57 protein-coding genes and 1 pseudogene (1 of these 58 running past the window's edge) are annotated in these 54,062 nt (G+C 68.3%); 33 read left to right on the top strand and 25 right to left on the bottom strand.

Annotated features, from left to right (window positions below):
* The 7 genes from AC1DSA_RS23860 to AC1DSA_RS23830 all read right to left on the bottom strand — a co-directional run.
* Positions 1 to 214 carry the 5' portion of an ExbD/TolR family protein gene (locus AC1DSA_RS23860; RefSeq protein WP_477893388.1) on the bottom strand. Its footprint begins 200 nt before the window's first position, so 214 of the gene's 414 nt are visible here — the first part of the coding sequence; its start codon is at positions 212 to 214; its stop codon lies beyond the left edge, outside the window.
* A 2-nt stretch (positions 215 to 216) separates the two neighbouring features.
* Complete coding sequence (locus tag AC1DSA_RS23855) at positions 217 to 936, bottom strand: MotA/TolQ/ExbB proton channel family protein (RefSeq protein WP_477893387.1); 720 nt, start codon at positions 934 to 936, stop codon at positions 217 to 219.
* A gap of 9 nt (positions 937 to 945) precedes the next feature.
* A complete protein-coding gene (locus AC1DSA_RS23850; protein WP_477893402.1) occupies positions 946 to 1,620 on the bottom strand; it encodes an energy transducer TonB in 675 nt (224 codons plus the stop codon).
* Positions 1,621 to 1,711: 91 nt separating this feature from the next.
* On the bottom strand, positions 1,712 to 1,972 hold the full coding sequence (locus AC1DSA_RS23845; RefSeq protein ID WP_477893386.1) for a (2Fe-2S)-binding protein: 261 nt from the start codon (positions 1,970 to 1,972) through the stop codon (positions 1,712 to 1,714).
* A gap of 93 nt (positions 1,973 to 2,065) precedes the next feature.
* Positions 2,066 to 3,094, bottom strand: a complete 1,029-nt coding sequence (locus AC1DSA_RS23840) for an alpha-hydroxy acid oxidase (protein ID WP_477893385.1) — start codon at positions 3,092 to 3,094, stop codon at positions 2,066 to 2,068.
* A gap of 23 nt (positions 3,095 to 3,117) precedes the next feature.
* Positions 3,118 to 3,792 (bottom strand): Fe2+-dependent dioxygenase, encoded by a 675-nt coding sequence (locus tag AC1DSA_RS23835; protein ID WP_477893384.1) that lies wholly within the window; start codon positions 3,790 to 3,792, stop codon positions 3,118 to 3,120.
* Positions 3,793 to 3,796: 4 nt separating this feature from the next.
* Positions 3,797 to 5,977, bottom strand: coding sequence for a TonB-dependent receptor (locus AC1DSA_RS23830; protein ID WP_477893383.1), 2,181 nt, complete (start codon positions 5,975 to 5,977; stop codon positions 3,797 to 3,799).
* 228 nt (positions 5,978 to 6,205) lie between these two features.
* Between AC1DSA_RS23830 and AC1DSA_RS23825 the strand changes: the two genes are divergently transcribed.
* Entirely contained in the window at positions 6,206 to 6,988 is a 783-nt protein-coding gene (locus AC1DSA_RS23825) for an FTR1 family iron permease (protein WP_477893382.1), read from the top strand.
* Here AC1DSA_RS23825 and bfr read toward each other — a convergent pair.
* The 4 genes from bfr to ppsR all read right to left on the bottom strand — a co-directional run bounded on the left by bfr (position 6,985) and on the right by ppsR (position 10,795).
* Positions 6,985 to 7,467, bottom strand: a complete 483-nt coding sequence (bfr, locus tag AC1DSA_RS23820; protein WP_477893381.1) for a bacterioferritin — start codon at positions 7,465 to 7,467, stop codon at positions 6,985 to 6,987. The two genes, AC1DSA_RS23825 and bfr, sit on opposite strands and share 4 nt — an antisense overlap.
* A 73-nt stretch (positions 7,468 to 7,540) precedes the next feature.
* The gene (ahpF, locus tag AC1DSA_RS23815) at positions 7,541 to 9,082 is read right to left on the bottom strand and encodes an alkyl hydroperoxide reductase subunit F (protein ID WP_477893380.1); all 1,542 of its coding nucleotides are present in this window, start codon (positions 9,080 to 9,082) and stop codon (positions 7,541 to 7,543) included.
* A gap of 179 nt (positions 9,083 to 9,261) precedes the next feature.
* Positions 9,262 to 9,834, bottom strand: coding sequence for an alkyl hydroperoxide reductase subunit C (gene ahpC / locus AC1DSA_RS23810; RefSeq protein ID WP_477893379.1), 573 nt, complete (start codon positions 9,832 to 9,834; stop codon positions 9,262 to 9,264).
* Positions 9,835 to 9,973: 139 nt separating this feature from the next.
* A complete protein-coding gene (gene ppsR, locus AC1DSA_RS23805) occupies positions 9,974 to 10,795 on the bottom strand; it encodes a posphoenolpyruvate synthetase regulatory kinase/phosphorylase PpsR (protein ID WP_477893401.1) in 822 nt (273 codons plus the stop codon).
* A gap of 188 nt (positions 10,796 to 10,983) precedes the next feature.
* Here ppsR and ppsA point away from each other — a divergent pair, with 188 nt between their 5' ends.
* From ppsA to AC1DSA_RS23755, 10 genes are all read left to right on the top strand, one after another.
* Entirely contained in the window at positions 10,984 to 13,377 is a 2,394-nt protein-coding gene (ppsA, locus tag AC1DSA_RS23800; protein ID WP_477893378.1) for a phosphoenolpyruvate synthase, read from the top strand.
* Between the two features lie 65 nt (positions 13,378 to 13,442).
* Positions 13,443 to 13,715 carry a DUF4212 domain-containing protein gene (locus AC1DSA_RS23795; RefSeq protein ID WP_477893377.1) on the top strand — a complete coding sequence of 91 codons (273 nt, stop codon included), beginning with the start codon at positions 13,443 to 13,445 and terminating at the stop codon, positions 13,713 to 13,715.
* On the top strand, positions 13,708 to 15,768 hold the full coding sequence (locus AC1DSA_RS23790; protein WP_477893376.1) for a VC_2705 family sodium/solute symporter: 2,061 nt from the start codon (positions 13,708 to 13,710) through the stop codon (positions 15,766 to 15,768). The genes AC1DSA_RS23795 and AC1DSA_RS23790 overlap by 8 nt, the downstream gene beginning before the upstream one ends.
* A gap of 87 nt (positions 15,769 to 15,855) precedes the next feature.
* Positions 15,856 to 17,556, top strand: coding sequence for an MFS transporter (locus tag AC1DSA_RS23785; RefSeq protein ID WP_477893375.1), 1,701 nt, complete (start codon positions 15,856 to 15,858; stop codon positions 17,554 to 17,556).
* Positions 17,557 to 17,788: 232 nt separating this feature from the next.
* Positions 17,789 to 18,154 carry a 30S ribosomal protein S6 gene (gene rpsF, locus AC1DSA_RS23780; RefSeq protein WP_477893374.1) on the top strand — a complete coding sequence of 122 codons (366 nt, stop codon included), beginning with the start codon at positions 17,789 to 17,791 and terminating at the stop codon, positions 18,152 to 18,154.
* A 19-nt stretch (positions 18,155 to 18,173) separates the two neighbouring features.
* On the top strand, positions 18,174 to 18,470 hold the full coding sequence (gene priB, locus AC1DSA_RS23775) for a primosomal replication protein N (protein WP_477893373.1): 297 nt from the start codon (positions 18,174 to 18,176) through the stop codon (positions 18,468 to 18,470).
* A 9-nt stretch (positions 18,471 to 18,479) separates the two neighbouring features.
* Positions 18,480 to 18,761 carry a 30S ribosomal protein S18 gene (gene rpsR / locus AC1DSA_RS23770; protein ID WP_135264841.1) on the top strand — a complete coding sequence of 94 codons (282 nt, stop codon included), beginning with the start codon at positions 18,480 to 18,482 and terminating at the stop codon, positions 18,759 to 18,761.
* A gap of 10 nt (positions 18,762 to 18,771) precedes the next feature.
* Complete coding sequence (gene rplI, locus AC1DSA_RS23765) at positions 18,772 to 19,224, top strand: 50S ribosomal protein L9 (protein WP_477893372.1); 453 nt, start codon at positions 18,772 to 18,774, stop codon at positions 19,222 to 19,224.
* A 230-nt stretch (positions 19,225 to 19,454) separates the two neighbouring features.
* The gene (dnaB, locus tag AC1DSA_RS23760) at positions 19,455 to 20,861 is read left to right on the top strand and encodes a replicative DNA helicase (protein ID WP_477893371.1); all 1,407 of its coding nucleotides are present in this window, start codon (positions 19,455 to 19,457) and stop codon (positions 20,859 to 20,861) included.
* A 79-nt stretch (positions 20,862 to 20,940) separates the two neighbouring features.
* A complete protein-coding gene (locus tag AC1DSA_RS23755; RefSeq protein ID WP_477893370.1) occupies positions 20,941 to 21,300 on the top strand; it encodes a hypothetical protein in 360 nt (119 codons plus the stop codon).
* A 134-nt stretch (positions 21,301 to 21,434) separates the two neighbouring features.
* On the opposite strand, the gene AC1DSA_RS23750 is transcribed toward AC1DSA_RS23755, so the two are convergent.
* The 3 genes from AC1DSA_RS23750 to AC1DSA_RS23740 form a co-directional block, all read right to left on the bottom strand.
* On the bottom strand, positions 21,435 to 23,126 hold the full coding sequence (locus AC1DSA_RS23750) for a PhoH family protein (RefSeq protein WP_477893369.1): 1,692 nt from the start codon (positions 23,124 to 23,126) through the stop codon (positions 21,435 to 21,437).
* Between the two features lie 197 nt (positions 23,127 to 23,323).
* Positions 23,324 to 23,800, bottom strand: a complete 477-nt coding sequence (locus AC1DSA_RS23745) for a peroxiredoxin (protein WP_477893368.1) — start codon at positions 23,798 to 23,800, stop codon at positions 23,324 to 23,326.
* Between the two features lie 117 nt (positions 23,801 to 23,917).
* Entirely contained in the window at positions 23,918 to 24,292 is a 375-nt protein-coding gene (locus tag AC1DSA_RS23740; RefSeq protein ID WP_477893367.1) for an Mth938-like domain-containing protein, read from the bottom strand.
* 102 nt (positions 24,293 to 24,394) lie between these two features.
* Here AC1DSA_RS23740 and AC1DSA_RS23735 point away from each other — a divergent pair, with 102 nt between their 5' ends.
* The 7 genes from AC1DSA_RS23735 (at position 24,395) to AC1DSA_RS23705 (ending at position 31,178) form a co-directional block, all read left to right on the top strand.
* Positions 24,395 to 25,621 (top strand): pyridoxal phosphate-dependent aminotransferase, encoded by a 1,227-nt coding sequence (locus AC1DSA_RS23735; RefSeq protein WP_477893366.1) that lies wholly within the window; start codon positions 24,395 to 24,397, stop codon positions 25,619 to 25,621.
* Positions 25,622 to 25,703: 82 nt separating this feature from the next.
* Positions 25,704 to 27,026, top strand: a complete 1,323-nt coding sequence (locus tag AC1DSA_RS23730) for a homoserine dehydrogenase (protein WP_477893365.1) — start codon at positions 25,704 to 25,706, stop codon at positions 27,024 to 27,026.
* An 89-nt stretch (positions 27,027 to 27,115) separates the two neighbouring features.
* On the top strand, positions 27,116 to 28,525 hold the full coding sequence (thrC, locus tag AC1DSA_RS23725) for a threonine synthase (RefSeq protein ID WP_477893364.1): 1,410 nt from the start codon (positions 27,116 to 27,118) through the stop codon (positions 28,523 to 28,525).
* Positions 28,522 to 29,055, top strand: a complete 534-nt coding sequence (mobB, locus tag AC1DSA_RS23720; RefSeq protein ID WP_477893363.1) for a molybdopterin-guanine dinucleotide biosynthesis protein B — start codon at positions 28,522 to 28,524, stop codon at positions 29,053 to 29,055. The genes thrC and mobB overlap by 4 nt, the downstream gene beginning before the upstream one ends.
* Complete coding sequence (locus tag AC1DSA_RS23715; RefSeq protein WP_477893362.1) at positions 29,052 to 30,386, top strand: molybdopterin molybdotransferase MoeA; 1,335 nt, start codon at positions 29,052 to 29,054, stop codon at positions 30,384 to 30,386. Before mobB ends, AC1DSA_RS23715 begins: the two co-directional genes overlap by 4 nt.
* A gap of 56 nt (positions 30,387 to 30,442) precedes the next feature.
* On the top strand, positions 30,443 to 30,694 hold the full coding sequence (gene moaD / locus AC1DSA_RS23710) for a molybdopterin converting factor subunit 1 (protein ID WP_477893400.1): 252 nt from the start codon (positions 30,443 to 30,445) through the stop codon (positions 30,692 to 30,694).
* A 7-nt stretch (positions 30,695 to 30,701) separates the two neighbouring features.
* Entirely contained in the window at positions 30,702 to 31,178 is a 477-nt protein-coding gene (locus AC1DSA_RS23705) for a molybdenum cofactor biosynthesis protein MoaE (RefSeq protein WP_477893361.1), read from the top strand.
* Between the two features lie 29 nt (positions 31,179 to 31,207).
* Here AC1DSA_RS23705 and AC1DSA_RS23700 read toward each other — a convergent pair whose 3' ends face one another.
* The 5 genes from AC1DSA_RS23700 to AC1DSA_RS23680 all read right to left on the bottom strand — a co-directional run bounded on the left by AC1DSA_RS23700 (position 31,208) and on the right by AC1DSA_RS23680 (position 35,600).
* Entirely contained in the window at positions 31,208 to 32,011 is an 804-nt protein-coding gene (locus AC1DSA_RS23700) for a DUF4198 domain-containing protein (RefSeq protein ID WP_477893360.1), read from the bottom strand.
* Between the two features lie 67 nt (positions 32,012 to 32,078).
* Positions 32,079 to 32,369, bottom strand: a complete 291-nt coding sequence (locus AC1DSA_RS23695) for a hypothetical protein (RefSeq protein ID WP_477893359.1) — start codon at positions 32,367 to 32,369, stop codon at positions 32,079 to 32,081.
* Positions 32,370 to 32,386: 17 nt separating this feature from the next.
* Positions 32,387 to 33,886: a DUF4331 domain-containing protein gene (locus AC1DSA_RS23690; RefSeq protein WP_477893399.1), complete on the bottom strand. Its 1,500-nt coding sequence runs from the start codon at positions 33,884 to 33,886 to the stop codon at positions 32,387 to 32,389.
* 195 nt (positions 33,887 to 34,081) lie between these two features.
* Positions 34,082 to 35,065 carry a Bug family tripartite tricarboxylate transporter substrate binding protein gene (locus AC1DSA_RS23685; RefSeq protein ID WP_477893358.1) on the bottom strand — a complete coding sequence of 328 codons (984 nt, stop codon included), beginning with the start codon at positions 35,063 to 35,065 and terminating at the stop codon, positions 34,082 to 34,084.
* Between the two features lie 25 nt (positions 35,066 to 35,090).
* Positions 35,091 to 35,600, bottom strand: a complete 510-nt coding sequence (locus AC1DSA_RS23680; protein ID WP_477893357.1) for a MarR family winged helix-turn-helix transcriptional regulator — start codon at positions 35,598 to 35,600, stop codon at positions 35,091 to 35,093.
* A 93-nt stretch (positions 35,601 to 35,693) separates the two neighbouring features.
* Between AC1DSA_RS23680 and AC1DSA_RS23675 the strand changes: the two genes are divergently transcribed.
* Positions 35,694 to 36,671, top strand: a complete 978-nt coding sequence (locus AC1DSA_RS23675; protein WP_477893398.1) for a tripartite tricarboxylate transporter substrate binding protein — start codon at positions 35,694 to 35,696, stop codon at positions 36,669 to 36,671.
* 2 nt (positions 36,672 to 36,673) lie between these two features.
* Positions 36,674 to 37,903, top strand: coding sequence for a flavin-dependent oxidoreductase (locus tag AC1DSA_RS23670; RefSeq protein WP_477893397.1), 1,230 nt, complete (start codon positions 36,674 to 36,676; stop codon positions 37,901 to 37,903).
* Between the two features lie 41 nt (positions 37,904 to 37,944).
* On the opposite strand, the gene AC1DSA_RS23665 is transcribed toward AC1DSA_RS23670, so the two are convergent.
* A complete protein-coding gene (locus AC1DSA_RS23665) occupies positions 37,945 to 38,514 on the bottom strand; it encodes a hypothetical protein (protein ID WP_477893356.1) in 570 nt (189 codons plus the stop codon).
* 101 nt (positions 38,515 to 38,615) lie between these two features.
* Here AC1DSA_RS23665 and clpB point away from each other — a divergent pair, with 101 nt between their 5' ends.
* The 4 genes from clpB (at position 38,616) to AC1DSA_RS23645 (ending at position 44,241) form a co-directional block, all read left to right on the top strand.
* The gene (gene clpB, locus AC1DSA_RS23660; protein WP_477893355.1) at positions 38,616 to 41,240 is read left to right on the top strand and encodes an ATP-dependent chaperone ClpB; all 2,625 of its coding nucleotides are present in this window, start codon (positions 38,616 to 38,618) and stop codon (positions 41,238 to 41,240) included.
* Between the two features lie 201 nt (positions 41,241 to 41,441).
* The gene (locus AC1DSA_RS23655) at positions 41,442 to 42,071 is read left to right on the top strand and encodes a response regulator (protein WP_477893396.1); all 630 of its coding nucleotides are present in this window, start codon (positions 41,442 to 41,444) and stop codon (positions 42,069 to 42,071) included.
* A 6-nt stretch (positions 42,072 to 42,077) separates the two neighbouring features.
* Positions 42,078 to 43,406 carry an NAD(P)/FAD-dependent oxidoreductase gene (locus tag AC1DSA_RS23650; protein ID WP_477893354.1) on the top strand — a complete coding sequence of 443 codons (1,329 nt, stop codon included), beginning with the start codon at positions 42,078 to 42,080 and terminating at the stop codon, positions 43,404 to 43,406.
* 100 nt (positions 43,407 to 43,506) lie between these two features.
* Entirely contained in the window at positions 43,507 to 44,241 is a 735-nt protein-coding gene (locus AC1DSA_RS23645) for a hypothetical protein (RefSeq protein ID WP_477893353.1), read from the top strand.
* A 4-nt stretch (positions 44,242 to 44,245) separates the two neighbouring features.
* Here the strand turns inward: AC1DSA_RS23645 and AC1DSA_RS23640 are convergent, their stop codons facing one another.
* Positions 44,246 to 44,449: a DUF3079 domain-containing protein gene (locus AC1DSA_RS23640; RefSeq protein ID WP_477893352.1), complete on the bottom strand. Its 204-nt coding sequence runs from the start codon at positions 44,447 to 44,449 to the stop codon at positions 44,246 to 44,248.
* Positions 44,450 to 44,578: 129 nt separating this feature from the next.
* Here AC1DSA_RS23640 and AC1DSA_RS23635 point away from each other — a divergent pair, with 129 nt between their 5' ends.
* Positions 44,579 to 44,716, top strand: coding sequence for a DUF3096 domain-containing protein (locus tag AC1DSA_RS23635; RefSeq protein ID WP_477893351.1), 138 nt, complete (start codon positions 44,579 to 44,581; stop codon positions 44,714 to 44,716).
* Position 44,717: 1 nt separating this feature from the next.
* Here the strand turns inward: AC1DSA_RS23635 and AC1DSA_RS23630 are convergent, their stop codons facing one another.
* The gene (locus AC1DSA_RS23630) at positions 44,718 to 45,500 is read right to left on the bottom strand and encodes an SDR family oxidoreductase (protein WP_477893350.1); all 783 of its coding nucleotides are present in this window, start codon (positions 45,498 to 45,500) and stop codon (positions 44,718 to 44,720) included.
* Between the two features lie 280 nt (positions 45,501 to 45,780).
* Here AC1DSA_RS23630 and AC1DSA_RS23625 point away from each other — a divergent pair, with 280 nt between their 5' ends.
* Positions 45,781 to 46,218 (top strand): hypothetical protein, encoded by a 438-nt coding sequence (locus AC1DSA_RS23625; protein ID WP_477893349.1) that lies wholly within the window; start codon positions 45,781 to 45,783, stop codon positions 46,216 to 46,218.
* 109 nt (positions 46,219 to 46,327) lie between these two features.
* On the opposite strand, the gene AC1DSA_RS23620 is transcribed toward AC1DSA_RS23625, so the two are convergent.
* Together AC1DSA_RS23620 and AC1DSA_RS23615 are read right to left on the bottom strand one after the other, a co-directional pair.
* Positions 46,328 to 46,819 carry an NUDIX hydrolase gene (locus AC1DSA_RS23620; protein ID WP_477893348.1) on the bottom strand — a complete coding sequence of 164 codons (492 nt, stop codon included), beginning with the start codon at positions 46,817 to 46,819 and terminating at the stop codon, positions 46,328 to 46,330.
* A 40-nt stretch (positions 46,820 to 46,859) separates the two neighbouring features.
* Positions 46,860 to 47,720, bottom strand: a complete 861-nt coding sequence (locus AC1DSA_RS23615) for an MBL fold metallo-hydrolase (RefSeq protein WP_477893347.1) — start codon at positions 47,718 to 47,720, stop codon at positions 46,860 to 46,862.
* 72 nt (positions 47,721 to 47,792) lie between these two features.
* Here AC1DSA_RS23615 and AC1DSA_RS23610 point away from each other — a divergent pair, with 72 nt between their 5' ends.
* Genes AC1DSA_RS23610 through AC1DSA_RS23595 form a run of 4 tightly spaced genes read left to right on the top strand, consistent with a single transcriptional unit; the run spans position 47,793 to position 49,842 of the window.
* Positions 47,793 to 48,143 (top strand): metalloregulator ArsR/SmtB family transcription factor, encoded by a 351-nt coding sequence (locus tag AC1DSA_RS23610; protein WP_477893346.1) that lies wholly within the window; start codon positions 47,793 to 47,795, stop codon positions 48,141 to 48,143.
* Complete coding sequence (locus AC1DSA_RS23605; RefSeq protein ID WP_477893345.1) at positions 48,140 to 48,571, top strand: YeeE/YedE family protein; 432 nt, start codon at positions 48,140 to 48,142, stop codon at positions 48,569 to 48,571. The genes AC1DSA_RS23610 and AC1DSA_RS23605 overlap by 4 nt, the downstream gene beginning before the upstream one ends.
* A 10-nt stretch (positions 48,572 to 48,581) precedes the next feature.
* The gene (locus tag AC1DSA_RS23600; RefSeq protein ID WP_477893344.1) at positions 48,582 to 49,028 is read left to right on the top strand and encodes a DUF6691 family protein; all 447 of its coding nucleotides are present in this window, start codon (positions 48,582 to 48,584) and stop codon (positions 49,026 to 49,028) included.
* 4 nt (positions 49,029 to 49,032) lie between these two features.
* Positions 49,033 to 49,842 (top strand): sulfite exporter TauE/SafE family protein, encoded by an 810-nt coding sequence (locus AC1DSA_RS23595; protein WP_477893343.1) that lies wholly within the window; start codon positions 49,033 to 49,035, stop codon positions 49,840 to 49,842.
* On the opposite strand, the gene AC1DSA_RS23590 is transcribed toward AC1DSA_RS23595, so the two are convergent.
* On the bottom strand, positions 49,843 to 50,667 hold the full coding sequence (locus tag AC1DSA_RS23590; protein WP_477893342.1) for an AraC family transcriptional regulator: 825 nt from the start codon (positions 50,665 to 50,667) through the stop codon (positions 49,843 to 49,845).
* Positions 50,668 to 50,739: 72 nt separating this feature from the next.
* Here AC1DSA_RS23590 and AC1DSA_RS23585 point away from each other — a divergent pair, with 72 nt between their 5' ends.
* The 3 genes and pseudogenes from AC1DSA_RS23585 to AC1DSA_RS23575 form a co-directional block, all read left to right on the top strand.
* Positions 50,740 to 51,969, top strand: a complete 1,230-nt coding sequence (locus tag AC1DSA_RS23585; protein ID WP_477893341.1) for an MFS transporter — start codon at positions 50,740 to 50,742, stop codon at positions 51,967 to 51,969.
* Positions 51,970 to 52,019: 50 nt separating this feature from the next.
* Positions 52,020 to 53,651 (top strand): AAA family ATPase, encoded by a 1,632-nt coding sequence (locus AC1DSA_RS23580; protein WP_477893340.1) that lies wholly within the window; start codon positions 52,020 to 52,022, stop codon positions 53,649 to 53,651.
* Between the two features lie 12 nt (positions 53,652 to 53,663).
* Positions 53,664 to 54,062: pseudogene (locus AC1DSA_RS23575) on the top strand (general secretion pathway protein GspB); the annotation flags it as partial.

The raw sequence follows: 54,062 nt of genomic DNA, 5'->3' as shown, positions 1-54,062 counted from the left end.
AGCGGCCCTGCGCATCCACCGACAGCCGGATGGTGTCCGGTTTCGCGTCCTGCGGCGTGCTGGTGGCGCGCGGCAGGTCGACGTTGACGGAGTGCTTCATCACCGGCACGGTGATGATGAAGATGATCAGCAGGACCAGCATGACGTCGACCAGCGGCGTCATGTTGATCTCGTTCATCACGTCGTCCGTGTCGTCCTGGGTGCCGAAGGCCATGGTCAGACCCCCTTCTTCATGGGCACCACCTTGCTGGGGTCGGCGCCCGCCACGCGCGAGCCGGTGACGAGGTAGGCATGCAGGTCGTGCGCGAAGCGGTTCAGCTTGTTGATCACGCCTTTGTTGCCGCGCACCAGCGCGTTGTAGCCGAGCACGGCCGGGATGGCGACAGCCAGTCCCAGCGCCGTCATGATCAGTGCCTCGCCGATCGGGCCGGCCACCTTGTCGATGGTGGCCTGGCCGGCCGCGCTGATCGACAGCAGCGCGTGGTAGATGCCCCAGACGGTCCCGAACAGGCCCACGAAGGGGGCGGTCGAACCGACGGAAGCCAGCACCGCCAGGCCGGACTGCATGCGCGCGGTGGAGTCGTCGATCGAATTGCGCAGCGTGCGCGTGAGCCATTCGCTGGCGCCCAGCGAGTCGTGCAGCTGTGGCTGCGCGTTGTGGTGCGCGGCGGCCTCGCGGCCTTCGAGCGCCAGCGCGCGGAACGGGTTGGAGGGATCGGTCCCCAGCTTGTTGAGGCCATCCGCGAAGTCCGCGGAATGCCAGAAGCCTTCGAGCTTGCCGGCCTGCGACAGGTGCCTGCGCAGGTCCAGGGCCTTGATGATGATCACCATCCAGGAGGCGAGCGACATGCCGAGCAGCAGGAGGGCGACGCCGCGCGCCACGATGTCCCCCTGCGCCCAGAGGTGGGCCAGTCCGAAGTCGGTGTTGACGTTCATGTGTCTTTCTCAGCTCTTCTTGATTTCCCACTTGATGGGGACATTGACCCACATCGCTTCCGGCACCCCGCCGCGCTTGCCGGGCACGTAGCGCCAGCTGCGGGCGGTGGCTTCGGCGGCCTGGTCCAGCCGCGCATAACCGCTGGACCTGGCGACCTGCGCGTCGAGGGCGCGCCCGTCCGGGCCGATCAGCACGCGGATGACGCTGGTGCCCTCCTCGCCCAGCCGGAAACTCATGCGCGGATACGCGGGCGGCGGGTTCTGCAGGTAGTCGGCGTCGGTGATCGGCATTTCCACGCGGGCTGCGGGTGCGGGCGCCGGGGCGGCCATGGGTGCGGCGCTCATGGGCGTGGTCACCGACGGCGGTGCGGGCTGCGGCTCGCTGGTGGCGGTGGGTGCAACGGGCGAGGGCGTGGGGTCCGGCGCCGCGACCGGGCGCGGCGCGGGCGCCGGCACGGGCTGCGCCTTGCGCGGGACGGGCTGTTGCACCGGCTCGGCGGTCGCGGGTTGCGGCACGGGCGGAGCAGGCGCTGCCGGCGGGGTGAAGATGGCGCTGATCAACTCCACCGGCACGATGATTTCGGCCGCGCGGCGCAGCAGCCCGGCCTGCAGGGCCCACAGCGCGGCGACGTGCAGCAGCACGACACCGCCGGCGATCAGCGCATTGCGCGCGGTCTGCGACATGGGATCGCGGGAAGTCAACGAGGGAGACATTGTCGGGCAGTGCGGCCTTAGTGGGCGCGGCACACCCACCAAGCAGCGCCCAGGGCCAGGATCAGGCCGCCGGCGAGGGCGAGTTCTGCCATGCGCGGTTCTCCGTGATCGCGCTGTCCAGCTGGACCGTGGTCTCCCGGTGCAGGGCGGCGACCGGGTGGCTGCCGCAGCACTGGGCCACGACGTCGCGGGCACAGCCCTCGCATTGGCCGCATTGCGTCGCGACGCCCAGCTCGAACTGGATCTCGTCGAAGCTCATGCCGGCTCGGGCGTGGCGGGCGATTTCGCGATCGGAGACGCGGCGGCAGACACAGACGATCATGGTTTCACTGCGGGCAAAACGTTGGACTGGGGTGAGTATAAATGCGAATCCTTCGCATTTGCAATGCGTTTGGGCGAATGTCCTTGCGGAAGATCAAGCATGTGAAGGATCGACCAGCTCTGCAGTAACTCCGGCGGCGGTCGAGACCCCGCATTGGCCCAAGGCCAGGGCCAGCTCGTCCTGGACCAGGCGCAGCACATGCGCTGTTCCGGCCGCCCCCGCGGTGGCGAGGCCGTGCAGCACCGGCCGGCCCAGCAGCACGGCGTTCGCACCGAGCGCCAGCGCCTTGAGCACGTCGGCCCCGCAGCGAAGGCCGCCGTCGACGAGCAGGGGCAACCGTCCACCGAGCGCATCGGCCACCCGGGGCAGTGCCGCCGCCGTGGCCGGTGCGCCGTCCAGGATGCGCCCACCGTGGTTGGACACGATCAATCCCGCGACGCCCGATTGTTCGGCTTCGCGCGCATCCGCGGGATGCAGGATGCCCTTGAGCAGCAAAGGCAGCCGCGTCTGCCCGCGCAGCCAGCCGACGTCGTCCCAGCCGGGAGCGGGATGGAACGCGGCGTCGGCCGGCAGTTCCACCGCCCGCACATCCGCGGGAAGCGCCAGCGGCCGGGGTGCGCGCAGGGTCGCGTCCACGGTGAGCACGAGCGCCTCGTAGCCCGCGGCCTCGATGCGCCGCACGAGTTCGAGTAGGGCGCCGCGGTCCTGCAGCAGCGACAGCTGGAACCACAAGGGGCCGCGGCCCGGCTCGTCTCGCACGGCGGCCGCGACGGTCGACAGCGCGACGCTGGTCTGCTGGCTGAGGACCATGCCCACCCCCTGCATGGCGGCAGCCAGCGCGGTGGCCAGTTCGCCGTCGGGGTGCGCCAGCCGCTGCAAGGCCATGGGTGCGATCAGCAGGGGCGTGGGCCAGCGCCGTCCGAGCAATTCGATGGAGAGATCCGCCGCCCCGGTGGTGCGCAGCACACGGGGCCACAGCGACAGCGCCTCCCAGGCCGCCCGGTTGGCGCGCCGCGTCACGCCATGGCCGGCGTGGCTCTCGATGTAGTCGCGGGCTTCCGATGCCAGGCGGGCGCGTGCCAGCGCTTCGTAGTCGGAAGGCGTGCGGATGCCCGCGGGCATGGCTTCCAGTCGCGGCGTCGCGCTCACGTGTCGGCCCACATGCGCAGCAGGTTGTGGTACGTGCCGGTGAGCGCGATCGTGGAGGGGTTTTCGCCCTGGCTCGTTCGCAGAGCCGTGATCGCATCGTCCATCTGCAGCAGCAGCTGGCGCTGTTCATCGCTGCGCACCATGCTCTCGATCCAGAAGAAGGATGCGAGCCGGGCGCCGCGCGTGACGGGGGTCACCTCGTGCACGCTCGTACCGGGATAGAGCACGGCATGGCCTGCCGGCAGCTTCACGCGCTGCGGCTCGCCGGTGCCCCCAATCACGAGTTCGCCCCCGTCGTAGTCGCCGGGCGCCGACAGGAACACGGTGCAGGACAGGTCGGTGCGCACGCGCAGGCTGCCGGCGAAGCGCATCGCGTTGTCCACGTGCGCGCCGTACGCGTTGTGTTCGCCGCCGTAGCGGTTGAACTGCGGCGGGAACAGCTTCTTCGGAAGCGCGGCGGCCAGGAAGCGCGGCGAGCGCTCCAGCGCGCCGGTCAGCAGCGCCTGGAGCGCGCGCGCAGCGTCGCTTTCGGGCGGCAGTTGCTCGTTGTTCTTGGCCAGTACGGCCTGGCGACCGGCCGTGGCCTTTCCGTTCGACCAGGGGGCCTCGTGCAGCAGCCGGCGCGCTTCGCGCAGTTGCGCATCGTCCAGCAGCGGGAAGGAGAGCAGCATGGGTTCAGAAGCGGGTGGACAGGCTCACCTGCACCAGGCGGCCGGCCCCGGGCACATAGTGGCCACGGTACAAGGCCTCGGCGTAGTACTTGTCGCCCAGGTTGCTGATGTTGCCCTTGATGCTGAACTGGTCGTTGATCAGGTATTCGGCCATCAGGTCCACGGTGGCGAAGCCGGGAGCCTCCCAGACCGGTGCCGTCACGTCGGCCGGCGCCTGCTTGCTGCGGAAGTTGATGCCGCCGCCGACGCGCCACTTGGGCGTGAGCTGGTAGGTGGTCCACACCGTGCCGCTGTGGCGCGGGCTCAGGCCGGGGCGGTCGCCCTCGCGATTGCCCACGGTGGTGGAGGTGGAGGCGGCCTCGTCGACGCGCGCGATCGGCATCCACATGTAGGAGCCGAAGATCTCCCACTTCGCGCCGAGGCGGCCCACCAGGTCGAACTCGATGCCGGCCGTGTGGCGCTTGCCGGAGAGCAGCAGGCGGGTCGCCGCCGTGTCCGGGTCGGTGTTGCGCTCGTTCGTCTTGCTGGCGCGGAACAGCGCCCAGCGCATCGAGTAGCGCTTGTCCTCGGAATCGATCTTGGCCCCGAGCTCGATGTTCTCGCTCTGCTCTGGCGGCGTGTTGGCGCTCTGGGCGTTGTACGAGTAGGTGTCGCCCGAGGTGTTGAAGGAGGTGCCGTAGGACAGGTGGTAGGAGTGGCGCGCGTCCGGCTGGTACAGCAGGCCGAAGCGCCGGCTCCAGTTGGAGATCTTCTGCTGGAAGTGGACCGTGCTGGTCGGCCCCGCCGCAGCCGCCGGGATGTTGAACTGGTCGTACTGGCCGTCCATGTTGTCGTAGCGCAAGCCGGCCAGCAGCTTCCAGGCCGGGGTCAACTGCACCAGGTCCTGCGCATAGGCGCCCCAGGCCTTCGCATCGAAGCCGCTGGCGGTGCGCAGAACGCGTGCGCCTTCGTTCACGAAAGCCCCGTCGTCGGGCGTACCGATGGTGGTGTTGGGCTTGACCAGGTCGACCCCGCCCTGCGCGGCCGAGCGCGCGGCGTATAGCGTCTTGCGCTCGTGCGCGAAGTCGACGCCGGTCTGGATCTCGTGCCGCGCGCCGAGGGCGTCGAACCTGGTGCTCAGGTCGCTCTGTGCGTGCAGCGTGTCCACGTCCTGGATCTTGAGATTGGTGCCACGGCGCAGCACGGTGGCGGCGCTCAGCGTCGCGATCGAAATGGCCGGGTCCGCGAAGCGGATGGCGCTGGCGCGCTGGTCCCGCTCGAACCAGCCGCGGCGCACCTGCGTGCGCAGTTCGCTGCCGTCCTGGAAGCGGTGCAGGTGGGCGAAGCCGGCCATCTTCGCCAGCCCCGCGTTGTAGTCGCTGGCCATGCCGTAGTAGTTGGTGGGTGCGAGGCCGGGCACCAGCGTGTTGGCGGCGGTCGTGTCGCTCGCCCGTGGCTTGATCCACGGGATGCCGTAGTTGATGCCATTGTTGTTGTTCAGGGAAAAGAGGGTGGCGATGAATTCGTCGGCCGTGCCGATGCCCCAGCGGTAGGCGCCCGCGATGCCTTCCTTGTCGACGCTGCTGCCCGACCCGTTGTCGTCGGCCCGCGTGCGCATGACGTTCAGCCGCAGGGCGGCGTTCTCCGAGGTGTGGAAGTTGAAGTCGCCCGTGAGCCGCCCGTAGGAATGGCTGCCGACGGTGGCGGTGACTTCATGCTCCGTCACGAGGCGCGGGATCTTGCTGACCTGGTTCACCGCGCCGCCGGTGGATCCGCGGCCGAACAACATGGAGGCCGAACCGCGCAGCACCTCGATGCGGTCCTGGTTGAAGGTGTCGCGGTCGTAGAAGGCCGGGTCGCGCATGCCGTCCAGGAAGATGTCGCCCGTGGCGGCGAGCGAAAAGCCGCGCAGCCGGATGTCCTCCTCGCCGCCTTCGGCCGCCTGGAAGGTGATGCCCGCGGTGTTGCGCAAGGCGTCCTTCACGGTGTCGAGGTTGCGGTCGTCCATCAACTTCTCGGTGATCACGGTGATCGATTGCGGGATGTCGCGCAGCTCCTGCTTGCCCTTGCCGATCGACGTCGTCGTTGCCCGCAGCGTGTCCTTGCCCTGGGTGGGTTCGGCCTGCTCCTGCACGATGACGGTGGACAGCGTCGGTGCCGCCGCCGGCGCGGTCTGCGACCAGGCGCCGGTGGAGGCGGCCAACATGAGGGCTCCCAGCGGGAGCAGGGTGGATTCGTTCGCAGGGCGGTCTTGCGCCAAGGGGGCCTCCGGAGTGGCCCGCGGCTAGCGGGCACGGGTGTTCGGAAGGCTGGCTGGCGCTGGCGCTGGCTGGCCGGATTGAGTGACGTGCGGCCAATTCTACATACAAATGCGAATCCATCTCATTTAGAATGAAGCGCATGCTGAGCCGTGGAGGCTCTGGAGGTCCCCCGAATGCTGCAAACCCTGCTGATCTCTTTTCGCGAAGGGCTGGAGGCCCTGCTCATCGTCGCGATCGCCGCGCTCTACCTGCGCCGCACCGGGCGCGAAGCGCTGGTGAGTGCCATCCGCGCCGGCGTCGCCACTGCCCTGGTGCTGTCAGCGCTGCTGGGCATGGTGCTGTCGCGCGTGGGCGCCATGTCGCCGGCCTGGGAGGGGCTGATGGCCTGGATCGCGGCGGCGGCCGTGATGAGCTGCACCGTGCACATGCTGCGCATGGGCAAGCACATGAAGAAGCAGATCGATGGCCAGCTCGGCGCGGCGACGCAGAAGGAAGGGTCCGCCGGCTGGTGGGCCGTCTTCGTGTTCGCCGTGTTCATGGTGGGACGCGAAGGCGTGGAGACAGCCACGATGATCGCCTCGCTGGCGGTCAACGGTGACCTGGCGCACATGGCCTGGGGCGGGGCGATCGGCTTCGCGCTGGCGGCGTGGATCGCCTGGCTGTGGACCCGCCACGGCAGCAAGGTGAACCTGAGCCGCTTCTTCCAGGTCACGGCCGTGTTCATGGTGGTGTTCTCGCTGCAGCTCGTGGTTTACGGCTTCCACGAATTCACTGAAGGCGGGCTGATCCCCGGCGTCGACAACGCGTACTGGCACGCGGCCACGGAAGACCTGGCCGAAGGATCGATCGCGCAGGTGATTTCGCTGCTGATGGTGGCGCTGCCTTCCGTCTGGATGGTGGGCGCCTTCTGGAAGGACCGCCGGCGCGTCGAGGCGGCCCCGGCCCGCGAAGCCTAGGAGGAAGCGCCTTCGCCCATCGCGGACTGCAGGTAGTTCTGCAGGCCCACCTTGTTGAGCAGGTCGAGCTGCGTCTCGAGGTAGTCGATGTGCTCCTCGGTGTCCTCGAGGATGCGTTCGAGGATCTCGCGCGAGACGTAGTCGCGCACGGTTTCGCAGTGGGCGATGCCGACCTTGACCGTCGCCTGGGCGCCGCGCTCGCTTTGCAGGTCGCAATTCAGGATCTCGGGAACGTCCTCGCCGATCATCAGCTTGCCCAGGTCCTGCAGGTTGGGCAGGGCGTCCAGCAGCAGGATGCGTTCCATCAGGCGGTCGGCGTGCTTCATCTCGCCGATCGACTCCTCGTACTCCTTCTTCGCCAGGCGATCGAACCCCCAGTGCTTCAGGATGCGGTAGTGCAGGAAGTACTGGTTGGTCGCCGTCAGTTCGTTCTTGAGCTGCGCCTGGAGGTGCTGGATGACTTGGGGATCGCCTTGCATGCCGGTTGCTCCGGTTGGTCTTGTTGCGGCGATTGTGGCCCAAGAAGAAGGGGCGCGGCAGGCGCCCCTTCTCTCAGTGGCGGATCAGGTGGTCGAAGGCGGCGAGCGCCGCCTTCGCACCGTCGCCGGCGGCGATGATGATCTGCTTGAACGGCACCGTCGTGCAGTCGCCGGCCGCGAACACGCCGGGCATGGAAGTCTGGCCCCGCGCGTCGACGATGACCTCGCCGTGCCTGGAAAGCTCCAGCGTGCCCTTCAGCCATTCGGTGTTGGGCACCAGGCCGATCTGAACGAAGACGCCTTCGAGGTCCACGCGCTGGTCTGCACCGGTGGCGCGGTCCTTGTAGGTGAGGCCGTCCACCTTGTCGGTCCCGGTGATGCGGGTGGTCTGCGCGTTCAGGACGACGTCCACGTTGGGCAGGCTGCGCAGCTTGTTCTGCAGCACCGCATCCGCCCGCAGCTTGCTGTCGAACTCGATCAGCGTGACGTGCGCCACGATTCCGGCCAGGTCGATCGCCGCCTCGACGCCGGAGTTGCCGCCGCCGATCACTGCGACCCGCTTGCCCTTGTACAGCGGCCCGTCGCAATGCGGGCAGTAGGCCACGCCCTTGTTCTTCAGCTCCTTCTCGCCGGGGACTTCGATGTTGCGCCAGCGCGCGCCGGTGGTGAGGATGACGGTCTTCGCCTTGAGCCTGGCGCCGCTTTCCAGCTCCAGTTCCACCAGCGCGCCGGGCTTCAGCGACTTGGCGCGCTGCAGGTTCATGATGTCCACGTCGTAGTGGCGCACGTGCTCCTCCAGCGCCAGGGCGAACTTGGGCCCCTCGGTTTCCTTGACCGAGACGAAGTTCTCGATGCCCAGCGTGTCCAGCACCTGCCCGCCGAAGCGCTCGGAGGCGATGCCGGTGCGGATGCCCTTGCGCGCGGCGTACACCGCGGCGGCGGCGCCCGCCGGCCCACCGCCCACGATCAGCACGTCGAACGGCTCCTTGGCGGAGATCTTCTGCGCTTCGCGCTCGGCGCCGGAGGTGTCGACCTTGGCGACGATCTCCTCGAGGCTCATCCGGCCGGAGCCGAAGAAGGTGCCGTTCAGGAACACCGTGGGCACGCCCATGATCTTGCGTTCCTCGATCTCATTCTGGAACAGGCCGCCTTCGATCATGGTGGCGTTGATGCGTGGGTTCTGCACCGCCATCAGGTTGAGCGCCTGCACGACGTCCGGGCAGTTGTGGCAGGTGAGCGAAACGTACACCTCGAAGTCGAGGTCGGCGTCCAGGCCGCGGATCTGTTCCAGCAGCGCCTGTTCCACCTTGGGCGGGTAACCGCCGACCTGCAGCAGCGCAAGCACCAGCGAGGTGAACTCGTGGCCCATGGGCAGGCCGGCAAAGCGCGGGCCGTTGTTCTGGCCAGGGCGGTTGAGCTGGAAGGAGGGCGTGCGGTGCGGACCGTCGCGGGTCTCCGTGACGGTGATGCGGCTGGAGGCGTCCGTGATGTCCTTCAACAGGGCCTGCATGTCGCGCGAAGCCTGCGTGTCGTCGAGCGAAGCGAGGATTTCCACCGGCTGCGTCATGCGCTCCAGGTAGGCGGCGAGCTGGGCTTTCAGGTTGGCGTCGAGCATGGGGTTCCCTTCGAAGGTTCTGTTCTTGAACGAAAAAGCCCCGCGCACGGGGCCTCACGGACTGCGCGCAATAGCATGAAGCGCAGTCCCGCTTGCGAGGAGGATCCGGCTTCGCCGGTCGTCCTCGCACCGATCAAGCCACTCTGAAAAGTCGCTTGCGACTTTTCAGAGTGAACAATTTAGATCTTGCCGACCAGGTCCAGGCTGGGCTTGAGCGTCTGCGCGCCTTCTTCCCACTTGGCGGGGCAGACTTCGCCCGGGTGGCTGGCGACGTACTGGGCGGCCTTCAGGCGGCGCAGCGTTTCCTTGGCGTCGCGGCCGATGCCGTTGTCGTGGACCTCGATGGTCTTGATGCGGCCTTCCGGGTCGACGATGAAGGTGCCGCGCAGCGCGAGGCCGGTGTCCTCGCCCTCGGTGATCAGCACCTGGAAGAAACGGGCGAGCTGGTGGCTGGGGTCGCCCACCAATGGGTACTGCACCTTCCTGATGGTGTCGGAGGTGTCGTGCCAGGCCTTGTGGGTGAAGTGGGTGTCGGTCGACACGCCATACACCTCGGCGCCCAGCTTCTGGAATTCGGCGTAGTTGTCCGCGATGTCACCGAGTTCGGTCGGGCACACGAAGGTGAAGTCGGCCGGGTAGAACACGACGACGGACCACTTGCCCTTGAAGTTCTGCTCGGTCACCGGCACGAACTTGCCGTTGTGAAAGGCGGTGGCGCTGAAGGCGGTGATTTCGGTGTTGATGAGAGACATTGTTTTCCTCTATTGATGAGAATGCATCGATGAATCGCGCCTATGAATAGTAAGGCCTCCCGGACAGCTTCCCCATTGAAAGGGGGCATCGCGATCTTAGGAACCGGCTATGGCCGCCTTGCGCGGCGTCAGCAGTGCGTCAGTACTCCAGCCGCTCGGGCCGGATCTCCTGGAGGATGGTGGTGGCGATCTCTTCGATCGACTTGGTGGTCGTGGAGAGCCAGCGGATGCCCTCGCGGCGCATCATGGCCTCGGCCTCCGCCACTTCGGTGCGGCAGTTCTCCAGCGCGGCGTAGCGCGAGTTTGGCCGGCGCTCGTTGCGGATTTCGCTGAGCCGCTCGGGCGCGATCGTCAGCCCGAAGATCTTCTTGCGGTGGTTCGCCAGCGCGCCGGGCAACTGGCGGCGGTCGAAGTCTTCCGGAATCAGCGGGTAGTTGGCCGCCTTCAGGCCGTGCTGCATCGCCAGGTACAGCGAAGTGGGCGTCTTGCCGCTGCGGCTGACGCCGACCAGGATCACGTCCGCCTGCTCGAGGTCGCGGTTGGACTGGCCGTCGTCGTGCGCGAGGCTGAAGTTGATCGCCTCGATGCGATCGTGGTACTCCTTGCTCTTGCTCACGTCCGAAAAGCGGCCCACCCGGTGGCTCGACTTCATGCCCAGCTCGATCTCCAGCGGCCGCACGAAGGTGCCGAACATGTCCAGCACCATCGCCTTGCAGCCTTCCTCGATCACCTGCAGCACCTCCACGTTGACCAGCGTGGTGAAGACCACGGGGCGGCGGCCCTCGACCTCCGCGGTGTGGTTCACCTGGCGGACGACCTGGTGCGCCTTGTCGACCGTATCGACGAACGGCAGGCGCACGTGCCGGGGCTTGAACTCGAACTGCGCCAGGATGGCGTTGCCGAAGGTCTCGGCGGTGATGCCGGTGCCATCGGAGACGAAAAAGACGGTGCGGGTGTGCAGGGGGGACATGGGATCCGTAATCTCCAGGCGGGGCCACGCTCAGCATGCCACGCCTACAATCCCGCTCATTATCCGAATTCCCGCGCCATGACCCGCCGCAGCCCATTCGAACAAGCACAAAGCCGAGCGGCCGGCCTTCGCGCAATGCGCCTCCGCGCAGACCCAGTTTCAACTTCCGGAGTCTTCCCATGTCTGCTCGTTTCAGCGCGACCGCCCTGGTCGTACCGTTTGAAAACCTGAGAATGTCCGACGTCGAGGTGGTCGGCGGCAAGAACGCCAGCCTCGGCGAAATGATCTCGCAGCTGCCGCACGGCGTGCGCGTGCCCACGGGCTTCGCCACCACCGCGCATGCGTTTCGCGAGTTCCTGAAGCACGGCGGACTGGACGCGCGGATCCGCCAGCGCCTGGAAACGCTCAACACCGACGACGTGCGGGCCCTGGCCGCGGCCGGCGCCGAGATCCGCGGCTGGCTGGAGGCGCAACCCTTCCCGCCGGAACTGGAGCGCGAGATCCGCGCCGAATTCGACAAGCTGTCCGCGGGCAACCCGGACGCCAGTTTCGCGGTGCGCTCTTCCGCCACCGCCGAAGACCTTCCTGACGCGTCCTTCGCAGGCCAGCAGGAGACCTTCCTCAACGTCCACGGCATCGAGACGATCCTGCACAAGATGAAGGAGGTGTTCGCCTCCCTCTACAACGATCGCGCGATCAGCTACCGCGTGCACAAGGGCTTCGCGCACGAGCACGTGGCCCTGTCGGCCGGCGTGCAGCGGATGGTGCGTTCGGATCTCGGCGCCGCCGGCGTCATGTTCACGATCGACACCGAGTCCGGCTTCAAGGATGTGGTGTTCATCACCTCCAGCTACGGCCTGGGCGAAACGGTGGTGCAGGGCGCGGTGAATCCCGACGAGTTCTACGTGCACAAGCCCATGCTGAAGGCGGGCAAGCGGGCCGTGATCCGGCGCAACCTGGGCTCCAAGCTGATCCAGATGGTGTTCACCAGCGACGCCGAGAAGGCCGCGGGCGGCAAGCTCGTGAAGACGGTGGACGTGCCGCTGGAGCAGCGCAACCGCTATTCGCTGACTGACGAAGACGTCGAGGATCTCGCCAAGTACGCGCTGATCATCGAGCAGCACTACGGCCGCCCCATGGACATCGAGTGGGGCAAGGACGGCACCGACGGCCACCTGTACATCCTGCAGGCGCGCCCGGAGACCGTGAAGAGCCAGAACGAAGGCAAGTCCGAGCTGCGCTACAAGCTCAAGAGCAAGGGCAGCGTGCTGGCCGAGGGCCGCGCCATCGGCCAGAAGGTCGGCACCGGCCCCGTTCGGCTGGTGCACAGCACGGCGGAGATGGACCGCGTGCAGGCCGGCGACGTGCTGGTCACCGACATGACCGATCCCAACTGGGAGCCGGTGATGAAGCGCGCGAGCGCCATCGTCACCAACCGCGGCGGCCGCACCTGCCACGCGGCGATCATCGCCCGCGAGCTGGGCATCCCCGCGGTCGTGGGCTGCGGCAACGCCACCGAGGTGCTGAAGGACGGCACGCTGGTGACCGTGAGCTGCGCGGAAGGCGACACCGGCTTCATCTACGACGGCCTGCTGGAAACCGAGGTCACCGAGGTGCAGCGCGGGGAGATGCCCAAGATCAAGACCAAGATCGCGATGAACGTGGGCAACCCGCAGCTCGCCTTCGATTTCGCCCAGCTGCCCAACGACGGCGTCGGCCTGGCCCGCCTCGAGTTCATCATCAACAACAACATCGGCGTCCACCCCAAGGCGATCCTCGACTACCCGAACGTCGATGCCGACCTGAAGAAGGCGGTGGAATCGGTGGCCCGCGGCCACGCCTCGCCGCGCGCCTTCTACGTGGACAAGGTGGCCGAAGGGGTGGCGACCATCGCCGCGGCCTTCTGGCCCAAGCCCGTGATCGTGCGCCTGTCGGACTTCAAGTCCAACGAGTACCGCAAGCTCATTGGCGGCAGCCGCTACGAGCCGGAGGAGGAGAACCCGATGCTGGGCTTCCGCGGCGCCGCGCGCTACATCAGCGCGGAGTTCAAGGAAGCCTTCGAGATGGAGTGCGAGGCGCTGGTGCGCGTGCGCCGCGACATGGGCCTGACCAACGTCCAGGTGATGGTGCCCTTCGTCCGCACGCTCAAGCAGGCCGAGCGCGTGACCCGCCTGCTGGCCGACCATGGCCTCAAGCGCGGGCAGGACGAGCTCAAGGTCATCATGATGTGCGAGATCCCGAGCAACGCTATCCTGGCGGACGAGTTCCTCGAATACTTCGACGGCTTCTCGATCGGCTCCAACGACCTGACGCAGCTCACCCTGGGCCTGGACCGCGACTCCGGCCTGGAGTTGCTGGCGGCGGACTTCGACGAGCGCGATCCCGCGGTCAAGGCGCTGCTCTCGCGGGCGATCAAGGCCTGCATCGCGCAGGGCAAGTACGTCGGCATCTGCGGGCAGGGCCCCAGCGACCATCCGGATTTCGCGGCCTGGCTGGTGCAGGAAGGCATCACCTCGATCTCGCTCAACCCCGACAGCGTGATCTCGACCTGGCAGCAGCTGGCCGCGGGCTGATCTGGCGCAAGGCTAGTCGCAAACACTGAGGGCCGGCCAGCGCGACAGTGCGATGATCGGCCCCCATGGTCGACCAGAGCTCCACGGCCCCGCCGCCGCCTCGCGTGCTCGCCCTCAAGCTCGGGCTGCTCGCGGTGTGGGCTGGGGTCAGCTTCCTGCCGGTCTACTTCGCGCGTGACCTGCAGTTCATCGTGCTGGGCTGGCCGTTCGGCTACTGGTTCGCAGCGCAGGGCGCGCTGATCGCCTTCATCCTCATCGTGGTCGTCTATGCCTGGGCGATGAAGCGGCTGCAGCCGGAGGACGGCGCGCTTACCGGCACGAAGGACGTGGGTGGCTGAACCCCGGAGCCCCTACGAGCGGCGCATCCGCCGCGTGCTGGGCTCCTTCGTGGCCAGCTTCATCCTCTTTCTGGTGCTGCTCGCCTGGGCGGAGCACCAGGGGTTGTCGCGCTTCTGGCTGGGGCCGATCTTCATCTTCTCCACGGTGATGATGTACGCCATCATCGGCATCCGCAGCCGCACCACCGACCCGGAGGAGTACTACGTCGCGGGCCGTCGCATCCCGGCCATGTACAACGGCATGGCGGCCGCGGCTGACTGGATGAGCGCCGCCTCCTTCATCAGCCTGGCCGGCGGCCTGTACCTGCAAGGCTATGGCGGCAGCGAAGGCCAGGCCGGCGGGCTGGCCTACGTGCTGGGGTGGACCGGCGGCTTCTGCCTGGTGGCGCTGCTCATCGCGCCGCACCTGCGCAAGCTCAACCTGTACACGGTGCCCGATTACTTCAGCCTGCGCTTCGGCGGACGGGCGCCGCGCATCGTCGCCGCCCTGTCGGCGGTGCTGTGCTCCTTCATCTATGTCGTGGCGCAGATCTACGGCATCGGCCTGATCGCGTCCCGGCTCACCGGCGTGCAGTTCGAGATCGGCATCCTGCTCGGACTGGGCGGCGTGCTGCTCTGCTCCTTCCTCGGCGGCATGAAGGCCATCACCTGGACGCAGGTGGTGCAGTACGTCGTCATGCTGCTGGCCTTCCTGATCCCCGTGTCGTGGCTCGCCTACAAGCAGCTGGGCCAGCCGGCGGCACCGGTCGTCTACGGCGCGCAGTTGCAGAAGATCAGCACGCTGGAGGAGCGCATCGCCAATGACCCGGCGGAGCGGCAGGTCGCCGCCATTTTCCTGCGGCGCGCGCAGGAGTACGAGGTGCGCCTGCAGGACGTCGAGAACTCGCTGGCGCGCGAACGCACCGCGGCGCAGCAGCGGATCCGGCAGCTGAAGCAGCAGGGCGCGGACTCCGCCGAGGTGGTCGCCGCCAACCGGGCCCTGTCCGCACTTCCGCGCGATGCGGCCACGGCACGCGAACTGTGGACGCGGGCAATGAACGAAAGCTACGAGCGCGCCAAGCCCCTGGGCGGCACCCCGCGCCACAGCGAGCCGTTCGCGGGCGATCCCGACGGCACGCCGCAGCAGCGGGAGGCTTTCGAGAACTCGCGACGCAACTTCATCGCCCTGATGTTCTGCCTGATGGTCGGGACCGCCGGCCTGCCGCACCTGCTCACGCGCTACTACACGACGCCCAGCGTGGCCGCGGCGAGGACGTCCGTGGCCTGGTCGCTGTTCTTCATCGCCCTGGTGTACGTGAGCGCGCCGGCGCTCGCGACCCTCGTCAAGTTCGAGGTGATGAACAACCTGGTGGGCAGCAGCTTCGACCAGTTGCCCGCATGGATCGCGCAGTGGGCGAGGGTGGATCCCTCGCTCATCTCGATCGCCGACGTCAACGGCGACCGCATCCTGCAGTGGGGCGAGATCCGGCTGGGCGCCGACATCATCATGCTGGCCACTCCCGAGCTGGGCGGGCTGCCCTACGTCATCTCCGGCCTGGTCGCGGCCGGGGGGCTCGCTGCTGCGCTGTCGACGGCGGACGGGCTGCTGCTCACGATCAGCAATGCACTGGTGCGCGACATCTTCTGCCACGATTTCAAGCCGGACCTGCGTCCCGAGCAGCGCGTGATCCTGTCCAAGTTCGCGCTCATGGCCGTGGCCCTCGTGGCGGCGGGCGTCGCCTCGACCAAGCCAGCCGAGATCCTGCCCCTGGTGTCGGCGTCCTTCTCGCTCGCCGGTGCGGCCTTCGTCCCGGCGATGTTGCTGGGCATCCTGTGGAGCGGCGCGACCCGCCAGGGTGCCGCGGCCGGGATGGTGGCGGGGTTGGGGATCACCGTGTACTACATGCTGGGCCACGCGCCCGCGGTGCTCGCCTTCTTCGGGCTGCCGGCCACGCAGCCGTTGTGGTTCGGCATCCAGCCCCTGTCGGCCGCCGTGTTCGGCGTGCCCTTGGGCTTCATGGTCACCTGGATCGTGAGCCTGCTCACTCGCCGCAGACTGGATGCACCAACCTAGGGATACTCCTAGGAAGGCTGCCGTGCTCGCGTCAGCCTAGCGTCAGACGGTATTCAAACACTGCGCCATCCAACAAAAGGAGACAACATGGCCACAGCCTCTGCCGCTACCGCAGGCCGTACCAGCGTCGACCAGCCGATGACCCGCGAGGAAAAGAAGGTCATCTTCGCCTCGTCGCTCGGTACCGTGTTCGAGTGGTATGACTTCTACCTGTACGGTTCGCTCGCGGCGGTGATCGCAGCGCAGTTCTTCTCGGGACTGGACCCGACCTCTGCGTACATCTTCGCGCTGCTCGCCTTCGCCGCCGGCTTCCTGGTGCGCCCGTTCGGCGCCATCGTGTTCGGCCGGCTGGGCGACATGATCGGCCGCAAGTACACCTTCCTGGTCACCATCCTGATCATGGGCGCGTCGACCTTCATCGTCGGCCTCTTGCCCAGCTACAAGGCCATCGGCATCGCGGCGCCAGTGATCCTGATCGCGCTGCGCATGCTGCAGGGCCTGGCCCTCGGCGGCGAGTACGGCGGTGCGGCCACCTACGTGGCGGAGCACGCGCCGCACGGCAAGCGCGGGGCCTACACCTCGTGGATCCAGACCACGGCGACGCTGGGCCTGTTCCTGTCGCTGCTGGTGATTCTGGGCGTGCGCGAATCGATGGACCCGAAGGCCTGGGCCGACTGGGGCTGGCGCATCCCGTTCCTGGTCTCCATCCTGCTGCTGGCCGTGTCCGTCTGGATCCGCCTGAGCCTCAATGAGTCGCCCGCCTTCCAGAAGATGAAGTCGGAAGGCAAGACCTCCAAGGCGCCGCTGACCGAGTCCTTCGGCGAGTGGAAGAACCTGAAGATCGTGATCCTGGCGCTGCTGGGCCTGACCGCCGGCCAGGCCGTCGTCTGGTACACGGGCCAGTTCTACGCGCTGTTCTTCATGACGACGATCGCCAAGGTGGACGTCACGACGGCCAACCTGCTGATCGCCGCGTCGCTGCTGATCGGCACGCCCTTCTTCATCGTGTTTGGTGCGCTGTCCGACAAGATCGGCCGCAAGCCCATCATCATGGCGGGCTGCCTGATCGCCGCGCTCACCTACTTCACGGTGTTCCCCATGCTGCTGAAGGCCGCCAACCCCGGCATCGTCGCCGCCCAGCAGTCCAGCAAGGTGAGCATCACCGCCGATCCGAAGCAGTGCTCCTTCCAGGGCAGCCCGATCGCTCGCGACATCGACTTCACCTCGTCCTGCGACATCGCCAAGCGCACGCTGACGCAGTCGTACATCCCGTACGAGAACAAGATCGGCCCCGCCGGCTCCGCCGCCACCATCACGCTGGGCGACAAGGTGATCACGGCCCCGACGGCCACGCTGAACGCCGAGCGCCACGGCTTCTCCACCGAGTCTGCCAAGGCCATCGGCGACTTCAAGAAGCAGGTCGGTGACACGGCCAAGGCGGCCGGCCTGACCCAGCCCGCCGACAAGGCCAAGATGAACACCCCGATGGTGCTGGCCATCCTGGTGTTCCTGGTGATCCTGGTGACCATGGTCTACGGCCCGATCGCGGCCATGCTGGTGGAACTGTTCCCCACGCGCATCCGCTACACCTCGATGAGCCTGCCGTACCACATCGGCAACGGCTGGTTCGGCGGCCTGCTGCCCACCACGGCCTTCGCCATGGTGGCCGCGACCGGCGACATCTACTACGGCCTGTGGTACCCGGTGATCGTCGCTGCCGCCACCTTCGTGATCGGCATGCTGTTCATCCGGGAGACCAAGGACGTGGACATCTACGCCCGCGACTGAACCTCCTGAACGTCGCACCCGAAAGCCCGCTCCGGCGGGCTTTTTTCATGGGCGCAGGCCTGTGGTGGCCGGTGGTTCGCCCGCCTGCCGAGCCGTGCCCGAAGGGGCGGCAGGGCACCGCCTTCGCTCCCGGGCTATAATCTTGGGCTTCCCTTGCCGCACCCCGTCTTGACGCCGGGGGCGGCTCTTCCGGCGCCGCGAATGCGCGGCGCGCCATCCACAAGGAGTCTCAATGCGTCACTATGAAATCGTCTTGCTGATCCACCCGGATCAGAGCGAGCAGGTTCCGGCCATGCTGGAGCGCTACAAGGGCATGATCACCGCCGGCAACGGCAAGGTGCACCGTGTCGAAGACTGGGGCCGCCGCCAGCTGGCCTACCAGATCAACAAGCTCGCCAAGGCCCACTTCCTGTGCATCAACATCGAGGCCGACCAGCCCGTGATGAGCGAGCTGGAGCATGCGTTCCGCTTCAACGATGCCGTCCTGCGCCACCTGACCGTGGTGAAGAAGAAGGCCGACACGGGCCCGTCCTCCATGATGAAGACCGTGGAGCGCGAGGAAGCCCGCAAGGCGCAGCAGGCGGAGTTCCAGTCGTAATCGGCGGCTTTCGCCGGGTGTGAACCAGACGATCCTGAGCGCGCGTATCGCGGAGGCCGCGGCCCTGCGCTACACCCCCGCCGGATTGCCCGCCCTCGACCTGCGGCTCGAACACGAGTCCGAAACCCTGGAAGCAGGGCTGAAACGGCAGGTGAAGGTGGAGATCAAGGCGGTGGCGTTCGGGACGGATGCGGAAACGCTCTCCCGGCAGGCAGTCGGCAGCGGATTCCGGTTCACCGGTTTCCTGGCCGCTCCCCGCCACGGCAAGCACCCGGTCCTGCACATCCAGTCATTTCAGCAAGATCAACTTTCGTAGAGGTCCCACATGGCCACTTTCAAGAAATTCAACAAGGACAAGCGTCCGAAGCGCAACACCCAGTCGCTGCTGTTCAAGCGCAAGCGCTTCTGCCGCTTCACCGTCGCCGGCGTCGAGGAAATCGACTACAAGGACGTCGACACCCTGCGCGACTTCATCTCCGAGAACGGCAAGATCATCCCGGCGCGCCTCACCGGCACCCGCGCGATCTACCAGCGCCAGCTGAACACCGCCATCAAGCGCGCGCGCTTCCTGGCCCTGGTGCCGTACTCCGACCAGCACCGCATCTGAGGACGTCCCCATGCAAGTCATCCTGCTCGAGAAAGTCGTGAACCTGGGCAACCTGGGCGAAATCGTGAAGGTGCGTGACGGCTACGCGCGCAACTTCCTGATCCCCCAGGGCCAGGCCCGCCGCGCCACCGAAGCCAACAAGGCCGAATTCGAAGCCAAGCGCGTCGAACTGGAAAAGCAGGCCGCCACCAAGCTGTCCGGCGCGCAGGCACAAGGCGAGAAGCTGGCCGGCCAGACCGTCAAGCTGACCCAGAAGGCCGGTGTCGATGGTCGCCTGTTCGGGTCCGTCACCAACCACGACATCGCCGAAGAACTGACCAAGATGGGCTTCCCCGTGGCCAAGGCGCAAGTGCGCATGCCCAACGGCCCGATCAAGACCGTCGGCGACAGCACCGTTTCCGTGGCCCTGCACACGGACGTGGTGGTCGACGTCAACGTGACGGTGTACGGCGAGACCGCGTAAGCGCCTCCCGGCCCTTCACAGGAAAGCCGCCTCCGGGCGGCTTTTTCTTTGCCGTGCGCCCATGAAAGTTATCCCGCGTTGACCACGCGTTCTCCCCTGGCTGTCCACGATCGATCCACAGCGTTGGACGCCGCTGTCCACAGCTTGCCCAGAGGAGCTCCCCATGGTTATCACTGGACATCTTTACAGCGTGGGCGGGACAATCCAATGCTTGAGGAGAGAGTGAACCCATGTCCGCAGTGCTGACCGCCGTCGAAGACGATTTCCCCCGCGACCGGCAGGTGGCGCAGCTGCGCATTCCGCCGCATTCGATCGAGGCGGAGTCCAGCGTGCTGGGCGGCCTGCTGCTGGACAACCAGGCCTGGGACCGCGTGGGCGACCTGCTGGTCGACGGCGACTTCTACCGGTACGAGCACAAGCTGGTCTACGCGGCGATCGGTGCGCTGATCAACAGCAACCGTCCCGCGGACGTGATCACGGTGTTCGAGCAACTGCAGGGGCTGGGGCATGCGGAAGAGGTCGGCGGCCTGCCGTACCTCAATTCGCTCGCGCAGTACGTGCCGAGCGCGGCCAACATCCGCCGCTACGCGGAGATCGTGCGCGAGCGCTCGATCCTGCGCAAGCTGGTGTCGGCCAGCGACGAGATCGCCACCGCCGCCTTCAACACGCAGGGCAAGGCGGTCGAGAAGATCCTTGACGAGGCCGAGCAGAAGATCTTCAACATCGGGGAGGAAGGCTCCCGGATGAAGCAGGGCTTCCAGGGCATGGACAGCCTGGTGGTGCAGCTGCTGGACCGCGTCCAGGAGATGGCCGACAACCCGAACGACATCACGGGCGTGCCGACGGGCTTCTACGACTTCGACCGCATGACCTCGGGAATGCAGGCGGGCGACCTGATCATCCTGGCGGCGCGTCCCTCCATGGGCAAGACCTCGCTGGCCATCAACATCGCCGAGCACGTGGCGCTGAACGAGGGCCTGCCGGTGGCGGTGTTCTCCATGGAAATGGGCGCCTCGCAGCTGGCGGTGCGTATCGTCGGCTCCATCGGCCGCATCGACCAGGGCCACCTGCGCACCGGCAAGCTCACCGACGACGAGTGGCCCCGCCTGACGGAGGCCATCGAGAAGCTGCGCAACATCTCCCTGCACATCGACGAGACGCCCGGCCTCACGGTGAGCGAGCTGCGCGCCAACGCCCGCCGGCTGGCACGGACGTGCGGCGGCAAGCTCGGCCTGATCGTGGTCGACTACCTCCAGCTGATGAGCACGTCCAGCAGCATGAGCGAGGAAAACCGCGCCACGGCGGTGGGCGAGATCTCGCGCGGGCTCAAGATGCTCGCCAAGGAGCTCGGCTGTCCGCTGATCGCGCTGTCGCAGCTGTCGCGGGGCGTGGAAGCCCGCACCGACAAGCGCCCGATGATGAGCGACCTGCGCGAATCGGGCGCGATCGAACAGGACGCGGACGTGATCATGTTCATCTACCGGGACGACTACTACAACAAGGACTCCAAGGAGCCCGGCGTTTCCGAAGTGATCATCTCCAAGCAGCGCAACGGACCCACCGGCACGGTGAAGCTCGCCTTCATCAAGCAGCTGACCAAGTTCGAAAACCTGGCGACCGGCAACGCCGACTTCTGACGCATCCGTTTGGCGTCTCTTCCTACTTCGCGCGCGCCCGGCGCGCGCGATGCTTCGTCCAGAATCCCTGGAGACTTGCATGGACGAGATCAACCTGGTGCCCACCCTGGCCGAGGCGAACGTGCCGATGGCCGTCGAGCAGATCCCTCCCGAGCTGGAGGAGCCTTCTCCCATCGCAAAACTGAAGGCGGCCGACGAGGCGCGGCCCGGCTTTCCCGGCGAGCACTGGCTGGTGCTGGGCCTGGGCATCGCGCTGTGGCAGGTGACACGCACGCACCGCAACTACCTGGTGCGCACGGTGGGCGCGCTCGGTGCGACGACGCTGGTCGCGCGGGCGGCGAGCGGCCGCCAGGGCCTATCGAAGGTCCTGCGCTACACGCCGCTGGGCCGCGGCATCAGCAACTGCCCTCCCTGCGACGAGAACGCGCAACGGCGCTGATCCGCTGCCGTCGCGCGGGACGCGCGCGATGTCCGGGGCGCGGTTGCGCTCCAAGAAAAAGCCGGGCTTGACCCGGCTTTTTGGTGTGGGGTTGCCCCACTCGAAGCGCCGCGAGCGACGCCTTCGAAGGACCGCTACAGCACTTCGCTGGCGAAGTCCGCCAGCCTGGAACGCTCGCCCCGTGCCAGGGTGATGTGCCCGCTGTGCGGCCAGCCCTTGAACTTGTCGACCGCGAAGGTGAGCCCCGACGAACCCTCGGTGAGGTAGGGCGTGTCGATCTGCGCAAGGTTGCCCATGCAGATGATCTTGGAGCCGGGGCCGGCGCGCGTGATCAGCGTCTTCATCTGCTTGGGCGTCAGGTTCTGCGCCTCGTCGATGATCACGTACTTGTTCAGGAACGTGCGGCCGCGCATGAAGTTCATGCTCTTGATCTTGATCTTGCTGCGGATCAGCTCGTTGGTGGCGGCGCGTCCCCATTCCCCGGTGCCGTTGCTGTCGGTCTTGCCCAGCACTTCCAGGTTGTCGTCGAGTGCGCCCATCCAGGGGCCCATCTTTTCTTCCTCGGTGCCGGGCAGGAAGCCGATGTCCTCGCCCACGCTCACGGTGGCGCGGGTCATGATGATCTCCGTGTAGCGGCGATCGTCCAGCACCTGCGTGAGGCCCGCGGCCAGCGCCATCAGCGTCTTGCCCGTTCCGGCCGTGCCGGTGAGGGTGACGAAGTCCACTTCGGGATCCATCAGCAGGTTCATCGCGAAGTTCTGCTCGCGGTTGCGCGTGGTCACGCCCCACACGCAGTTCTTCAGGTGTCCGTAGTCCCGGAGCGTCTTGAGCACGGCGGTCTTGCCGCGGATCTCCGTGACGCGGGCATACAGGCTGGGCTCGCCGGGCGCCTCGAAGTACACGAACTGGTTGATGAACAGGCTGGGCACGATCGGCCCGCTGATGCGGTAGAAGGTGTGCAGGCCGGATTGCCAGCTCTCGACCGTCTTGCCGTGCTTGGACCAGAAGTCCGGGGGCAGGGCGAGCGAACCCGAGTACATCAGGTCCAGGTCGTCCAGCGTCTTGTCGTTCTTGTAGTCCTCAGTTTTGAGGCCGAGGGCGCGCGCCTTGACGCGCATGTTGATGTCCTTGGACACCAGCACCACCTCGCGCGGCGCATGCTTTTCCTGCAGCGCCTGCACGACGCTCAGGATCTGGTTGTCCGCCTTGCCGGGCGGCAGGCCCATGGGCAGGCCCGTGGGCGACAGCGGCATGGTCTGGAAGAACAGGCAGCCGCCCGCTTCCTTGTGGCCCGTGCTCTCGAGCTTGAGCCCGTGGGCGATGTCGGTGCCGGGGGCGCCGGCGAGCGCATCGAGCGAACGGCTGGCCTGGCGGGCGTTGCGTGCCACCTCGGTCGTGCCCTTCTTGTGGCCGTCCAGTTCTTCCAGCACCACCATGGGCAGGAAGATGTCGTGCTCGTCGAAGCGGAACAGGCTCATCGGGTCGTGCATCAGGACGTTGGTGTCCAGCACGAACATCTTGGAGGGGCCGCTCGGCTTCTTCTTCTTGGGCGCGGGGGCGGGGACCGTCAGGTCCTTCTTCTTGCGGCCGGGCTGGGGCTCGTCCAGGTAGGTCTCGACCTCGACGTCATAGCTGCCCACGGCGACGTCGCCACCGCCGGCGCGCGGGTCGAACTCGTCTTCGGCCTGCGGGTGCTCGGCCACCGGCCTATCGGCCGACGGTGCCTCCGATTTTCGCGCCGCCTTGTGCGAGGAACGGGCCGGGGCGTCGAAGGCTTCCGGCGGGAGCATGGCAGCGCGCTTGGTCGGGGCGGGGGGCAGGGGCATGAGGAGTTGGGCTTCCTGATGAGGTTGGCGAGAAACAAAAAAGCCGCCAGGCGGGCCGGGCGGCTTCTTTCGGGCTGACGGTGATGACGCGTCGCGTCGGGATCAACGGCATGAATTCATTATGCACGCCCAGGATGACGGAACAACGTCAGCCGGCTTCCTGTTGTGTCAACGCGTCAAGCTCGGCAGTGCGGGGTTCAGGCCGCCTTCTTCAGCAGCTTGACGGCCTTCAGCACGTCGTCCACGTGGCCGGGGACCTTCAGGCCGCGCCATTCCTGCTTGAGGATGCCGTCGGCGCCCACCAGGAAGGTGCTGCGCTCGATGCCCTTGACCTTCTTGCCGTACATGATCTTGTTCTTCACGACGCCGAACATGTGGCACATCTTTTCCTCGGTGTCGGCGATGAGCTCGAAGGGAAGCTCCAGCTTCGACTTGAACTCGTCGTGCGACTTCATGTTGTCGCGCGACACGCCCATCACCACGGCGCCGGCCTTGACGAAGTCCTTGTACTTGTCGCGGAACTGCATGGCTTCCGTCGTGCAGCCGGGGGTGTTGTCCTTCGGATAGAAGTACAGGACCAGGACCTGGCCCAGGTGCGATGTATTGGTGACCTTGGTGCCGCCGGTGGCGTTCGCTTCGAATTCGGGGAGGGGTTTGTTGACAACGATCGCCATAAGGTCCTAGCGTGTGTGGTTCTGTGTGACAGTCTTGCTCGTTGGCGGCGAGGTGCGCGCAGGCCCCGTCGCAACAGGTGATTTTACCGCGAAACGGCGATCCGCCGCCGGGCCGCTTCAGGACGGCAGGTCGAGCAGCAGGGCCACTGCCACGTCGCGCCCCTCCTGCGCCAGGATGTTGTAGGTCCTGCAGGCCGCCGGGGTGTCCATGGTTTCGATGCCGATGCGGCGCCGGGCCAGCGCTTCCAGCCAGGCCGGCTTGGGAAAGCGGATCTTCGGGCCGCTGCCGAAGATCACCACCTCCACCTTCAGTTCCGCCAGCTGCGCGAAATGCGCGGGCCCCAGCTCCTCGAAGCTTCCGGCCCATGCCAGGCGCTCACCGTGCGAGCCGAGCACCACGTTGTGCGTGATCTTTTCCGGCCCCACGCCGACCCAGCCGGGGCCATAGCCCGTGATGGTGGGTGCGTCGGACTGATCGGGCTGGAGCTTCAAGGCGGATGGGGCGGTGCGGAGATGGCCTCGCCCGGAGGAGCGCGCGTGGACTTATGGTCAAATTATAGGTTTCACCTCGTGTCACCGCCCCCGGGAGGGCTTTTGAAGACCGTCCAAAAATCCACCAAGCTCGCCAACGTCCTGTACGACATCCGGGGTCCCATCATGGACGCCGCCCGGCAGATGGAGGAAGAGGGCCACAAAGTCATCAAGCTGAACATCGGCAACCTCGCCGTGTTCGGGTTCGACGCCCCGGAAGAGATCCAGCAGGACATGATCCGCAACCTGCCGAATTCGGCCGGCTATTCGGACAGCAAGGGCATTTTCGCCGCGCGCAAGGCGGTGATGCACTACACCCAGCAGCAGGGGATCAAGGGCGTCACGCTCGACGACGTGTACCTGGGCAACGGTGCCAGCGAGCTGATCGCGATGGCCACCAACGCGCTGCTGAACGAGGGCGACGAGCTGCTGCTGCCCTCGCCCGATTACCCCCTGTGGACGGCGAGCACGGCACTCTCCGGCGGCACGCCCGTGCACTACATGTGCGACGAGTCCAACGGCTGGATGCCCGACCTGGACGACATCCGCCGCAAGATCACGCCTTCCACCAAGGGCATCGTCGTCATCAATCCGAACAACCCGACCGGCGCGCTGTACTCCGACGAGCTGCTGAAGGCGATCGTCGCCATCGCCCGCGAACATGGCCTGGTGATCTTCGCCGACGAGGTCTACGACAAGGTGCTGTACGACGGCGTGAAGCACACGGCCATCGCCAGCCTGTCGGAAGACGTGCTCACGCTCACCTTCAACTCCCTGTCCAAGAGCTACCGCTCCTGCGGCTACCGCGCGGGCTGGGTGGTGGTCTCGGGCGACAAGAAGGACGCCTCCGACTACATCGAGGGCCTCACGATGCTCTCGAACATGCGCCTGTGCGCCAACGTGCCGGGCCAGTGGGCCATCCAGACGGCGCTGGGCGGCTACCAGAGCATCAACGAGCTGATCCAGCCGGGGGGCCGGCTGCGCCGCCAGCGCGACCTGGCCTACGAACTGATCACCGCCATTCCCGGCGTCACCTGCGCGAAGCCGCAGGCCGCGCTGTACATGTTCCCGCGCCTGGACCCCAAGCTCTATCCGATCCAGGACGACCGCCAGTTCTTCCTGGAGCTCCTGCAGGAGACGCGGGTGATGCTGGTGCAGGGCACGGGCTTCAACTGGCCGCAGCCCGATCACTTCCGCATCGTGTTCCTGCCTCACGAGGACGACCTGCGCGAGGCCATCGGCCGCATCGCGCGCTTCCTCGACAACTATCGCAAGCGTCACAGTTCATGAGCCCCCAAGCTACGCACTTCGTGTCTCCGCTGCCCCCCCAGGGGGCGCTTGCCTCGCTAGAGGCGGCTCGTCGGGAGGCAAGATGAAACCGATCCAAGTCGGCCTCCTGGGCATCGGCACCGTGGGCAGCGGTGTCTTCAACGTCCTCAAGCGCAACCAGGCCGAGATCCAGCGCCGCGCCGGCCGGGGCATCGCCATCACCATGGTGGCCGACCTCGACACCGCCCGCGCGCAGGCCGTGGTGGGCGACACCGCCAAGGTCGTGAAGGACGCGCGCGAGATCATCGCCAATCCCGACATCGACATCGTCATCGAGCTGATCGGGGGCTACGGCATCGCCCGCCAGCTGATGATGGAAGCGATCGCGCAGGGCAAGCACGTGGTGACGGCCAACAAGGCGCTGCTGGCGGTGCACGGCACCGAGATCTTCGCCGCCGCGCATGCCAAGGGCGTGATGGTGGCGTTCGAAGCCGCGGTGGCCGGCGGCATCCCGATCATCAAGTCACTGCGCGAGGGCCTCACGGCCAACCGCATCGAGTGGATCGCCGGCATCATCAACGGCACCACCAACTTCATCCTGTCGGAGATGCGGGACAAGGGCCTGGACTTCGACGTGGTGCTGAAGGAGGCGCAGCGCCTGGGCTACGCCGAGGCGGATCCCACCTTCGACATCGAGGGCGTGGACGCCGCGCACAAGGCGACCATCATGTCGGCCATCGCGTTCGGCGTGCCGGTCCAGTTCGACAAGGCCTACGTCGAGGGCATCACCAAGCTGTCCTCGGTGGACATCGAATATGCCGAGCAGCTGGGCTACCGCATCAAGCTGCTGGGCATCGCCAAGCGCACGGCCAAGGGCATCGAGCTGCGCGTGCATCCGACGCTGGTGCCGTCCAAGCGGCTGATCGCCAACGTGGAAGGCGCCATGAACGCCGTGATGGTGCAGGGCGATGCCGTCGGCACCACGCTGTACTACGGCAAGGGCGCGGGCAGCGAGCCGACCGCCAGCGCGGTGATCGCCGACCTGGTGGACGTGACGCGCCTGCACACGGTGGATGCCGCGCACCGCGTGCCGCACCTGGCCTTCCAGCCGGATGCGATGAGCGACGAATCCATCCTGCCGATGAGCGAGGTGGTCACGAGCTACTACCTGCGCCTGCGCGTGGCCGACCAGGCCGGCGTGCTGGCCAAGGTGGCGAGCCTGCTGGCCACCGCCGGGATCAGCATCGACGCGATGCTGCAGCGCGAAGCCTCGGCCATCGGCGGCAAGGGATCCACCCAGACCGACCTGATCCTGCTCACGCACAGCGTGCGCGAGGGAACCATGAACGAGGTGATCGCGCAGATGCAGGGCCTGGCCACGGTGCTGGCGCCGATCACGCGCATCCGCAAGGAAGAACTGGCCTGAGCGCCGTCTAACATGGACCCCCACGTTCACTTCGTTCTCTGCCCCCCGAGGGGGCTTTCATTGCCCTTGGGGCGGCCCGGCGGGCAATGATGCTGTACCTCTCCACCCGCGGCCATCCCGACCGCAAGCATTTCTGCGAGATCCTGCTGGAAGGACTCGCGCCCGATGGCGGCCTCTACCTCCCCGAGCAGTATCCGCAGGTCGACGCGGGCACCCTCGCGAAGTGGCGCGGGTTGCCGTATGCCGACCTTGCGTTCGAGATCCTGTCGCTCTACGTCGACGACATCCCGCCCGCGGACCTGCGCGCACTTTGCCGCAAGACCTACACGCCCGAGGTCTTCGGCACCCGGGAGATCGTCCCGCTGAAGAAGCTGGAAGACGGCGTCTTCCTCGAAGCCCTGTCCAACGGCCCGACGCTCGCGTTCAAGGACATGGCGATGCAGTTGCTGGGCAACCTGTTCGAATACGAACTGGCCCGGCGCGGCGAGGAATTGAACATCCTGGGCGCGACCTCCGGCGACACCGGCAGCGCGGCCGAATACGCCATGCGCGGCAAGAAAGGCGTGCGGGTCTTCATGACCTCGCCCAACGGGCGGATGAGCCCCTTCCAGCAGGCGCAGATGTTCAGCCTGCAGGACGCCAACATCCACAACCTCGCTGTCGAGGGCGTGTTCGACGACTGCCAGGACATCGTGAAGGCCGTGTCGAACGACCTCGCCTTCAAGCGCAAGCACCGCATCGGCACGGTCAACTCGATCAACTGGGCCCGGCTGGTGGCCCAGGTCGTGTACTACTTCGCGGGCTACTTCCAGGCCACGCAGGGCGACGGTGAGCAGGTGAGCTTCGCTGTGCCATCCGGCAACTTCGGCAACATCTGCGCCGGCCACGTGGCCCGCAGCATGGGGCTGCCAATCGCGCAACTGGTGCTGGCCACCAACGAGAACGACGTGCTCGACGAGTTCTTTCGCACCGGGGTGTACCGCGTGCGTGCCAGCCAGGACACCTACGAGACTTCCAGCCCCTCAATGGACATTTCCAAGGCCAGCAACTTCGAACGCTTCGTGTTCGACCTGCTGGGCCGCGACGGCGCCAGGGTGCGCTACCTGTTCGCGGAAGAACTGGTGGCCAAGGGCCGCTTCGAGCTGGCGCACGAGGTGCTCGTCGCCCGCGAGCGGTACGGCTTCGTGTCGGGCAAGAGCACGCACGCCGATCGCCTCGCGACCATCCGCGACACCTGGCAGCGCTTCGGCGCAATGATCGACACGCACACCGCCGACGGCCTCAAGGTTGCACGCGAGCACCTGCAGAGCGGCATTCCGATGCTGGTGCTGGAGACGGCGCTGCCGATCAAGTTCGCCGGCACGATCGTCGAGGCCCTGGGCCGCGAACCGGATCGCCCGGCCCGGTTCGCCGGCATCGAGGAACTGCCCAAGCGCGTCACCGTGCTGCCTGCGGATGCGGAGAAGGTGAAGCAATTCATCTCCGCCCATTGCGCATGAAGGTCGTCGGTTTCGCCGGTTATTCCGGCTCGGGGAAGACGCACCTGGTGGAACGCCTGATCCCCGCGCTCAAGCTGCGCGGCCTGCGGGTGTCCGTGGTGAAGCATGCGCACCACGACTTCGACATCGACCGCCCCGGCAAGGACACCCATCGTCACCGCGAGGCCGGCGCCTTCGAGGTGGTGGTCGCATCCGACCGCCGCCTTGCCCTGATGCGCGAGTTCGAGCAGCCTGCGAAGCTCAGCGTCCACCACCTCCTGGCGGAACTGTGGGAGGGCGTGGACTGGGTGCTGGTGGAGGGCTTCAAGGACAGCAACCTTCTGAAGGTCGAGGTGTGGCGCGCCGAGGCGCAGAAGCCGGCCCGCTATCCCGACGATGACTTCATCGTCGCGATCGCGACGGACTCGCCGGAGCAGCTTCCCGAGGCCACCCTGAGGCCCGTGATGGATCTGAACGACCCGGATGCAATCGCCGAGTGGCTGGTCGAGAATGGCGATCGCTTCGATTACGTCCCGGAGATCTACGCGTGAACGCCCCCCGCCCGCCGTTGCTTGCGCTGGACGACGCCCTGCAGGCGTTGCTGGCCCAGGCGCGCGCACTGGGGGATGCCGAGACGGTGGCGACCTTCGACGCCGACGGCCGCGTGCTGGCCGAAGACCTGGTCTCGCCGCTCCAGGTTCCGCCGCAGGACAACAGCTCCATGGATGGCTATGCGGTGCGCAGCGCCGAGATCGCCGACGAGGGCGTGCCGCTGTCCATCAGCCAGCGCATTCCCGCGGGCGCCTCGCCGCAGCCGCTGCAGCCCGGCACCGCCGCGCGCATCTTCACCGGCGCCCCGGTTCCGCCGGGGGCCGACGCGATCGTGATGCAGGAAGACACCGAGGCGATGGCCGACGGCCGCGTGCGCATCCAGCGCGTGCCCTCGCAGGGCCAGTGGATTCGCCGCAGCGGCGAAGACATCACCCGCGGCAGCACCGTGCTGTCGCGTGGCGAGCGCATCGGGCCGGCCGCCCAGGGCCTCGCTGCCAGCATCGGGCGTGATCGGCTGTTGGTGGCGCGCCGGCCTCGCGTGGCGCTGTTCTCCACCGGCGACGAACTCGTGATGCCCGGTGTGGTTGCACCCGAGGCGATGAAGCCGGGCGCGATCTACAACTCCAACCGCTTCTTCCTGCGCAGCCTGCTGCTGCGCCTGGGCTGCGAGGTGCAGGACCTCGGCATCGTGCCCGACCAGCGCGAGGCGACCGTGCAGGCGCTGCAGGACGCCGCGGCGGGCAACGACCTGATCCTCACCAGCGGCGGCGTGTCGGTCGGCGAGGAGGACCACATCAAGCCCGCCGTGCAGCAGCTCGGCACGCTGGACCTGTGGCAGATCGCGATGAAGCCGGGCAAGCCTTTTGCCTTTGGATGGATTGCTCCGCAAGCCATCCACGGCCAGGCGGCTCGTCCTGATGGCGGCACCCCCAGCCCGACCCTCGCCCGCCAGGCGGGGGAGGGCTCCGCCACCCATTCGGGGGGCTCGCCCACGTACTTCATCGGCTTGCCGGGAAATCCGGTGTCGAGCTTCGTCACTTTCGTGCTGCTGGTGCGGCCGTTCCTGCTGAAGTTGCAGGGCGCCACGCAAGTGGAGCCGCAGGCGGTGCAGTTGCCGGCGCACTTCGACTGGCCGCGCGCCGACAAGCGCCGGGAATTCCTGCGCGCGCGCCGCAATGCGCAGGGCGGTGTCGAGCTGTTTCCCAACCAGAGTTCCGGCGTGCTGACCTCGACGGTGTGGGCCGACGGGCTGGTCGACGTGCCCGCGGGGCAGGCGATCGCGCGCGGAGCCTCCGTGCGCTTCCTGCCGCTGGCGGAGCTGCTGGCATGAGCGCCCACGGCCGTTCCCAGGGCGAGCAACGGCAAGCGCAGGCCGAAGGCGCCGCCGTGACCGTCCGCATCCGGTACTTCGCCTCCATCCGGGAGGCGCTGGGGCAGGGCCAGGAGGGCCTGCAGACGTCCAGTGCGACCCTGGGCGCCTTGCGCGACGAGCTGATCGCCCGCGGGGAGCCCTATGCGTCGGCGCTCGCGCGCGGCAAGGCCGTGCGCATGGCGCTCGACCAGGACATGAGCGATGAGTCCGCCGGATTGCGCGAGGGCTGCGAAGTCGCGTTCTTCCCGCCGGTCACCGGCGGCTGAGGCGCGCATGGCCGCGGCACGCGTCACCATCCAGGCCGGCGACTTCGACGTGAACGCCGAGATCGCGGCGCTTCGCGGCAGCGATCCCGGCGTGGGTGCGGTGTGCAGCTTCATCGGCACTGTGCGCGACCGCAACGACGGCAGCAGCGTCAGCGCGATGGAGCTGGAGCATTACCCGGGCATGACGGAAAAGGCGATCGAGGAAATGATCGACGAGGCGTTCCGCCGCTTCGCCATCCGTGGCGCGCGCGTGATCCATCGCGTCGGGCCGCTGCAGGTACAGGACCAGATCGTGCTGGTGGTGGTGACTTCGTCCCACCGGGGCGAGAGCTTCCGCGCCTGCGAGTTCCTGATGGACTACCTGAAGACCCAGGCACCCTTCTGGAAGAAGGAGAGCACCCCGGAGGGCGAGCGCTGGGTGGATGCGCGCGTCGCCGACGACGCGGCGCTGCAGCGCTGGGGCATCGCCAGCCGCAACGGCTGAGGCGGGGTGCCCTGCGCGCCGGGCCCGGGTCATTCCGGCAGCGCGAAGGTCAGGTTGCCCCAGTAGCTGTCCCAGTCGTGGGCTGGCGGATCGGTCGCCGGGATCATGTGGACCACGCTGGCCATCCAGGTGCCCGCCTCGGGCGGCGTGAACGCGACGCGGCCTTCGCGGTCGGTGGTCGCCGAAAGCAGCTGCACCTGCTCCCCGCGGCGGTGCCAGAACTTCACCAGCGCGCCCGGTAGCGACCGCGTGTCGAACAGCAACCGGAACGACAGCGGCTCGCCACTGCGCGCGCGCGCGGGATCCGACAGCGGCAGGATCTCCAGCCGCTGTCCCGTGCGCACCGCATAGGTCGGGTCACCGCGCGCGCCCACCTGGACCAGCGTCTTGATGTTGCGGCGGTAGCGCTCGCGTCCTTCGGTTTCGCTGCGACCGGTGCGCTCGCGCTCGCGCAGCACGGCCTGCAGGCCTTCGGCGCGCAGGTAGTCGTTGAACTTCTCGGCGGGCAGCACGATCTCGCTCGGTTCCGTCGTGATCGCCAGCACGTGCGTGCCCGGACGCGTGAGGTCGACGCGCCACGAGGCCGCGGCGCCGTCGGCAGGGACGCGCGCGCGCAGGTCGGCCCGTCCCTCGGCGGACAGATGTTCGAACTGCGCCAGCAGCGCACGGGAGAAACCGACGCGATCGCCGGTGAACTCCTGGCCGACGGCGAGCGACAGGGTCGCGGGGCCCGGGCCCGCCAGCTGGAAGCGATCGGGCAGGACCCAGAATTCGTGCGCGCGGACGGACAGCGCCCACGACAGGGCCAGGAGGGCGACGGCGGTGCGGAGCATTCGTGGCTTTCGTGGAAAAAGCGCCGGGTCGCACCGCGAGGGTGGGGCCCGGCGCCGTCTCGCGCACTCAGTTCACCGGCTCGGGGCCCGACGTGTCCGCCGTCGGCAGCACCGCGTTGCCCAGCACCACCGGCTCGGTGGTGTCGGAGGACTGCGCGATCAGCTCCTTGAGGAAGGCCATGAGGCCGCCGACGGACTGTTGCGCGGAGCCCGGCACCTGCGAACCCGCAGTGGCCGCACCGGGACCGGCCGGATCGGCGCCACCGCCGCCTCCGCCGCCGCCTCCGCCTCCGCAACCCGCGAGCGCCAGCACTGTCAGCGCGAGCGCCACCGCGCCTTGCAGTTGGATTCGCAACATGCTCGTTCTCCTTCGCGTCACGGGAAGCTCGTGCCGGCGGCCGGCGCGGGGTTCAGGTTGCCGGGCAGCGGCGTCGTGAGGTAAGGAAAGCCCGACCCGAAGTTCGCCGCCGTCTTGCGCACGCCGTCCGTGAGGGGCAGGCCGCCCGCCGGCGCGTCGGAAGGCTTGCATCCCACCTTCAGGCTGTCGCCCGTGCCGGTGAGCACGCACAGCGCGCCCATCGCCACGCGCAGCGACAGGTCGACCACGTCGTCCGCCGGGCGCCTGCCGTTCGGGAAGCCCGCGTTGTCGCCAGCAGCCACGCCGAGCGGGTTCTGCGAAGCCGCCGCGACCGGTGCGATCGAGGTGTTCAGCCGCAGCATCTCCGAGGGGGTGACGTTCTTCGGCTGGTTGAGCCCTTCCAGTCCCTTCAGGAACACGGTCACGAGGTCCGTGCGCGGGAAGTTGGTGGGCGCCTTGGCCGAGGGGAACAGCGACTCGATCAGCGCCGGCAGCGCCGGATGGGTGACGTAGTCCAGCAGCGCCGCGTCGTCCTTGGGCTTGCCCGCATTGAACCGGTCCTTGTCCGGCAGGCCGATCACCACCTCGTTGACCAGCGGCATGCCCAGGCGCGAGACCTGCGTCCATGCGCCGCCTTCGCGGGTCGCGTTGTTCAGGCCGGTGGCCGGTGTGCCGTCGACCAGCCGCGCCTGCCGCAGGCTCGCGGTGGTGAAGACGCCGATCACCGGGTCGCCCGCAGCCGTCAAGCAGGCGATCGGCAGCTCCAGGGCGATGGTGCTGATGTTCTTGCCTTCGAGGTCGTTGTTGTTGCCGCCGATTTCCGGTCCGAGCGGATTGAGGTTGAACAGGTCGAAGGTCTTGCCGACCGCGATGTAGAACGGCTCCTTGCGCTGGCCGACGAACACGCGTCCCGGCGTGGCGCAGCCGGGCACGTTGAGGGCATGGATGTGCTGGTTGGCGTAAGCCGCATAGCCGCCCGGGAAGGTCTTCTCGCCGATGTTGTCCACCGGCTTGTCGAAGCTGCCGGCGCTGGGTCCGCTGATGGCGCCGGAACTGCCGCCGCGCCGGTTGCCGCGCACGAGGGTGACGTTGTAGGTCTCGCGTACGTTCAGCGCCGCGGCGTTCACGCCGCTGATGGTGCCGCTGTTGATCAGCGGGATCTTGGTGGACTTGCCGCCCACGCTGAGCGCCTGGTCCTTGGACGTGTTGGTGAAGCGGAACTGGAAGGTGAGGTCTTCCACCGCGTCGCCGTTGTTGTCGATGTGGATCTCGTACAGCGCGTTGGGATCGAACATGTAGAAGTTGGGCCCGCCCTGCGGGTCCTGGAAGGGCATGTAGTTCGCCAGGATGGTCACGAAGTCCTGCCGCCCGGGCTCGTAGCTGCGGAACGCATAGAGGTCGGTGGCGTCCACCTTGGGCTGGCTGGCGATGTAGGGCGCTTCGCGGTGGCTGGACGCGATGGCGCCGGTCGCGCACAGCAGCAGCGCGAGGGCGGCGACGGGATGCTTCCGGCTCATGCGCTCCTCCCGCTGGAGAGCGCCGGCCTGGCCGCGCGGGGCCCGGTTGAGTTCGAACATGGATGCTCCTTGGTGGGTTCTGGGGATGGCGCACGTTGGTGCCGCCGAGACCAGTACGCAGCGCGGAGCCGAACGGTTTCCGGCACGCCAAAAAAAAGCGGCGCATCGCGCCGCCTTCATGGTCGAGCGTGGCCGCTATTTCGCCTGGTAGCCGCTCGCCTTGATGATCTTGTCCCAGCTCTGCGTGTACCCCTGCACCCGCTTGGCGAACGCCGCCTGCGGCTGGTACGCCACCGTGAGGCCCATCGAGGTCAGGTGGTCCCGCACTTCCGGCATCGCCACGACCTTGGCCAGCGCCTGGTTGAAGCGCTCGATCACCGCCGGCGGCGTGCCCGCGGGCGCGAAGATGCCGTAATAGGGCAGTTCTTCCAGGCCGGGGATGCCCAGTTCCGCGAAGGTCGGCACGTCCGGGAGGATCGCTTGGCGCTTCTCCCCGATCACGGCCACCACGCGCAGCTTGCCTGCCTTGTGGTTCTCGATGAAGTCGGGGATGGAGGCGACGCCCGCGTGGATCTGGTTGCCCAGCATGTCGCCCATCATGGGCGCGCTGCCGCGGTAGGGTGCAGCCTGCAGGTCCAGCTTGTACTTGCTGCCGATCATGCCAACCAGGAACTCCGGGATCGAGGCGGGGGCCGGCACGCCGATGGTGTCCTTGCCGCCGGGGGACTGCACGAAGCGCACGTACTCCGCCACCGACTTCGCGGGCGTGCCGCCCGAGAGGGCGAGCGCGTTGGCGAAGGTGGCGAAGCCAGCCACCGGCACGAAGTCGACCGCCGGGTCGAAGCCGGCGTTCCTGGTGACCAGCGGCAGGATGGAGATCGAGTGGTCGTGGCTCAGGAAGAAGGTGTGCCCGTCCGGTGCCGCCACCTTGAGCGCCTGCGCGGCGATCTGGCCACCTGCCCCGGCCCGGTTGTCCACCACCACGGGGGCGCCCAGCTGGTCCTTCAGCTTGTCGGCCAGGGCGCGGGCAATGGCATCGGTGCCGCCGCCTGGCGGGAAACCCACCAGGATGCGGATGGGGGTGGCGGACTGCGCCTGGGCCAGGCCGGCGGCCAGCATGAGCATGCTGGCCAGGAACAGCCGGCGCAGGGGGCGGAAGCGGGGTTCGGTGTTCGGCATGCCGCCGAGCATACCGGGCAGGGCTTCAGGCCGCCTGACGCGGCGCTGGCGTGGCCGGCGGCACGAAGGCCGCCCGGGCTTCGTCTTCCAGCTCCCCCGTGAGCAGCTGCAGCAGGTGCAGGAGCTGCTCCTGCTGCTGCTTGTCCAGCGGGCCCATCAGCCGCTTGTAGGCCTTTTCGGCCGGCTTCTGGGCCTGCTGCAGCACCGATTCGCCTTCCGGGGTGAGGGTCACGCACACATTGCGGCGGTTCTCCTCCGCCGGGCCGCGCGAAACCAGCCCGCGGGCCTGCAGACCCCGCAGCACCCTCAGCACCGTGACCTTGTCGAAGCCCAGGGCCCGCGCCAGGCTGGACTGGCCCATTCCGGGGTGGGCCTGCAGGACCGTCAGCACGCCGAACTGCGCGGGCGTGATGCTGAGCTCGCGGCAGGCGTCCTCGAACACGGCCGCCGAGATCTGGTGCGCGCGGCGCAGCAGGAACCCTGGGCGGGCATACAGCCGGGACAGGCTGGCGGGCATTTTGGTCGGGGCGGGCAAGTCTCGTTTCATTGTTCCGGGTATGCGCTGATTGTGCACTGTGGGCGGCCATTCCATAATCGTTAGCATGCCAACTTGCAAGCCCGAAACGCAATGAACCCGCTGCAACGTGCGGCCGCAGCCGCTCTCGCCTTCCTTTCCCTGGGCGCCGTCGCCCAGGCGCCGCAGGCTGTCCCGGCAGCGGGCGTGCCCCTGAAACTGATCGTCCCGTTCACGCCGGGCACCGGCATCGACATCGTGGCCCGCACCGTCGGGCCCCGGCTCGGGCAGCGACTGAACCGGCCGGTGGTGGTGGAGAACCGCACTGGCGCTTCCGGCAACATCGGCACCGAGGCCGTGGTGCGCTCGCCGGCGGATGGCAACACACTGCTCGTCAGCGTGAACACGCTGGTGATGAACAAGGGGCTGTACCCGCAACTCCCCTTCGACCCGGTGAAGGACCTCGTGCCGGTGTCGCTCACCAGCTGGGGCCAGCTCATCCTGGTGGCGCCGCCCTCGGCCGGCTTCAAGACCGCGGCCGACCTGGTCCAGGCCGCCAAGGCCCGGCCCGGCAAGCTCAACTACGCCAGCCCGGGCGTCGGCACGCCGCACCACATGTCCATGGAGCTGCTCAAGCAGACCGCGGGCGTGTACCTCACCCACATTCCGTACCGCGGCACCGCGCAGGCCGTGACGGACCTGCTCGGCGGCCAGGTCGATGCGATGTTCCTGCCGATCCACGTCGCCCTGCCGCACGTGAAGTCCGGGCGGCTGGTCGCGCTGGGGATCGGCAGCGACAAGCGCCATCCGCTGCTACCCGACCTGCCGACGCTCAAGGAGGCGCACGCCGGCGACGTGAACGTCGACATGTGGTTCGGCATCTTCGCGCCGCCCGGCACGCCGCCCGAGCAGGTGCAGAAGCTGAACCACGAGCTGCGCGACATCCTGGCTTCGCCCGAGGTGCGCACCGCTTTCTCGACCCAGGGGATGGATCCCGCGTCGAGCACGCCGGAGGAGTTCCGCAAGCTCGTCTCCCGCGACGCCGACCGCTGGGCCGGCCTGATCCGCACCGCGAACATCAAGGCCGAATGACCATGCGCATCGCAATCGTCGGGGGCGGCATCGGCGGCCTCGCGCTGGCGCTTGGCCTGCACCAGCGCGGCATCGCCTGCGACGTTTACGAATCCGCGCCGGAAGTGAAGGAACTGGGCGTCGGCATCACGCTGCTGCCGCACGCGATGCGCGAGCTGGCGGCGCTCGGCCTGCAGCCGCAGCTGGAGGCGCTGGGCATCGAGAACCTGGAGAGCGTGTTCTTCAACCGCTGGGGGCAGTTCATCTTCCGCGAGCCGCGCGGGCGGCATGCGGGCTATGCCGTGCCGGAGCTCGGCATGCACCGCGGCAAACTGCATGGCGTGATGTTCCAGGCGGCGCTGCAGCGCCTGGGCTCCGCGCGCATCCACCTGGACCATCGCTGCGTCGGCCTTCAGCAGGACGCCAACGAGGTCACGCTGGCCTTCCAGGACGCGCGCGGCCAGCTGCGTCCTTCGGTGCAGGCCGACATCGTCATTGCCTGCGACGGCGTCAATTCGGCGGTGCGCCGCCAGTTCTATCCGCTGGAGAAGCCCGCCTTTGCCGGGATCAACACCTGGCGCGGCGTGACGGTGCGCCGGCCGATCCTCACGGGCAAGACCTACATGCGCATCGGCACGGTGGACACGGGCAAGATCGTGATCTACCCCATCGTCGACGACGTGGACGGGCAGGGCAACCAGTTGATCAACTGGACGGCCGAGATCCGCCAGCCCCAGGCGGGCATGAACGACTGGAACAAGCCCGGCCGGCTCGAGGACTTCCTGCACATCTACCAGGACTGGACCTTCGACTGGCTGGACGTGCCCGCGCTCATTCGCAACGCGAGCGAGATCCTGGAGTACCCCATGGTCGACAAGGACCCGGTGGATCGCTGGTCCTTCGGCCGCGTGACCTTCCTGGGCGACGCGGCGCATCCGATGTATCCGCGCGGCTCCAACGGCAGCGCGCAGGCGCTGCTCGACGCGGCGGCGCTGTCGACAATGCTCGCCGCGGGCGGCGACCCGCAGCAGGTGCTGCAACGCTACGAGGCCGAACGCCTGCCCGCGACCGCGCGCGTGGTGGAGACCAACCGCACCGTGCCGCCGGACTTCATCATCATGAAGGCCGACGAGCTGAGCGGGGGCCAGCCGTTCCCGGGCACGATCGACGAGCTCGTGAGCCCGGACGAACTGCGCCGGATCTCCGAGGAGTACAAGCAGGTCGCCGGCTTCACGCTCGACAAGGTGAACTGAGTCCACGAAGAACGAAGCGGCCCGCGGGCCGCTTTTCTGCTTCAGTGCAAGTGCCGCGGCCGGGCCGCGTCGTCGTCGGCGGCGGGTTCCACCGCCGCCACCGGCACGAAGGGCTCGCGCCAACCGGCCTGCAGCAGCGACTGGTCCAGCAGGTGCATCAGCCCCTGCATCAGCTTGGGCTGCATCTCCATCTGGAAACTGCGAGGCTTGGTGTCGCCCTTGGGCGGCCGTTCGTTGAAATTCAGGCGCAGCGGCCCGGTGGCCAGCGGCGTCGCGTCGACGTCGGTCACCAGCAGCGGCTCTTCGCCGAGGGGCAGGCGCTGCTGCTCCTCCTTGTACGGCGTGTCGAAGTCGGCGTGCTGCAGGAACTCTTCCTTGCGGAAGTCCGCCAGCATCTTCTTGAGTTCCGGCGTCGCGCCCGCAAGTGAAGCCCCGGCGGACTCCAGCTTGAGCAGGTGCTCGGTGAGCAACTTGGACAGCAGGGGCCACAGTCCCACCAGCAGGCGTCGGGTGAGCCACATGCGCATTTCCTCACCCTCGACGGTGTTGACGCGCATGAGGATGCGGTCCTGCTCCGGCAGGTAGCTGACCGACATCTGGTGGATCTGCATGAGGTTTGATTCTAGTCACCCCACCGACGGGCGACGGCGGCCTACAGTCCGGCCTTGAAAAGTACCGGTCTACGCCTATCTGGGCCGTAACGGAGTATTTCATGCGACTCGACAAACTCACCACCAAATTCCAGGAAGCCCTGGGCGACGCGCAGAGCCTCGCGCTCGCCAACGACCACGCGTACATCGAACCGGCGCACTTGCTGGTGGCGATGCTGCGACAGGAAGACGGGCCGCGTGCGCTGCTGCAGCGCGCTGGCGTCAACGTGCAGGGCCTGCTCGCGGCGTCCGAGGGTGCGATGCACAAGTTGCCGCAGGTCCAGGGACAGGAGCAGATCCAGGTCGGCCGCGACCTCGCCGCGCTGCTGCAGCAGTCCGAGAAGGAAGCCCTCAAGCGCAACGACCAGTTCATCGCCAGCGAAAACTTCCTGCTGGCCGTCGCCGAGACCAAGCAGGACATCGGCCGCATCGCGCGCGAGAACGGGCTGTCGCGCAAGTCGCTGGAATCGGCCGTCGATGCGGTGCGGGGAGGGCAGAACGTGAATTCCGCGGAATCCGAAGGCCAGCGCGAAGCGCTGAAGAAGTACACGCTGGACCTGACCGAGCGCGCCCGCATGGGCAAGCTCGACCCGGTGATCGGCCGCGACGAGGAAATTCGCCGCGCGATCCAGGTGCTGCAGCGGCGCACGAAGAACAATCCCGTGCTGATCGGCGAGCCCGGCGTAGGCAAGACTGCCATCGTCGAAGGTCTCGCGCAGCGCATCGTCGCCGGCGAAGTGCCCGAGACGCTGAAGAACAAGCGCGTGCTGTCGCTGGACATGGCGGCCCTCCTGGCCGGTGCCAAGTACCGCGGCGAATTCGAGGAGCGCCTGAAGAACGTGCTGAGCGAACTGGCCAAGGACGAAGGCCAGACCATCGTCTTCATCGACGAACTGCACACCATGGTGGGCGCCGGCAAGGCCGAAGGCGCCATGGACGCGGGCAACATGCTCAAGCCGGCGCTGGCACGCGGCGAACTGCACTGCGTCGGAGCGACCACGCTGGACGAATACCGCAAGTACATCGAGAAGGACGCCGCCCTGGAGCGCCGCTTCCAGAAGATCCTGGTGGGTGAGCCGACGGTGGAGGCGACCATCGCCATCCTGCGGGGCCTGCAGGACAAGTACGAAGCCCACCACGGCGTCGACATCACCGACCCCGCCATCGTCGCGGCGGCGGAGCTTTCGCACCGCTACATCACCGACCGCTTCCTGCCGGACAAGGCCATCGACCTGATCGACGAGGCCGCATCCAAGGTGAAGATCGAGATCGACTCCAAGCCGGAAGCGATCGATCGCCTGGACCGCCGCATGATCCAGCTGCAGATCGAGCGCGAGGCGATGAAGAAGGAGAAGGACGAGGCTTCCCAGAAGCGCCTGTCGCTCATCGAGGAAGAAATCGTCCGGCTGAAGAAGGAGACGTCCGACCTGGAAGAGATCTGGAAGTCGGAAAAGGCCTCGGCCCAGGGCAGCGCGCAGATCCGCGAGGAAATGGACAAGCTGCGCCACCAGATCGACGAGTTCACCCGCAAGGGCGACTTCAACAAGGTCGCCGAACTGCAGTACGGCAAGCTGCCGTCGCTGGAAAAGCAGCTGAAGGAAGCGCAGGACAGCGAGACCGGCAAGGCCAAGAGCGGCAAGCCGCAGCTGCTGCGCACGCAGGTCGGCGCCGACGAGATCGCCGAAGTGGTGGCGCGCGCGACCGGCATTCCCGTGTCCAAGCTGATGCAGGGCGAGCGCGAGAAGCTGCTGCTGATGGAAGGCAAGCTGCACGAGCGCGTGGTCGGCCAGGACGAGGCGATCGCCGCGGTGGCCAACGCCATCCGCCGCTCGCGCTCCGGCCTATCCGATCCGAACCGGCCGACCGGCTCCTTCCTGTTCCTCGGCCCCACCGGTGTCGGCAAGACCGAGCTGTGCAAGGCGCTGGCGTACTTCCTGTTCGACAGCGAGGAGCACCTCATCCGCATCGACATGAGCGAGTTCATGGAGAAGCATTCGGTGGCCCGACTGATCGGCGCGCCTCCCGGCTACGTGGGCTACGAAGAAGGCGGCTACCTGACGGAGGCCGTGCGCCGCAAGCCCTACAGCGTGATCCTGTTCGACGAGATCGAGAAGGCGCACCACGACGTGTTCAACGTGCTGCTTCAGGTGCTGGACGATGGCCGCCTCACGGACGGCCAGGGCCGCACCGTGGACTTCAAGAACACGGTGATCGTGATGACGTCCAACATCGGCTCGCACATGATCCAGGCGATGGTGGGCAAGCCCTACGAGGACGTGAAGGAGGCGGTGTGGGACGAGCTGAAGAACCACTTCCGCCCGGAGTTCCTGAACCGCATCGACGAGACGGTGGTGTTCCACGCCCTGAGCGCCGAGCATATCGGGCGGATCGCGAAGATCCAGCTGGGCGTGCTGGAGCAGCGGCTTGCGAAGATGGACCTGCAGCTGGAGGTGTCGCCGGCGGCGCTGGAGGAATTGGCCAAGGTCGGTTTCGATCCGGTGTTCGGCGCGCGGCCGCTCAAGCGGGCAATCCAGCAGCGCATCGAGAACCCGCTGTCACGGCTGATCCTGGAAGGGCGCTTCCCGCCCAAGAGCGTGATCCCGGTGGAAGTGGATCCCGTGCGCGAGCCAGGGGTATTCCACTTCGGCGAGGGGCAGGGCATCCGCCGTGAGGCGGAGGCCGCCTGAGCGGATCTGGGAGCATGATGCAAGAATTCCCTACGGTCGCGTAGGAGCATGACTACATAAGCCTTACTGGACGTCGTTTCCTAATGGCCTCGTCGGGCCGCGCAGGCCCGCGAGCGACAGGACGACGCCGTGAAGCTGCACCGCACCAGCGAACGCGAGCAGGCCGCGGCCCCTTCCCAGGGGCCGTGGAACCTGCGCGCCGTGCGCGTGGGCATCGCAGACGACCATCCCATCACCCGCACCGCGTTGCGGGGCTACCTGGACGACCAGGAAGGAATCCGCGTGGTGGCCGAGGCCGCCTCGGGGCGCGAGGCGATCGACCTGGTGCGCACGCAGGAAATCGACGTGCTGCTGCTGGATCTGGACATGCCCGGGCAAAGCGGCATCGACGCGCTCACCATGATCCGGGCGAAGGCCGAGCACGTCGCCGTGCTCGTGCTGTCGGGCTATCCGGAGCACCAGTACGCCGTGCCGCTGATCCGCAACGGCGCCAGCGGTTACCTGAACAAGGCGTGCGAGCCCTCGGAGATCTGCGACGCGATCCGCCGGGTCGCGCAGGGCGGCCGTTACATCACGGCGGTGGTCGCCGAACTGCTGGCCTCGCAGGTGATCGCGCCCACGCCGGGCGGCCTGCACGAGCAGCTGTCCGCGCGGGAACTGCAGGTGTTCCTCAAGCTGGCGCAGGGCTGCACCGCCGGGCAGGTGGCGGCCGAACTCTCGCTGAGCGCCAAGACCGTCAGCACCTACCGCGCACGCCTGATGCGCAAGCTGGAGGCGCATTCCAACAGCGACCTCACGTACTACGCACTCAAGCACCGGCTGCTAGACTGATCCGCCGTGTCCATCCCGAGCAGCAAGCCGCGGGTCGTGATCATCGGATGCGGGTTCGGCGGCCTGGAGGCCGCCCGCGCGCTGCGCGGGGCCGACCTCGACGTCACGATCGTCGACCGCACCAACCACCACCTGTTCCAGCCCCTCCTGTACCAGGTGGCGACGGCGGGACTGTCCGCGCCGGCCATCGCCGCGCCGGTGCGCCATCTGTTCCGGCACCAGGAGAACGTCACCACGCTGCTGGGCGAGGTGGTGGCCATCGATGCCGCCGCCCGTGCCGTGCAGCTGCGCGACGGCCTGCGGCTGCCCTATGACCACCTGATCGTCGCTGCCGGTGCCACCCACAGCTACTTCGGCCGCGACGACTGGGCGCCGTTCGCCCCCGGCCTCAAGACGCTGGCCGATGCCTTCGACATTCGGCGGCGGGTGCTGCTGGCGTTCGAAGCCGCGGAAAAGGAAGCAGACCCTGCGGTGCGTGCGGCCTGGCTGACCTTCGTCGTCATCGGTGCGGGGCCCACGGGCGTGGAGATGGCGGGCACGCTGGCGGAGATCGCGCGGCGCACGCTGCCGGGCGAATTCCGCCACATCGATCCGGCGCAGGCGCGCATCCTGCTGGTGGAAGGCGGACCGCGCGTGCTGCAGGCCATGCCGGAGGCGCTCAGCGCCAGCGCCCGGCGGCAGCTGGAGAAGCTCGGGGTCGAGGTGCGCGTGGGCTCGCGCGTGGTGGCCGTGGATGCCGATGGCCTGGAGCTGCAGCAGCCCGGCGACGTCCCCGGCCTGCGCATCGCCAGTCGCTGCATCATCTGGGCGGCCGGCGTGGCGGCCTCGCCCCTGGGCCGCCAGCTCGCCGAGTCGACCGGCGCCTCGGTGGATCGCGCGGGCCGCGTCACGGTGGAGCCGGACCTGGGCCTCGCCGGACATCCCGAAATCAGCGTGGTGGGCGACCTGGCGTCGGCCCAGAGCCATCTGCCCGGGCATTCGCCGCGGCCGGTGCCCGGTGTCTCGCCGGCCGCCAAGCAGATGGGCCGCGCGGCCGCGGCCAACATCCTGCGGCGGCTGCGCGGCGAAGCGACGCAGCCCTTCCGCTACCGCGACTACGGCAACCTCGCGACCATCGGCCGCAATTCCGCCGTGGTCGATCTCTGGACGCCCTGGCGGCGCATCGAGTTCAGCGGCTGGTTCGCGTGGGTCTTCTGGCTGTTCGCGCACATCTACTTCCTGATCGGCTTTCGCAACCGGATGGTCGTGCTGATCGACTGGGCCTCCGCGTACTGGAGCGAGCAGCGCTATGCCCGCGTGGTGACCGGCATCGATCCGCACGCCACCGACAACTGAAGGAAGGTCGGGCGCCCTGGGGGGCGCGCCCGCACTGGACTTCCGCAACTGTTGACGCAGCGCAAAGGTGCCGGCGTGCCCGGTTTGCAAAATCGGTAGCATGCCAACGAACCGCGTTCCCGCCCTGTCTCGCCGAGGCCTGCTGCTCGCGGCCGCGGCGGCCACGGTGAACCCAATCGGCGCGCTGGCCGCCGGCATCTGCACGCCGCGCGAGCTGGCGCTGCGCTTCGACGCCGCGGTGGCGCAGAAGCTGCAGGTGCCGACCTCCGAGTCCTGGATCTACGCCAGCCTCGCCGAAGCCGAACTGGCCGGCCATCCCGGCGTGGCGACCGAGCCGCAGTACGTGCTGGTCGTGGATAGCAGCCCCGCGATCCAGGTGGCTTTCCTGTTCTGGCGCCTGCTGCCCGGCCGCTACGAGCTGGTGGGCGCATCGCCGGCTTCGACCGGCAGCCCCTTGCGGCCCGGTTGCCTGGAGACCCCTTGCGGCGTGTTCCCCCAGGCTTCGGTGTCGGACGCGGGCCGCGCATTCGCCGCGCGCGTGTACGACTTCGGGACGCAGCGCGCCCGCGATGCCACGGGAACCGGCTACGGCGCGCTGCGCCTGCAGGCCCGCGCCGCACTCGGCCGCCACCGTGCGCTGCTGGGCACCGCGCAGTCGGACGGGCGCGTGCTGCTGCCGCCCACCCTGGTGGCCTTCCTCGACAGCTACGGCGTGCTGGACGGCCGGCGCAGCAACGCCACGGCCGCCGGCGAGTCCGTTCCCTTTGCCGGCCAGTACCTGGTGGTGATCGACAGCGAGCGCGACGAGCGCCCGGACTGGGCCGTCCCGGCCTGAGGCCTCAACCGCCCTCGGCGGCCGCGTCCTGCGCGGGCCGCAACGGATCCAGCCCTTCGCGCTCCCAGCCTTCGCCGAAGGTCTCGATCGGGTGCTGTGTGCGTTCCGTGCCGTTGCCGCAGATCATCTGGTCGGCCGCGCAGTAGCGGTCGCAGCCCCAGCAGGTGCGTTCGGGATGCGCAGGGTGGATCGGGAACTTCTTGGCCATGATGCACCGATTGTGGGGATGCCCGGCCGCGCTCGCCTTGCCCTGCGTCAAGCGGCTTCCGCTTCGGGCGGGCGCCCCACGACAGCGGCGCCGCGCCGCATACTGGCCCTCCCAATCCGTGGAGTGCCCATGCCTTATCTCCAGCACATCGGTCCGGTCACGGCCTTGATCGCAGGCGTCCTGATCCTCCTCATGCCGAAGCTGCTCAACTACATCATCGCCCTGTACCTGATCGTCACCGGCCTGGTCGGGCTGTTCGGTCGCTGAATCAGGCGCCCTGCTTGCCCATGTGCTGGGCGTAGAGCTTCTGCATGCCGCCGAGCCAGCGGTCGTAGTCCTGGCCCTTGGCCTGGAAGTACTTGGCGACCTCGGGGTGGGGCAAGGCGAGGAAGCGCTCCTCACGCATGGTCTGCAGCACCACGTCGGCCACCTGCTCCGGCGTCAGCACGCCGTTGATGCCGGCGGAGCCGGTGCCGTCGCGCGTCATGTCGGTCTGCACGGATTGCGGGCACAGGCAAGACACGCGCACGCCCTTGCGGCCATAGGCGATGCGCAGCCACTCGGCGATCGCCACGGCGGCATGCTTGGTCACGCCATACGGCGCCGACTCGACGATGTTCAGCAGGCCGGCCGCCGATGCGGTGATGAGGAAGTAGCCGTCGCCGCGCTCCACCATTTCGGGAATCACCGCGCGCGCCGCCCACACGTGCGCCATGCCGTGGATCTGCCACATCTTGTCCCACAGGGCGTCCTCCAGCTCGATGCCGCCCATGCGTCCGAGGATGCCGGCATTGGAGAAGTACACGTCGATGCGGCCGAAGCGTTCGCGCGCCTGGCGTACCAACGCCTGGATGTCCGACTCCTGGCTCACGTCGCAGCGCACGGCAATCGCCTGTGCTCCGATGCCCGCGGCCACGCCCTGCGCGCGTTCCAGGTTCACGTCGGCAACCACCACGCCGAGCGCACCGTCCCGGGCGAAGCGCTGCGCCATGCCGGCGCCGATGCCGCTGGCACCGCCGGTCACCACCACCACCTTGTCCCTGATTTCCATGCTTGCCTCCGATATGCCGCCGAGTATCCGGGCTGGCCGGGATGACGCAAGCCTCGCACGCGACACGGCCGCTGGACGCCAGCTGGTCCGCGCGCATGCCGCGCCACCGCTGGCCTTGGCGGAAAGAACACGCCCATCGTCCCTGTCGTGCGTGGGCCCGGGAGGGCCGCCTGCACGGTGCGGGTACGGCCTCCGACAGCACCGCAGCGCAGGCGTCCTACGCGGCCGTGACGGGCGCTTGGAGATCATTCCTCCAGCAAACACACACGGAGAGCTGGCCATGACCGCCATCGCACAGGACTTTTGGCACGAACAAGAAGATGACCCGGAGATCTGCGTCGACGGCCGCGTCAACGCCGAGCTGGAGGACGCCTACTGGCAGAGCGTCTACTTCGGCGAGGCCTACTACCGCAAGGACTGCAGCTACGAGGACTACGCGCCGGCCTACTGCGCGGGCTACATCGGGTTCGCCCAATACGGCGGCTGCTACGAGGACGCCGAGAAGTCGCTGTGCGCCAACTGGCTGCGCATCAAGGGAGACTCCAAGCTGGGCATCGAGGAAGCTCTGCAGGCGATCCGTGCCGCCTGGCAGCATGCCGCGCAAGCCCAGCTGCCGGTCCGGGAAGAAGAGGAAGAAGAACTCGTGGATACCGGGTTGCTTGCGGCCCGTGCGGCCCGTACGGCCCGCTCGCGCCAGCCGGCCTTCGCCACGGCCTGAACGCCGGCGCAAGCGCCGGCACGCAGCGCTCCTGGGCGCTGTCGCATTCAACCGTCGACAAGCATGCTGGAGGAATGGCTGCGCGGTGGCGTGCGGATTGCCCGCAGCGTCACGGCGCGACGTGCGCGCTCTGCGCCGTTCCGCCCAGGTACTGCAGCAGGCTGTCGATGAAAGGTGCCTGGCCGGCGATCAGCTTGCGCCGGGCCTCGTCCGGGTCGAACCAGTGCACGCGGTCGACCTCCGGAAAGAACTGCAGCCGGCCGGACTTCGGCGGCCATTCGAGCTCGAACCGGTTGCTCACCAGGTCGGCGGGATTTGCATCGCCCTCAAAGGCCCAGGCGCTGATGCGCTTGCCGCTTTTCTGCCGCAGTTCGCCCAGCGGAAGAAAGGGCGGGGTGCTCGCAAACCCGGTTTCCTCCAGGAACTCACGCCGCGCCGCATCCAGCGGATCTTCCCCCGGACCGATCTCGCCCTTGGGCAGCGTCCACGACGCCGCGTCGCGGCGCGCCCAGAAGGGTCCGCCCGGGTGGGCGAGCAGGACCTCGGGCGTCCCCGCGCGGCGTCGAAACATGAGCAGGCCGGCACTGCGGATGATGGTCACGCCGCGAGTGTAGGTCCACCGGCCGGCGCCGGCGCCGCGCTCAGAGCGCGTTCACCGGGATCCTGAGGTACGCCACGCCGTTCGCATCCGGGGGCGGCAAGTGCCCCGCGCGGATGTTCACCTGCACCGAGGGCAGGATCAGGTTGGGCATCTCCAGCGTCGCGTCGCGCGCGGTGCGCATCGCCACGAAATCGTCCGCGCTGACCCCGTCGTGCACGTGGATGTTGGCCGCGCGTTGCTCGGCGACGCTGGTCTCCCAGTGGGGTTCGCGGCCGGCCGGCGGGTAGTCGTGGCACATGAACAGCCGCGTGTCGCCGGGCAGCGCCAGCAGGCGTCGGATCGAGTGGTAGAGGGTGCGCGCATCGCCGCCGGGGAAGTCGCAGCGCGCGGTGCCCACGTCCGGCATGAACAGGGTGTCGCCGACGAACACGGCGTCGCCGACCTGGTAGGCCACGCACGCCGGGGTGTGGCCCGGCATGCCCAGCGCCTGGGCCTCGAGATTGCCGATGCGGAAGCGCTCGCCGTCGGCAAAGAGGTGGTCGAACTGGCGCCCGTCCGTGGCGAACTCCGGCTCCAGGTTGAACAGCTTCTTGAACACGCCCTGCACCCGGGTGATGTCGTGGCCGATGGCGATGCGGCCGCCGAGCTGCTCGCGCAGCCAGGGCGCGGCGCTCAGGTGGTCGGCATGCGCATGGGTCTCCAGGATCCATTCGACGGACAGGCGTTGCGCGCGCACGAAGTCCGCCACCTTTTGCGCGGACGCGGTGCGGGTCCGTCCGGACTTCGCATCGAAATCCAGCACCGGGTCGACGATCGCGCAGGCGGACCCGGGCGCCTCGTACACGACGTGCGTGACGGTGAACGTGGCGGGGTCGAAGAAGGACTGGACGATCGGTCGCATGGCGCGGGCTCCTTGCAGGGCAACGGAAGGCATGATAATATACAAATCAATAGATTGTCAAAGGTTAAAGTGATGAGCCCAGACCTGGACCAGCCGGTCGTCGACAAGGCCGCGATGCGCGATGCCGCGGAGGCGGCCTGCGCGCTGATGAAGGTGCTGTCCAACCCGGACCGCATGCTGCTGCTGTGCGAGCTCGCCGAGGGCGAGCGCAACGTCGGCGAGCTGCAGGAGGCCGTGGGCATCCAGCAGCCGACGCTGTCGCAGCAGCTGGCCGTGCTGCGCGAGGAGAACCTGGTGGAGACCCGCCGCGACGGCAAGAACATCTTCTACAGCATTGCCAGCCCGCAGGCGCTTGCCGTCCTGCAAGTGCTGTATGCGCAGTTCTGCGCAGCCCCGGGCAAGACGAAAAGGAGCCGCAAGTGAGCATCGACTGGAGTCAATTCACACCTTGGGCCTCGCTGGCGGGCGGGCTGTTGCTGGGAGCCGCCGCGGGGATGTTCATCCTGGTCAATGGACGCCTGCTGGGCATCAGCGGCATCGTGGGCGGCCTGCTGAAGCCGCGCACCGGCGACACCGGATGGCGCGTCGCCTTCCTCGCCGGCTTGCTGGCCGCGCCCGTGGTGTGGGCGCTGTTCGCGACGCCGGTGGCGCCCCGCATCGCTGCCGGACCGGGCCTGCTGGTGGTCGCCGGGTTGCTGGTGGGCTGGGGCACGCGCCACGGCTCCGGCTGCACCAGCGGCCATGGGGTGTGCGGGCTCGCGCGCCTGTCGCCGCGCTCGCTGGTGGCCACCCTGGCCTTCATGGGCACCGGCTTCGTCACCGTGCTCGTGCTGCGGCACCTGGCCGCTTGAGGAGGACGCAATGCAACACGCAAGAAACCGAATCTTCGAATTCCTGGCCGGCCTGCTGTTCGGCCTGGGCCTGATCCTGTCCGGCATGACGGATCCCGGCAAGGTGCAGGGCTTCCTCGACCTCGCCGGTGCCTGGGATCCTTCGCTGGCGTTCGTCATGGGCGGAGCCATCCTGGTCGGCCTCCTGGCCTTTGCCCTTGCGCGCCGGCGCACCACCGCCTTCTTCGGCGGTGTAATGCACCTGCCCACCAGCCGCCAGATCGACCGGCCGCTGGTGATCGGCAGCCTGGTGTTCGGCGTGGGCTGGGGCCTGGCCGGCTTCTGTCCGGGACCGGCGCTGGTGTCGCTGGGCGCCGGCCACTGGCAGGCTCTGGTCTTCACGCTGGCCATGCTCGCCGGCATGGCGGTGCACGACCTCGGCGGGCACCGCGCGCCTGTCCTGCGCACCGGAAAGTAAGGCGATGTCCATCGCGTTGCTGGCCCCGGCGCTGGGCCTCGGTGTGGGTTTCGTGCTGGCGCTCACCGGTGCGGGCGGCGCCATCCTCGCGGTGCCGCTGCTGCTGTTCGGCCTGCACCTCACGGTCGCCCAGGCCGCGCCGATCAGCCTGCTGGCCGTGGCGCTCGCCGCCGGCGTGGGCGCGGTGCTGGCGCTGCGGGCGCGCACCTTGCGCTATCGCGCCGCCGGGGTCATGGCGGCCGCGGGGCTGGCGATGGCGCCCGTCGGTCAATGGCTTGCCCACCGCCTGCCCGAGCGCCCGCTGATCGTGTTGTTCGCCGCGGTGCTGGCACTGGCGGCCGCGCGCACGCTGCAGCAGGCGCACCGCGAATTGCGCGGCGAGGAAGCGGCGCGGCCGGCGGGCACGCCGTGCCGGCGCGATCCCGCGACGGGCCGGCTTCGCTGGACTGGCGCCTGCGCAGGTGTGCTGGTGTTCACCGGCGGCCTGACGGGTTTGCTGTCCGGCTTGCTGGGGGTCGGTGGCGGCTTCGTGCTGGTGCCGGCGCTGCTGCTGCTGACCGACCTCACGATGCAGGGCGTGGTCGCCACCTCCATGGGCGTGATCGCGCTGGTGTCCCTGGGCGCGGCCGGACTCGCGGCGGCGCAAGGCCACGTGGCCTGGGAGGTGGCGGCGCCGTTCGCCGCCGGCGCCATCGCCGGGCTGCTCGCGGGGCGGGCGTGGGCGCAACGCCTGCGCGGACCACGGCTGCAGCAGGGCTTCGCCTTGGTTTCGCTGCTGGTCGCCGCCGGACTGGTCGTTCGAGCGGCGCTCTGATCACGCCGCCGCGCGCGGCTGGAAGCGGCTGGGCGGCTGGCCCATCGCCGCCTTGAACATCGCCGTGAACGCGCTTTCGCTGGCGTAGCCGCTCGCCAGGGCCACCTGTCCCACCGCCACGCCGCGCGCCAGCAGCGGCAGCGCATGGGCGAGCACGGCCTGCTGCCGCCACTGCTGGTAGCCCATGCCCAGCTGCTCGCGGAACAGGCGCGCCATCGTGCGTTCGCTGGCGCCTACCTCTGCCGCCCATTGCGCCAGCGTCGACTTATCCGCCGGCGCCCGCAGCACGGCCTCGCACAAAGCCCGCAGGCGCTTGTCCGCCGTCTGCGCCGGGGGCAGCGGTACGCCCAGTGCCTGGGTGTCGGCGCCCCGCAGCTCGTCCAGCAGCAATGCCGTGAGCAGGCTCTCCCGCGCACGCGCCAGGCCGGGCTGGTCGAGCGCGGGCACCAGCTCGCGCAGCAGCGGCGACACCACGAGCACGCGGCAGCCGCTCCAGTCCGGCGGCGCCACCGAGGCGTCGATGTAGAGGGTGCGAAAGTGCGCGGCCTCGATCACGTGCACCGAGTGCAGCGCGCGCGGCGCGATCCAGACCGCCCGCGAGGGCGGCACGATGTAGGTCACCTCGCCGGTCGCGCTGCCCGCGTCCGCGGCACTGACCTGCACGATGCCGCTGGCGCAGTAGGCGATCTGCGCCCAGGCATGGCGGTGCGGCTCGAAGTGCGCGTCGGCCGGCATGTTGCGCGAACGCACGCGCACCGGGCGCGCATGGGTCGGCTGGAAGAGCAGGGCGTCGCTGTTGGCGACGACGGAGCGAAGGCGCGGCATTGGCGGATTTTCGACGATCTCTGTCCTTCCATCGCATTCCGGAAACCGGCGTGCCGCCGTACCATGCCGGCCATGACGTCCGCCGCCCTGTCCACGCCGGTTCCCCTGAAGCGCGATGCCGGGGTGATCGGCCTGGTCGGGCTTGCCCACATGGTGAGCCACTTCGCCCAGCTGATCCTGCCGCCGCTGTTCCCCTGGCTCAAGGATGCGTTTGGAGTCAGCTACACCCAGCTGGGCTTCCTGATGACGATCTTCTTCGCGGTGTCCTGCGGCGTGCAGACAGCCTCGGGCTTCCTGGTCGACCGGTTCGGTCCGCGGCCGGTCCTGTTCGCCGGCCTGGCGCTGGTCGGCGCCGCGGCCTTCGGCTTTGCGTCCGCGCCGAACTACTGGGTGATGGCCTTTTTCGCGATCGTCGCGGGCATGGGCAACGGCGTGTTCCATCCGGTGGACTACACGCTGCTCAACAGAAAGGTAAGCGCGCCGCGCCTGGGCCACGCGTACAGCGTGCACGGCATCACGGGCGCCCTCGGCTGGGCCTCGGGGCCGGCCCTGGTGGTCCCGCTGGCGCTCGCCTTCCACTGGCGGGTCGCCCTGGCCGCTGCCGGTGCGGTCGCCGTCGGCGTGCTGGTCCTGCTGTGGTTCCGGCGCGAGACCCTGGCGCTGCCGCCGGCGCCCCCGGCCACGGCAGCCGATCCGGCGGCCAGCGAGGGCAGCTTCGACTTCCTGCGCATTCCCGCCGTGTGGATGTGCTTCCTGTTCTTCCTCGTTTACGCCGGCGTGCTGACCGGGGTTCAGACCTTCGCCCCGATGGCGGCACGGCAGCTGGTGGACATGCCCCTGGGCCTGGTCGCCGTGTGCGTCACGACGTACATGGTGTGCAGTGCGGGGGGCACCGTGCTCGGTGGCTTCCTGGCCTCGGACCCCGAGCGCTGCGAGCGCGTGGTCGGCGCCGGTTTTGCCATCGCGGCGCTGCTCGCCCTGACCGTCGCCGGCGGCGCGGTCCCGGCCGGCGCCGTGCCGGTGCTGTTCGGCGCGATGGGCTTCGCCAGCGGGATCGCGTCGCCTTCCCGTGACATGCTCGTGAAGCGTTCCACGCCGGAACACGCGACCGGCCGGGTCTACGGCGTGGTGTATTCGGGCCTCGACGTCGGCCAGGCGCTGGCGCCGCTGCTGTTCGGCGCGCTGATGGACCACGGCCAGTTCCGGCAGGTCTGGGTGGTGCTGGCGGGCCTGCAGCTCCTGATCATCGCCAGCGCCTTCCGCGTGCGCCACGTGCGCCGTACTGTGGCATTACCGGCCTGACCCGGGCGATTCCGGACGGCGCCGGCCCCGCGGCGCGCTATCCTTCGCCCATGTATGTCGCGTTCTTCGGGCTGAAGCAGGAGCCGTTCTCGATCGCCCCGGATCCGCGCCTGCTGTTCATGAGCGACCAGCACCGCGAGGCGCTGGCGCACCTGCTGTACGGCGTGCAGGGCGGCGGCGGCTTCGTGCTGCTCACCGGCGAAATCGGCACCGGCAAGACCACCGTGTGCCGCTCCTTCCTCGAGCAGGTGCCTCCGCACGTCAACCTGGCCTACATCTTCAATCCCAAGCTCAGCTCGGTGGAGCTGCTCGAGACCATCTGCCACGAGTTCGGCATCGCGGTGAAGCCGGCGACGGCGCAACGCGCCGCCACGGCCAAGGACCATGTCGACGCGCTCAACGCCTTCCTGCTGCAGTCGCATGCCGCCGGGCGCAACAACGTGCTGGTCATCGACGAAGCGCAGAACCTGTCGCCCAACGTGCTCGAGCAGCTGCGCCTGCTCACCAACCTGGAAACCAACGAACACAAGCTGCTGCAGATCATCCTGATCGGCCAGCCCGAGCTGCGCGACATGCTGGCCCGCCCCGAGCTGGAGCAGCTGGCACAACGCGTGATCGCCCGCTACCACCTGCGGGCGCTGGGCGAGGACGAAAGCGCGCAGTACGTGCGCCACCGGCTGGAGGTCTGCGGCCTGGAACGGCCACTGCCATTCGACCGCGCGGCCCTGCGGCGCGTGCATGCCGCCAGCGGGGGCGTTCCCCGCCGCATCAACCTGCTGTGCGACCGGGCGCTGCTGGGCGCGTACGCGAGCGGCAACGGCAACGTGACCCGACGCATCGTCGATCACGCAGCGGCCGAGGTGTTCCCGCGGTCCGTCCGGTCCGGCAGCGTCCGCACCCGTTCGCTGCTGGCGGCTGCGCTCGTGCTGGCGGCCGGCGCTGGCCTCCTGACGGCTGCCACGCACGTGGGCGATCCGGCCGCAGCGCAGCGCAAGCTGGGCGCGGCTTCTCCGCAGGCCCTGCAGCCCGCGTCCGCCGCTGTTGCCGCGGCGGCTGCGCCGGTCGCGACACCCGCGCCCGCTGCTCCGCCGGCCAAGCCGACACTGCTGCGGGAGGAAGACGACGCCTGGCGCGAACTGGCGCAGGCCTGGAAGCTGCCGCTGCCCGATGGCGATCCCTGCGTTGCCCTGGCGCGCGAGCAGGTGCGCTGCTTCAGCACCAAGCTCAGCCTGCCGCTGATCCGGCAACTGGCACGACCTGGCATCGTCACGCTGGACACGCAGACCAGCCAGCCTTCGTACGCGGTCCTCGTCGGGCTCACCGACCAGACCGCGACGCTGCGCGCGGCAGGCACCGAACAGACCGTGACGCTCGGCGCCCTGGCCGACCGCTGGCAAGGCGATTTCGCCACCTTGTGGCGCGCGCCTGCGGGCTACGTGGACAAGGCGAAGGACGGGCAGGGCGGCCCCGCCCTCGAGTGGGTCGCCGTGCAGCTGGCGGCCACCCGCGGCGTTCCGCCACCCACCGGCAACGTGCGGCTCGATCCGCGCCTGCGGGCCGACCTGCGTGCCTTCCAGGTCGCGCAGGGCCTGCCGGTCGATGGCCAGGCGGGGCCGCTCACCTACATGCAACTCAATCGCGCGAGCGGCGTTCCCGAGCCGCGCCTGCGCACCGAACCCTGAAGAATCCCGCGCATGTCCTACATCCTCGACGCGTTGCGCAAGGCCGACTCCGACCGCGAACGCGATCCGGCACGCGGCATCCATGCGCAGCCCAGGTCGGCCGTGCCCGCCAGTGCGTCTTCGAACCTCCCCGCATGGATCTGGCCGGCTGTGACTGCGCTCGTGGTGCTCGCTGCAGGCGTCGTCTGGTGGCCGCGCCAGGCGCCGGTCCCTCGTTCGACTGAAGCTCCGGTCGTTGCCACGGCCCCGGCCCTGCCTGTGCAAGCACCGGCCGCCGCGCCGACGCCGGCCCCGCCTGCGATGGCCGCCGCCGAAAGCGTGAGTCCGCCCGCTCCGCCGCCGCTGCCCGCTGCGCCCGTGCTGCGTTCGCCTCCGGGCGCGCCGCCGAATCCGCAGCGGTCCGGCTCCCGC

Source organism: Ramlibacter sp. P4_H7 (assembly GCF_056400765.1).
The sequence above is the reverse complement of the archived record's forward strand: the minus strand, read 5'-3'. Positions and strand labels throughout refer to the sequence as shown.

What these genes read in the sequence shown, in the direction of transcription:
- AC1DSA_RS23750 (WP_477893369.1), bottom strand. Translation starts at nt 23,126, where the DNA reads ATGCCCCTGCCCCCCGCCCCGACCAAGCGCGCTGCCATGCTCCCGCCG.
- AC1DSA_RS23835 (WP_477893384.1), bottom strand. Translation starts at nt 3,792, where the DNA reads ATGCTGCTCTCCTTCCCGCTGCTGGACGATGCGCAACTGCGCGAAGCG.
- dnaB (WP_477893371.1), top strand. Translation starts at nt 19,455, where the DNA reads ATGTCCGCAGTGCTGACCGCCGTCGAAGACGATTTCCCCCGCGACCGG.
- AC1DSA_RS23700 (WP_477893360.1), bottom strand. Translation starts at nt 32,011, where the DNA reads ATGCTCCGCACCGCCGTCGCCCTCCTGGCCCTGTCGTGGGCGCTGTCC.
- ppsA (WP_477893378.1), top strand. Translation starts at nt 10,984, where the DNA reads ATGTCTGCTCGTTTCAGCGCGACCGCCCTGGTCGTACCGTTTGAAAAC.
- AC1DSA_RS23630 (WP_477893350.1), bottom strand. Translation starts at nt 45,500, where the DNA reads ATGGAAATCAGGGACAAGGTGGTGGTGGTGACCGGCGGTGCCAGCGGC.
- AC1DSA_RS23850 (WP_477893402.1), bottom strand. Translation starts at nt 1,620, where the DNA reads ATGTCGCAGACCGCGCGCAATGCGCTGATCGCCGGCGGTGTCGTGCTG.
- AC1DSA_RS23845 (WP_477893386.1), bottom strand. Translation starts at nt 1,972, where the DNA reads ATGATCGTCTGTGTCTGCCGCCGCGTCTCCGATCGCGAAATCGCCCGC.
- rplI (WP_477893372.1), top strand. Translation starts at nt 18,772, where the DNA reads ATGCAAGTCATCCTGCTCGAGAAAGTCGTGAACCTGGGCAACCTGGGC.
- bfr (WP_477893381.1), bottom strand. Translation starts at nt 7,467, where the DNA reads ATGCAAGGCGATCCCCAAGTCATCCAGCACCTCCAGGCGCAGCTCAAG.
- AC1DSA_RS23840 (WP_477893385.1), bottom strand. Translation starts at nt 3,094, where the DNA reads ATGCCCGCGGGCATCCGCACGCCTTCCGACTACGAAGCGCTGGCACGC.
- AC1DSA_RS23705 (WP_477893361.1), top strand. Translation starts at nt 30,702, where the DNA reads ATGGCCGCGGCACGCGTCACCATCCAGGCCGGCGACTTCGACGTGAAC.
- AC1DSA_RS23695 (WP_477893359.1), bottom strand. Translation starts at nt 32,369, where the DNA reads ATGTTGCGAATCCAACTGCAAGGCGCGGTGGCGCTCGCGCTGACAGTG.
- AC1DSA_RS23600 (WP_477893344.1), top strand. Translation starts at nt 48,582, where the DNA reads ATGCAACACGCAAGAAACCGAATCTTCGAATTCCTGGCCGGCCTGCTG.
- AC1DSA_RS23615 (WP_477893347.1), bottom strand. Translation starts at nt 47,720, where the DNA reads ATGCGACCGATCGTCCAGTCCTTCTTCGACCCCGCCACGTTCACCGTC.
- AC1DSA_RS23595 (WP_477893343.1), top strand. Translation starts at nt 49,033, where the DNA reads ATGTCCATCGCGTTGCTGGCCCCGGCGCTGGGCCTCGGTGTGGGTTTC.
- AC1DSA_RS23645 (WP_477893353.1), top strand. Translation starts at nt 43,507, where the DNA reads ATGCCAACGAACCGCGTTCCCGCCCTGTCTCGCCGAGGCCTGCTGCTC.
- AC1DSA_RS23825 (WP_477893382.1), top strand. Translation starts at nt 6,206, where the DNA reads ATGCTGCAAACCCTGCTGATCTCTTTTCGCGAAGGGCTGGAGGCCCTG.
- AC1DSA_RS23590 (WP_477893342.1), bottom strand. Translation starts at nt 50,667, where the DNA reads ATGCCGCGCCTTCGCTCCGTCGTCGCCAACAGCGACGCCCTGCTCTTC.
- rpsR (WP_135264841.1), top strand. Translation starts at nt 18,480, where the DNA reads ATGGCCACTTTCAAGAAATTCAACAAGGACAAGCGTCCGAAGCGCAAC.
- AC1DSA_RS23690 (WP_477893399.1), bottom strand. Translation starts at nt 33,886, where the DNA reads ATGAGCCGGAAGCATCCCGTCGCCGCCCTCGCGCTGCTGCTGTGCGCG.
- AC1DSA_RS23795 (WP_477893377.1), top strand. Translation starts at nt 13,443, where the DNA reads ATGGTCGACCAGAGCTCCACGGCCCCGCCGCCGCCTCGCGTGCTCGCC.
- AC1DSA_RS23675 (WP_477893398.1), top strand. Translation starts at nt 35,694, where the DNA reads ATGAACCCGCTGCAACGTGCGGCCGCAGCCGCTCTCGCCTTCCTTTCC.
- AC1DSA_RS23585 (WP_477893341.1), top strand. Translation starts at nt 50,740, where the DNA reads ATGACGTCCGCCGCCCTGTCCACGCCGGTTCCCCTGAAGCGCGATGCC.
- AC1DSA_RS23625 (WP_477893349.1), top strand. Translation starts at nt 45,781, where the DNA reads ATGACCGCCATCGCACAGGACTTTTGGCACGAACAAGAAGATGACCCG.
- AC1DSA_RS23670 (WP_477893397.1), top strand. Translation starts at nt 36,674, where the DNA reads ATGCGCATCGCAATCGTCGGGGGCGGCATCGGCGGCCTCGCGCTGGCG.
- AC1DSA_RS23610 (WP_477893346.1), top strand. Translation starts at nt 47,793, where the DNA reads ATGAGCCCAGACCTGGACCAGCCGGTCGTCGACAAGGCCGCGATGCGC.
- AC1DSA_RS23745 (WP_477893368.1), bottom strand. Translation starts at nt 23,800, where the DNA reads ATGGCGATCGTTGTCAACAAACCCCTCCCCGAATTCGAAGCGAACGCC.
- AC1DSA_RS23855 (WP_477893387.1), bottom strand. Translation starts at nt 936, where the DNA reads ATGAACGTCAACACCGACTTCGGACTGGCCCACCTCTGGGCGCAGGGG.
- thrC (WP_477893364.1), top strand. Translation starts at nt 27,116, where the DNA reads ATGCTGTACCTCTCCACCCGCGGCCATCCCGACCGCAAGCATTTCTGC.
- AC1DSA_RS23635 (WP_477893351.1), top strand. Translation starts at nt 44,579, where the DNA reads ATGCCTTATCTCCAGCACATCGGTCCGGTCACGGCCTTGATCGCAGGC.
- ahpF (WP_477893380.1), bottom strand. Translation starts at nt 9,082, where the DNA reads ATGCTCGACGCCAACCTGAAAGCCCAGCTCGCCGCCTACCTGGAGCGC.
- rpsF (WP_477893374.1), top strand. Translation starts at nt 17,789, where the DNA reads ATGCGTCACTATGAAATCGTCTTGCTGATCCACCCGGATCAGAGCGAG.
- AC1DSA_RS23785 (WP_477893375.1), top strand. Translation starts at nt 15,856, where the DNA reads ATGGCCACAGCCTCTGCCGCTACCGCAGGCCGTACCAGCGTCGACCAG.
- clpB (WP_477893355.1), top strand. Translation starts at nt 38,616, where the DNA reads ATGCGACTCGACAAACTCACCACCAAATTCCAGGAAGCCCTGGGCGAC.
- AC1DSA_RS23685 (WP_477893358.1), bottom strand. Translation starts at nt 35,065, where the DNA reads ATGCCGAACACCGAACCCCGCTTCCGCCCCCTGCGCCGGCTGTTCCTG.
- AC1DSA_RS23640 (WP_477893352.1), bottom strand. Translation starts at nt 44,449, where the DNA reads ATGGCCAAGAAGTTCCCGATCCACCCTGCGCATCCCGAACGCACCTGC.
- AC1DSA_RS23830 (WP_477893383.1), bottom strand. Translation starts at nt 5,977, where the DNA reads ATGTTGGCCGCCTCCACCGGCGCCTGGTCGCAGACCGCGCCGGCGGCG.
- AC1DSA_RS23755 (WP_477893370.1), top strand. Translation starts at nt 20,941, where the DNA reads ATGGACGAGATCAACCTGGTGCCCACCCTGGCCGAGGCGAACGTGCCG.
- AC1DSA_RS23580 (WP_477893340.1), top strand. Translation starts at nt 52,020, where the DNA reads ATGTATGTCGCGTTCTTCGGGCTGAAGCAGGAGCCGTTCTCGATCGCC.
- AC1DSA_RS23730 (WP_477893365.1), top strand. Translation starts at nt 25,704, where the DNA reads ATGAAACCGATCCAAGTCGGCCTCCTGGGCATCGGCACCGTGGGCAGC.
- mobB (WP_477893363.1), top strand. Translation starts at nt 28,522, where the DNA reads ATGAAGGTCGTCGGTTTCGCCGGTTATTCCGGCTCGGGGAAGACGCAC.
- ahpC (WP_477893379.1), bottom strand. Translation starts at nt 9,834, where the DNA reads ATGTCTCTCATCAACACCGAAATCACCGCCTTCAGCGCCACCGCCTTT.
- AC1DSA_RS23665 (WP_477893356.1), bottom strand. Translation starts at nt 38,514, where the DNA reads ATGCAGATCCACCAGATGTCGGTCAGCTACCTGCCGGAGCAGGACCGC.